Here is a 57,671-nt window from a genome sequence, read left to right as displayed (position 1 = left end):
AATCGCTATGGCAATACCAGTCAGACTATGGTGTCAACGCACCGCCTATCAGCTATCAAGTCAATGGAGAACAATATATCGCCGTGGTGAGTGGTGGCAACTCACTGTTTGGTTTTAAACAGGGCGATCGTATTTTGACATTTAAATTACCATCCAAGCATTAATGGTTTTTTAAAGTTTGAGCAAATTATATTGATTGGCAAGCATAAACCCAACCGCTCATAAAGGTAGTTTTTTGTTAAAAAACAGATTGTTAGGTTTGCAGAGCAAGCGCTAAACCGTTAAAATGGCCGCGATTTTGAAGTTGCAGTTTGATAATCATAAAAATAAGCCATGAACTAGCCCGTTAGTACTATTGTCCGTCTAACGGTTGTCACAAATAATGATTACAGTTTTTTAGTTAGTATTCACCCTTGGAGAAGTAACAATGTTTCAAACCCTGAAAAAAATCGCAGTGGCCAGCGTATTCGGCATTGCCTCTATTTCTGCAGTACAAGCGCAAGATTTTGGTCCTTACACAACCAGCCAAAGCCTGGATTTCATTCGTGCGATTGCTGATGCAGACTTCATCAGAACGAATGGCGCATCGAATGTCAGAGGCCCGTACTTTGAAGATTCCTATGAAATCAATCTGACTCAGGTATCTGATTTCTCATACAGCGTGACTGAAATTACCACTGGTAACAACGCAGAATACGACGTGACTTTCATGAACTTCGGTTTTTACGATGCCGACGGTGAGTTAGTCACTAACTTGAACAACCTGGCTGCCGGCACTTACTTTTTGACAGCAATTGGTAAGTTGGCAGGCTCTTTGGGCGGTGACTTCAACGTTAGCTTCAACATCAATCCAGTAGCAACCGTGCCAGAAGCTGATTCCTATGCTTTGATGCTGGCAGGCTTAGGTTTGATCGGCTTGGTAAGCCGCCGCAAAGCAAAATAATTTTTTGCTTACTGTAAAAAAGGGCTCTTGGAGCCCTTTTTTTATTTCTTTTTTTGACTTATTTAAGCGCCCGCCTAACACTGGCTTAACAGGCCTATCTCAATATTCTGCGCACCATCTCTCCTTGATAAAACAAACCAAAATATTTACAAATGTATTTTTATGTTTGTATAATGTTTACAGTTGTTATTAAACATAATAAAAGCCATGGTTTAGCTGTGTTTTATTTATGTGGTTTATTTATCATTAAGGAGAAGAGAGCATGCGTATTCAATTAAGTGCTATCGCAGTAGCCATTTCATTAACATTGACACATCAAGTTGCCTCAGCAAACAGTGTTGCCAGTGCAACACTAGGCCCAATCAGCGTCACATTAATCGACCTGAATCCGGCAGATAGCCTGTTGCCCACCATCACCTGGAACAACGCGACTTATGCACCCTACAACAATTACACTTACGTGTATGCTTATGATACTGCCAACGGCAACTATCAAAGCAATGTGGCCTGGGGCGAAAATGTAGGTACCAGCAATAGCCTCAGCGCAAGCACGGCACAAAGTGCAGCCTCGGCCAGCATCAGCGGCGCTAGCGATGATACGCGGCTGGATGGTGTCAGCTTAACATCAGCCGGTTATGCGGATGGCACAACCAGTGCTGGAAACTACAGCTCTTTTAATGCCGCAGCCTATGCTCCGTATAATGGCTACGATGCATTTACCCTAGGCGCATTCACTGGCGTGATTTTTACCGCTTACGCCACCACCTCTGCACAAACCAGCGTTGGCGATGATAGCTGGGGCAATGAATATGCGTCATCCAACGCCTCCCTGAATGTCTGGGGTTCACAGCCATCAGGTAACGGCGGTTCGCAAAACAGCCACTCAAGTATTAACAGCTATGCCAGCACCTATTATGGTCTTAGCAATAGCGCTGCAGATATGCTGGGCGGCACTTATATCAATCTGACCGGCAGCGATAAGGTTGGCTATCTCCAGTTTTATACCAGCGTCTATGGTTATAGCTATGTAGCAAGTGCAGTGGCAGAGCCAGAATCATATGCTCTCGTGCTCGCAGGCCTGAGCCTGATGGGCATGATTAGCCGCCGCAAGCAAAAATAAGCGACCCTCAAGACAGTCTACAAGGGCTCATTGAGCCCTTGTAGCATTCATCATCCATGATGCCACTCCACTATATGACGTCGATTAAATAGGCATTACAGGCCATATCCCGTTCAAACCCGACCAAATAACCCGGAAGCATAGACCGCGTGCTAGCTAACAGGATTCCAGAGCAGGGCGCAGTGCGTCAACTTTTGCGCAATTGGGTGCTGAAATTGCATTAAGTCAGCGCGAATGACGAAATGCCAGTGGCTACCAAACGGAATAAAAGCCGAAAAATTCCATTGTCTGCCCGCACCATGATCAAAAGCGATGTGTATGACGCTACATAACAAGCACATCTTATAAACCGGAATTTACACGCAAGCTTAAATTTAACATAATATACATTATGCGAATGTAAATGCAGATGATCAATTACATTGCCACAAATGCACATAACAATCATTTTTCAATAACCCCTCTCATGTTATTTACATTTAAAAAACAAGTGTTAATATCCAAATGTAGTTTGTGCAAGGTTTTACGGGAGTGGCTATGCAAGATAGAAATCGCTTAAAGAAATTACATACGCAATACGCCTTAATTTGGTGCCTTAAAATTGGTGAGTATCTGGGAACACTGTCACTCAAGGAGCTCACGCACCTGGTAAATGTCAAACCAGACACGCTCGATCGATGGCTATCGGGAAAACAAGCTGCACCAGAGATCAAATTGAATATCATTAAGAGACGGGCATTTGCACCCTATCGCATTGGTCACAGCCATCACGTACTAAGAAGCTATGCCAACGAAGCGGCACTGAATGCAGAGTTAGTTGAGACCAAGTATTTATGGAAAATGATGCTGTTTGATGAGATGACGACACTCACCAAGCGCCGCTATTGCAAGCGCTTTAAAAAGGCACTGTTAGTGAACAGTAAAAAACAGGAAGCAGAGATTCAATCGACTGAAATGCTTGAGGAATAAGCATTTGTCACCAGACGTCACAGGTAATAAATTAAAGCCACCCATTAAGGGTGGCTTTTAATTTTAAAAATTAAATAACCCATTAAAAACAATCAATTAAAGGATTAATTTAATCTATTACTATTATTGGTGGGCTGGGGACAACAAAACTATTTTATTAAATAACTGATTAATATATATTTATTTTTTAAAAATAAATAGCATACCGTCATTAATACCGTCATTGGCAATATTTTTTAATTAGGAAACCTTATATTAAACGGGCTATTAAAATATATATTTGTAACATAAATTGCTTAGCCAAGCTTGACCAATTCAAGCAAGAGAAATACAATTTTTTACAACAACTGACCCATGGTATATTTTGGCTAGACCATTCTGACTTTGGGGGAGAAAGCCAGCGGAAGCTGGTTTTTTCATTTCTACATTAAAGAGTTCAAAGAACTCCCTATTTTTTACTGGATTTGTGCTGTTTATAAACTAATATTGCCAATGCTATCGCAAAGACAGTACCAATAATACTTAAGAAAATAGCTACATTTAACATGGTCAGCTTTACCTTTTAAACTCTTATTTAAATTATCAAAATTAGAATCATATTAGTGCCATTGTATTTGATAAACTAAAAGTTACTGACATAAAAAATATCAAACTACCCCACCATAACTTATTGCCCCTAATATTTTTTTGACATCTTGCATACCTGAGTCTGACTCCGCGATCGTCAACGGTGTACCGCCTAACATAAGATTGAAATCATTCGTCCACGCTTCAGCAGCTTCTTGAGAGCCGAAAGTATCAATTGCCATTTCAAGAATTTGAGCTTGATTGGCAGAATATTCTGATTTTATTTTCATAAATAATTTCGATTCAAATTTAGACATATAAAGTACCTTAGCATATATCATAGCTATTAATGACTAGAAGGTTCTACCCTCCCCCATCCCGTCATGTCTGAGGAATTTACAGCGTTTTTATCGCACTGGACGATAAGATCATCCAATTTGTAATTTTCTCTAGGCATTGAATCACTTTTAAACTTCAATTAGTTACTGAAATACATACGATAACATGCATAAGACGCTATAAATCATCACTTTACATCAATTTCTTAATAACCAGCTAATCAATTGATTTAATTGAAATAATACTGATAAATATTGTCTTGAGTTACATTGATATGAGGTAATTGTTATACTCTGGTTCATGTGTAGCAACTTTGAGCCAATTAAATCTCAGCGTTCCGGTTGGGTTAAGCAAAACTTCGACTGCGACTTACCTGCCGACGACTGGCGACCTGAGACATTTCCTACATACTCAGCGCCATTTGTTTACTTCGAAAATGGTCAGACTAAATGTGACTTTGCCAGCTTTGGTTTAGTCCCTCACTGGGCAGCAGACAAAAAGAAATTTGGTCTTAAAACCTATAATGCACGATCTGAAACCGTTGCTGAAAAACCTTCCTATCGATCAGCCTGGAAAGAGCGTAGATTTGGTTTGGTTTTGACTGAGAGGTTTTACGAGCCTTGTTATGAATCAGGTAAAGCTGTGCGGACAGGCATATACAGAAGTGATGGTGAACCTACTGCGATAGCCTCTATTTGGGAGCGTATTGTTGATAAGGAAACCGGGGAAGTCCTGATGTCTTTTTCAATGCTGACAGTGAATGCTGACCACCATGACCTCATGAAGCGCTTCCAAAAACCTACCGATGAAAAACGTTCAGTCGTTGTTGTTGAGAATAGTGACTTTATGCGCTGGCTCACTGCTGATCACCAACAAGCAAATGACTTTATCAGGTTAAGTCACGATGGTTACTTGAAAGCAGACTTTCAGATAGATAAGCAGTCCTTGTTTTAGGACTCAATCCACCTTCAACAACTCATCCCAGTTCGTGGTGTAACAAGGGCTTTTGTTTTCTTGCTTCATCTTCCAAGGACGTTTGAAACCTTCACTGGCCATCTTGATAGACTCCTTACCCATCTTACGATTGATCAAGTCCATAGCTTGCATCAAGCGCTCGCTTTTTGGGTTTGGCTGCATGGTACTAAAAAGATCTGTTTGTATCCCAGATGCAGGCACCAGCTCGCCCAGCATGATTCCAGCTTTGGCATAGTTATAGCCCGGATGATAGATTTGTTTTAAGCCCCACAAAGCAATACTCACCAACTTGGGTGTACTGTCTGTGGGGGATGGTAATTTGATCGTCATGCCGTTGCTGTATTGTGGGTCCTTATCTCTGAATGGACTGGTTCTGATATAAACATAGAGCGACCCTGCATACGATTGCTGACGCCTGAGCTTTTCTGCAGCTCGGCTCACATATAGCGAGATAGATTCACTCAGTCCGTGGATATCCGTCACGGGGGTGCCAAAGCTACGAGAGCTCAATATCTGCTGTTTGTCTGGCGTGACTTCCTCTAGCTCAATGCAAACAATGCCATTTAATTCTCGAATGGTTTTTTCCATCACGACGCTGAAGTTTTGACGCAGGATTTCTGGGTTAGCACGCTTTAAGTCCAAGACAGTATTGAAGCCCAGTTGCTTCAATTTAGGCGCAAGCTTTCTGCCTACGCCCCAAATCTCGCCTACGTCAATTTCACTTAGGAGTTGATCGAGCTGTGAGTCAGACATGCTGTTGAAATTGCACACACTGTTATATTCTGGCCGCTTCTTGGCGCAATGATTGGCGAGCTTAGCCAGCGTCTTAGTAGCGGCAATCCCGACACATACAGGTAGACCTGTTCCCTTTAGTACGCTGCTACGAATCAATTGACCGTACTTGACCAAATCTCTACGCTGAAAGCTGGTGAGGTCAAGAAATGACTCATCAATTGAATACACTTCTTGATCAGGGCTGAATTGCCGCAAGATGGACATGACTCGGTTACTCATGTCTGCATAGAGTGCGTAGTTGGATGAGTAAGCAATGATGCCGTGTTGTTTAGCCAGGTCTTTGAACTTAAACCACGGCGCACCCATAGGCACTCCGAGTGCTTTAACTTCATTGCTTCTCGCCACGGCACAGCCATCGTTGTTGCTGAGCACGACTACCGGCTTATTGCGTAGCTTAGGGTTGAATACGCGTTCACAGCTCACATAGAAGTTGTTCACATCCACCAGCGCGATTGCACGACGTGCAGTATTGCTTTTGCTTGGCTGCATGAAATTTCCTTGGTCTGATTTACGTAAAATACTTAGGGTGTCTTACACGCTTTGCGCATGCAAATGAATATGAAGTGGCGCAATATACATACATAGAAACACGACATGTTGTCGGTTCTAAATCGAAAACCCAAGGAGACGATTATGTGGACTAAATCAGCTGCTACCGAAATGCGTTTTGGCTTTGAAGTAACCATGTACGTGATGAACAAGTAATCGACTCGATTGACTTGTCGTTAATAAAACCCGGTTATAACACCGGGTTTTTTATTAACTATACGAGCTACTTAAACCGCCTGAATGATCCAATCACCACACCAAAGATTTCAAACTGCATTTCCCCAGTAATAATGATGGGCGTGTATTTCCCGCTCGAATTCGCAGGCAGCAATTTAGGATTTCCATCTTTCTGCTTGGCCAAAGTCTTAATGGTGAATTCACCATCCACCATGGCCAGTACGATGTCACCTACCTCAGCCGTCTTAGATTTATCAACCACGGCTTTATCACCAGGTAGCAGCCCAGCCTCAAGCATTGACTCACCTTGAATCGTGACAAAGAAAGTACTTTCTTCCTGATCAATCAAATATTCGTTTGGGTCCAGCCGCTTTTCAACATGGTCGTCAGCGGGAGAAGGAAAGCCAGCTGCTACTTTAGACTGATAGAGTGAAATATCTAACTTGGATAGCTCTTTAGGTAATAGCTCAAAATCACCAATCCCATCCAGATTGGCCCGGCTTGATTGAGCCCGCTGTTTTTTGGCGTAAGCTTCTAAAAAGTCGATCAATACAGGTTTCTGACTCACCGGTACACGTAATACAGTGGTTGGCTCAAGGTAGTTACCCGTTCCCAATTTGCGGCCAGAACCAGGCCGACGTCCACCGGCTTTTTTTGGGGCTTGATTATCTCGTTCATTTTCCATTTGATTATTGTAACAATAAAAAATGTTGATTGAAGAGATATAATTCTTGAATAACAAAATTTTTCGAAGACGAATTTTGCTGACGTATGCATCATAAACTGAGCTATGATTTTTAGTATAAAAATCTTAAAAGTTGAAGGGTAAGTTTCAATGAAAGATAAAAAATCTAGAATCCAATCCGTACTCTTTTGGATATTTAATCGATTAAAAGAACTTGTACGATTCCTTGTAGATGGGTTCTGGTGGCCTCCTTTGGCCTTAATTTTGGCTGCTTTGTACTGGTATTTAATTGCTAATAGCATACCGACGCCGCATGAGCCAACAGTGGAACAATATGGAGTTTACGGTGATAGTTTTGGGAGACTTACATCCATTTTCACAGCATTGGGATTTGGCGGCTTAATCATTACGTTATTGCTACAACAAAGACAAATTCGGTCTCAAGAAAAGTCGATAAACCATAGTCGTAAAAACGAAGAAAAAGGACGTTACGAAGAAATTCTATTTAAGTTGTTAGACATATACCGCCAGACTCTTTCTGAGGTACAGGTTGGAGAGACGATTGGACGGTCGGTCCTCCGTAAGGCTTTAGACAGAGTTGATGCCGGTCTGCTTGACGATGGTGTGAATTGTATGCCCAGAGACTTGCAAGGTAAGTGGGATAAAGGCAGACTCCAAGATTCCGATCGGCAACGTATTGATTACCTACACTATAGAAACTTCAAAATTGTTGCTACAGAAATACATCTCCAAGCTAGACTGGTAGACACTTTCGAAGTACTTTTAGAGCATATGTTGCGCGGTGCGCCCAATCACCTTTTGATTACAGCATACAAAGATTTAGTTTTCTCTCAAATTACCTTCATAGAATGTAGATATTTTTTCCTTGTAGCTCTCTCTCATCCTAGCAGAGTTAGACTACGAGAACTTATGGCCTCAACAGGATTTTTGGATCGCATATCTCGCTCTCAAATTCATTTACTACATCGCCAGATGTACAAAGAGTATTGGAATCAGGATTTAACATTGCGTGAAACACCCCCGAGTATTCCCATGTCAGCAGCAAAAATTAAATTAGCATTTCGTGCACAGAAAGCAGCTGGCGGAGCCCCCAAAACAACATACAAGCCCCTTTCTACTCGTTAATTGATGTGTATTAATTACCAGATAGCACCTATTACTAACTACCGGAGGCTAACCACTATCGTGAGCCAAAAGGTTACTAAATCACAGGATTAGAGGCAGGAAACGTAACTGTACTCACCAGAATGCAAATATGGACTTAAAAAACAAATAATCAACCGAATTTTGAGGGGCTGAATCAGTGGAAACCGATTCCGATGAAGAAAAATGAAGACTCCCCCGATTATGACCAGGTGATTTTTGAAAAAAATAGGAGGTTGGGTTCTTAGGATTACTTGCAGCACTGTCAATAACTGTAACTTCAACGATATATGCCAGAGAGCTGGTAAATGGTAATATTAACTCTAGTACTAAGTGGTAATTTAAAGGTCTTTCGTTAAGTGTTGAGTGATAAATAATTAAACAATGAATAATATTTCAGACTCAATCTTGCAGAAATCTGCCATATCGCCTTCACGCGAAATGGCTGCCTATGAGGCACTCTGGGTTCATGATAATGCAAGCTTTAAGACGGTTGCTGAGTGCTTCAAAAATAGTCCTGGTGCAATTCCTTCGGAATTAGTCACAGAGGATGAAATTTTAGATGCGTTTGGCAACATTATGGAGAGTTTATCAAAGTCAAATATACATGATTTTGGCATCCGTCTAAATGGCTCAAATGACTACCCTCAACGGTTAAGAGATGCAGCATATCCTGTAGAGCTTTTATATTACAGAGGCTGGTGGGATTTAATTGACGCTCCTAAACGTATTGCGGTTGTTGGTTCAAGAAAACCATCTGAAGAGGGTATTCATAGAACCAAACGGCTAGTTAAGCAATTAGTAGAAAGTGACTTTACTATTGTGTCAGGCCTTGCAGAGGGAGTTGATACTACCGCACATATGATGGCAATTAGAATGGGGGGGAAAACTATAGCTGTTATTGGTACACCAATCACAGAGTACTATCCCAAAGAGAATAAAGATCTTCAAGATTTAATAGCGAATAACTATTTACTCATAAGCCAAGTACCAATCCTTAGATATTCAAAACAAGACTATAGATACAACCGGATATTTTTCCCTGAACGAAATGCGACAATGTCCGCAGTTGCAGACGCAACTGTCATTGTGGAGGCTAGCGATACATCAGGAACACTTACACAAGCCAGAGCTGCTTTGCATCAAGGCAGAAAGCTTTTCATATTAGATAATTGCTTCCATAATAAAGATCTATCATGGCCAGCACGCTATGAAAAGCTTGGAGCAATACGTGTGCGTAGTATAGAAGATATACAGGCACACTTTGTCTAACAGAGTCCTTCAAATCGATGCTTTAACACTACCTGACCACTCTTATCTAGACGGCAGTGACATCTGTTATTACGCTGGAGATTACACAGCGGGTGAAAACCATGCTTTTAGTAAAACCAATCAGCTAATTTTCAACTTCAAAAAAAGCGTTGATAAGCGTGGTACATCTCAATGGCAATACAAAGAAAAGGCAATTATAGAATCTGCCTCGATCCTTAGGTCTGCTATTAATCCAGAATCCCACATCACATTAGTCCCGGTTCCGCCTTCTAAAACAATCGATCACCCCATGTACGACGATAGAGTTCAAAGAATGGCATATTTAATGTGTAATAGTAACAACTTAGAGGTTAGGGAGTTGGTTACGCAACGGGATTCTACGGAGCCTGCACACCTTTCAACATCGCGCCCAGCGCCCCATAATCTAATTTCAAACTATGTGATAGATGAACGTCTCACAGATCCTACACCAACAACAATAATTATTTTGGATGATGTTCTAACAACAGGTTGTCATTTTAAAGCAATGAAAGCAGTATTAAGTAGACGTTTTCCGGATGTATCTATTTATGGAATGTTTATAGCAAGGCGAGTACCGAAAGCAGTTGATTTTGATTTCAGCGATTGCTTATAAAACAAGGAAAACTTTATGCTGATTTTAATGACCTCTCCTGATGCCGTCTTAAAAAACAATAAACCGGATCCAAATATAATTAATGTTTTAAAACAACTTAGAAGTGATGGGAATCCTGTTGGTATCATTTCTAATCACGACGAGCCTGCGTGGTTTAGTGATCTCTTCTCTGACTCTAAAGTACAATTCATTAAAAATACTGGCAGACAAACAGGTGATATCGTAGCAATTAATGCAGAAAAGTTTAAATTAGAGGCATCTGATGTTTTGGTTTTGGCAACAAAGGATGTTGATGTTCAAATGGGAAAGAATGGCGGCGCCGTTCTAATTGCGGCTGGATGGTCAAATGATAAACAAGTTGCAAGCCTAGGCATACGTGTTGATGATTATATGCAGCTTTCAGAAGTCATTGAACTATCTAAATCATGGCTCGGTAAGTGGTGGTATTCTGGGAAATCAATTAATTACACCGTTAATGCATTAACTGACTTGTCTGGTATGAATCAGGCTGCCATTCAACAGGATCTTGCCCAAAGGTTGACGCAAGCAGTAAAAGGTGGTGGTGCAGACTTAAACGCGCTCCTATCCATATGCGCTCGCTCATTACTTAAAGATGGTACCCATAAAATTGAAGATTTGGTATGGGGTGTTTATCCATCATCGAGTAGTCAAAATGACGACAATGAGATACTTAGTGAATTTACTCATAGACTCAGAACTACAGTTTCTCGAGTTAGAAATGCTAAAGCAGGCGAACCTTTATTTATAAGACACTCGAAGTCACATAAACGATCCAAAGGTGAAGGCGGCGATCGCACTGATCCATCAAACCAAATTACAACCTTACATTTGAATCCATATTACGCCGAAAACAAGCGCCTAAAGGGCAAACACATTATTTTAATAGATGACTGCACAACTTATGGAGTTTCTTTTGGCGTGGCTTCTGCCTTCTTAAAGAAGGCAGGTGCTTCGCATGTAACATGTATTGCTTTGGGGAAATTCGGCAACCAAATGAGGAGTTATGAAATAGAGATCAACAGCGACCCCTACTCACCTGTTACAAAATCTGACTTCGTAATCAAGAATATTTCGCTCATGACTGGATATAACGACCAATCCGCAAAAAACAAACTTCAACAAATTATCTAGCTAATTTTTTCAACGTCTAAAAAAACAAGATGGGTCAAACAAGATTGCTGTTTGACCACAGTATCAATCACCACCCAAAAATCCGAGTAGGCCCCTACGACTTTTCCTTATAGTCCTAACTAAGTTGGATGTCTTGACAGGACTTTGTGTCTCAAGTGGTACAGGATTTTCCCTGGCCTTCTGTTCCTCCTGTTGTTTCTTCAGGTAACGGTCGTTTCCAATATAGGCAGCAGTGATCGTTGTCCTGGTATGCCCTAGTTCTTCACTCACCCTGGACTTCGCATATTGAATGATCTCCTCTGCCTCCTTTGTATTAGCTGCCTGCAATGTCTTTGCACGAACTGGTGAATCCATACCCGAAAGCTCTTCGAATCTGTTGTTAGCATACTGGTGGCGTAACCCGTGGCCAGTTACGCCCAACTCTTTTTTAGTCAACCCAAATTTACTCAGCACATAGTTGTAATGCTTGCATGACTGCTCCAATGTCATATATGGAAATCCAAGCGTAGAAGATGGCTTAGACCCGACAACCTGCCTAGCGTAGTTCAGTGCATTAATCTGGGCTTCTGTGCTGACAACGATAATTCTCTCCCTGCCCCCCTTTGTACCATCACGCACTCGGATAGCACCATACATAGTGCCCGGAACGGACTCCCAATTTCTGTTTGGCTTAAAGCTCAACACCTCCATGCGTCTTAAGCCGAACGCATTGATCATCAGTAACTGTGCTGCAGCGTGTTTCGAGTAGGCTTCAATCTCTTGCAGCTTCGCAACAATATCAAAGCCGGCAGCTGTCCAGGACATGTCTCGCTTAGCGACCTGGCTTCGCTTCACACTACTCGAGTCACTCACATATGCTGCACTCTCTTTAATCATGCCCTCCTTACCAATCCATTCCGCGAAAGTACGGAAAACAGAAATTCTGTTCTGGATAGTAGACGCACTGAGCCCCTTATTTTCCCAATACTTCGCTAAAGCATGCATATGCTTTTCATTGAAGTTTCGCGGATTTTGAATCTTGTAGCCCAATTCAATCAACTCATGAAATCCTTGATAAAGCTTCTGGATTCTTGATTGCTTTGTGAGCCTACCGACTCGACGATCTCCGTTCACAGACATGTGATTACTGCTTTCAACAATTGCCTGAATCTCGGACTGCCATCCATAACGACGTTTACTACCCGCTTTTACACGGACTGGCACTGACATGTTTTTCATTTGATGTAATTCCGACATATACCACCTCTAATTATTTAATCTTAGTTAGCGTTGATGTCCTGTGAGGACACCGATGGTTTAACCACCATCTCGGTTGGGCAATAAGCGTTTACGTAAGGATCTGGCTTGCAATCACATCTGCCATTTCTGACGCAATGCGATTCCGGATGTACCAATTACAATTCATCCAGGCACCCAACACAGCGTTGAGTGAGCTTCGCAAGTTTTTATCGACAAAACTTGGAAAACAACCATAAATTAACTTCCACACAGCTAATCGCCCTCCCGCTCTGCTACCAAGCAGGGACTAGCATTACATCTTCGTACACATGCTTAAACAACCTAGCGTTGTTGCCTAGTTTTTTATAAGGCAGTCCTGTGTAAGCCAGTCATACGCAATAAAGCGATGCCCTGGTTCGTGAGTGTGGTTTGAGATTTGAATTGCTATCAGTCGTTAGCATGGGAGTCGGCCTTTCCTGAGTACTAAGCCGAAGGTTTTTTTGGACGATTGATGTCCATGGTGGTAATCAAATGATTACGAGGTATTGCTGGATTCTTCAGACTCAGCAACTAGGAGCCAAGAATGAAAGCTGTCTTTTATGTACAAACAGCAGATTTTGAAATGCTCTTATTTATTTAGCGCATAAGCTGTGCACTAGTTCGTCAGGGTGAACTGTTCCTCTGAGATTTAAATATACACAAACTCCTCAAAAGATGTCAATTTTTAAAAGGAGCGTTACCTGGTGATTCACTTTCTAAAATCACTCTGCAATCCGCATGGAATATAAATAGTTGAAACACTCTCTTTCAATCCCTTAACGAAAAATTATTATTGGCGTCGTATAAGCGTCAAAGTATCGAGAATTTAGCTGTTTTTTTATCAATTTCCTTCATTAACGCTTATAAGCGTCATATAAGCGTTAATGCCCTGCCCTAAAAATTATTAACGCTACATTTAACGCTTATAAGCGTCGTAAAAGCGTTGTTAGAAATACATGATAGAGTTTTATGCTGTTGCATGGTGTGAAAGATACCGAGTTTGAGATTTTTCACGGCGATACGCTGGATAACGAATGGCCAATGCTCAATGAGCGCAACCCTGCCAATAAAGTAGAATTTGACGCGGTTGTGGCCAACCCGCCGTTTAGCTTGCGCTGGGACCCCACTGAGGAAATGGGCAAAGATTTCAGGTTTGCCAACTATGGTCTTGCGCCAAAGTCAGCCGCCGATTTTGCCTTTTTACTGCATGGCTTTCACTTTTTAAGTGATAGCGGCGTGATGGCGATTATTCTGCCGCACGGTGTGTTGTTCCGTGGAGGGGCTGAAGAGCGCATCCGAACCAAACTGTTAAAAGACGGGCATATTGATACGGTGATTGGTTTGCCTGCCAACCTGTTCTATTCCACTGGTATTCCGGTGTGTATTCTGGTACTCAAGCGCTGCAAAAAACCTGATGATGTGCTTTTTATCAACGCTGCCGAGCACTTTGAAAAAGGCAAACGGCAAAACCGTTTGCTGGACGAACACATCACGAAAATTGTAGATACTTATCAATACCGCAATGAGACTGAGCGTTACTCGCGCCGTGTTTCGATGGCGGAAATTGAAAAGAATGACTACAACCTGAATATCTCGCGTTACATCAGCACTTCAGTGGCGGAGCAAGAAATAGACTTGCGCCAGGTGCATGCCGAATTACACTCCGCAGAAGAAAAAATCAATCAGGCCAAACAACTCCACAATGCATTTTTACGGGAATTGGGTTTACCAGAGCTGCCATAAATTTTTATGGCAGCATTTCATGTGAGTCTTGCCAGCATTCAATATTATTGTTTAGATCTCAATTGAGAGCTTCACAAAAATATACTTTATATTGATTAGTTGATACACAATCTTTTGAAAGATCCAATAAATGTCCATCTTCTGTTTCAATAGTAATGTTTTGGCAACTTTCTTTATCACTTCTGTAAATTGCTTTTATTTCTTGCATTCGTAAGACTCTGCCGTCAATTACTTGAGGAGTCATCAAATAAATATGCTTTATTTTGCATTCGGGGTTTTGTATGAACGACAACAAGTCTTCATTCGAAATTATTATTATGTCTAATACATTGTTGTTATCAAAAGTTGAACATGTAGCATAAAACCATTTTTTACAAGCTATTATGTAACCATATCGCCAAGTCAGTGGACTTAAATCATCCTTTTTTGAATGACTGACTTGAGTTTTATCAGCAGGTAGAGTCGCAAGCATATTTATAGATCCCTTATATATATTGATCGCAGATACACCAAACATAGGAGCACTTTAGTTACTTAAGCAGTGTGACTGAATTAAATACACTCATTTGTCTGGGTTGAAGTTCTATGAATTATTAGCTTATTGAACTTAAGGTGTTTGCTTTCGGTAGGCTCTCTATCCATTGATCAATCTCATTTGATCGCCAGGCACGAGAACCAACAATCTCTACGGGGCTAGGAAATTGGCCCAATTTCACCATCCTGTAAAGTTTTGTCTTACCCATACCAGTTTTTTCAAGTACTGCTTTAATTCTCAAAAGTTTGACTTCCATTTTCGTTCCTCTGTATTAATTAGTACGCCAGGGGAATGATACAAAAATCGTTTTTTCAAAGTGTTGTTAAATAACAGCTTCTTCGAGCCTCTTTGTAACTATGGTTTCGCTTCTTTCAGTTCATCAAGATAATCAGCCCACGCCTGCATCATTATTTTTCGTTGTTCCAAGAATTTAGTGCGGTTATATGCCTTACCTAATGCATCTGGTACCTTATGTGCTAATTGGTGTTCAATTATTACAGGATCAATGTTTAGCCGCTCATGTAACAATGTGCGTGCCATAGCTCTAAACCCGTGGCCAGTTATTTGAGTTTGTGTGTCATAACCCATACGCTTTAATGCGGCATTAATAGCGGCTTCACTCATAGGTTTTTTGGGATCGTGGCCACCCATAAAAACAAATTCACCATGACCACTCAATGGATAAATCTGCTTAAGTATTTGTAGAGCTTGATTCGAAAGGGGCACTATGTGATCGGTATTTGTCTTGGACACCCGATACGCCCATATGCCACTACTCAAATCAATGTCTGACCATTTCGCACGGCGTAACTCACTTGGTCGTGTGAATACTAGAGGGGATAACCTTAAAGCACATTCAACTGTAAAGGTGCCACGAAATCCATCAATGGCCTTCAATAACTCTCCAACCTGTCTAGGCTCCACAAATGAAGCCATATGTTTCACTTGGGGGGTAGGCAGTGCACCGCGTAGATCTGCGGTCACATCGCGTTCAGCTTTTCCGTTTTGGACAGCGTATCGCATTACCTGCCCTACAGCTTGTAATGCTCTGTGAGCAGTTTCCAATTTGCTTTGATTTTGAGGTCGCTTAATAACTTGCAGTACTTCCGGTGCAGTAATGTCTGCAATCGGTCTGTTACCCAGCCATGGGAAAATATAAATCTCTAAACGCCTTAAAGTGCGTTCTTTGTGAGATGAAGATTTATTGATGAAATAGCTTTCTGCCCATTCTCGAGCTACGACCTCAAATGTGTTTTGTTGCTTTCCATAAATGTTATGCTTCAGTGATTTCTTTACAGCACCTGGGTCTACAGGTGGAGTTTGAGCTAGTAATTTTCTTGCATCGTCTCGCCTTGATCTTGCTTCAATAAGGCTTACATCAGGATAACCACCCAAAGAAAGAGTTTTTCTTTTTCCGAAGTATCTGTAATCAAACCGCCACAATTTACCCCCTGCTGGATTCACAAGTAGATACATTCCTAACCCATCGGTTAATTTATAAGCCTTATCTGTTGGTTTAGCTGTACGTATCTTGGTGTCTGTAAGGGGCATTGACGGTATCCAGATTTAATTGACGGTATTTCTATCAAATAATACCGTCAAAATATGCGGATTAAAAGGGATAGAAATGATATGGGATGGTGGAGATTAAAACAAAAAAGCCCGCATTGGCGGGCTTTGTGAGGTTTATTTAGAACAAAATCGAACAACTTTGATATATTAAATGGTGGAGCTGGGGGGAATTGAACCCCCGTCCGCAAGCCCTCCACAGACAGTTCTACATACTTAGCTGTGTTGTTTATGTTTAACCAGGCACCCACCAACGAGCAAGCAGATGACTAGCGAGTTGCCTTAGATTTAATGCCTTACCAAGCAACCCGATAAGACACGATCCTCTCTAAATGACGCTGCTGCCGGTTACCCGGCCCGACCGAGAGGCTCTTCGGTGCAGCGTCCGGCTGGATTAAGCAGCCAGAGCGTAAGTTTCGTCGTTTGCGACTATACTTGTTCAGATGGATTTACGAGGGAACCTGAATCCTCGGTATGCCCTGCACTGCTTTGCAACCCACGTCGAAACCGGGTCAGCCCCAATGCAATCTTGGGATTATACGCTTGAAAAGCTGGCTAGCCAAACTTCGAGCGCCAATATATGACATGGTACAATCCGGCTATGTTCAAAAAAATTGTGATTTTCGGAGTGGGATTGATTGGCGGCTCGGTAGCATTGGCGCTAAAAAAACACCCTCATGCGCCTCATATCACCGGCGTAGGCCGTAGCGGCCACAGTTTGCAAGAGGCATTACAGCGAGGATTAATTGATACGGCAGAAACAGACCTTGGCCTGGCCTTGTCAGGGGCTGACCTGGTGTTGATCGCGACCCCGGTGGCGCAGACGCCAGACATTTTGAAAGCCATCCGCCCTTATATCAACGAGCACATGGTTATCACTGACGCTGGTAGCACCAAGTCAGATGTGATGGCTTATGCCCGCGCAGAACTGGGCGATCACATTGGCCAGTTTGTGGGTGGTCACCCGATTGCCGGGGCTGAAAAAAGTGGCCCCTCTGCAGCATTGGCAGATTTATATGTAGGAAAAAATGTCATTTTGACGCCAGAACCAACCACGCAGCCGCAGGCATTCGAGAAAGCGACAGCATTGTGGCAGCAATGCGGAGCGGTTGTAAGCAATATGAGCCCACAAGAGCATGACAGCGTGTTTGCTGCCGTCAGTCATTTGCCACATTTGCTAGCATTTGCGCTGGTCGACGATTTAGCCAAGCGCGACAATGCAGAACTCTTGTTCAAATTTGCCGCCAGCGGTTTTCGGGACTTTACGCGCATTGCTGGCAGCCACCCTGAAATGTGGCGGGATATTGCGCTGGCCAATAAACAGGCATTATTAAACGAATTAAAAACCTACCAGCAAGCGGTGAGTCACATGACATTATTGCTGGAAAACGGCGATGGTGATGCCCTGCACACTCTGTTTGACCGTGCCAGCCGTGCCCGTAATGACTGGGCAAAATCTAAAATTCAATAATCAGCTTAACTTATGGAAGAACTGCATTTGGAACAACTGCATTTACCCGCGGCACATCAGGCACAAGGGGCAATCACCCTGCCAGGTTCAAAAAGCATCTCTAACCGCACCTTATTACTGGCTGCCCTGAGCGATGGCGTCACCGTTATTCGCGACTTACTGGCCTCAGATGATACGGCACGCATGCTAGAGGCTTTAACGGCGTTAGGCGTCAAACTGGAAAACATCGGCGAAAATGCCTGGCAAGTCACTGGCTGTGGCGGTAAGTTCCCCAACAAGCAGGCCGATTTATTTTTAGGCAATGCCGGGACGGCATTCAGGCCACTTACGGCAGCCCTGGCTTTTTCTGGCGGTGACTACCATTTGCACGGCATTGCGCGCATGCACGAACGCCCGATTGGTGACTTGGTGGACGCATTAAAGCAAGCTGGCGCCCAGGTGGCCTATCTTGCCAACGACGGCTACCCTCCCCTGCAAATCTCCCCGGCCAAACTCGATGTCAGCCAGGCGATTAAAATCCGCGGCGATGTGTCCAGCCAGTTTTTAACGGCATTGCTGATGGCACTGCCTTTAACCGGCCAGGCGGCTAGCATTGAGGTCGTTGGCGAGCTGATTTCAAAACCGTATATTGAAATCACGCTCAACCTGATGCAACGCTTTGGCGTGACCGTGCAACGTGATGGCTGGCAGCGTTTTCATATCCCGGCGGTGGCGCGTTACCAATCGCCAGGCGAGATCTATGTGGAAGGTGATGCCTCTAGCGCCTCGTATTTTATTGCAGCAGGGATTTTGGCCGGGGATGTGACGGTGAAAGGCGTTGGAGAGCACAGTATTCAGGGCGATATTCGCTTTGCCGAAGCGGCCAATCTGATGGGCGGCCGCATCAGTTATGGTGAAAATGAGGTGCGCGCCGAGAAAACACAGCCACTGCAAGCCATAGACTTGGATTGTAATCATATTCCGGATGCCGCCATGACACTCGGTGTGATGGCGATGTTTGCCCAAGGCGACTCAGAGCAGGCACGCACAACCACATTGCGCAATATCGCCAGCTGGCGCGTGAAAGAAACCGACCGCATTGCGGCGATGGCAGCAGAGTTACGCAAAGTCGGCGCGACCGTGGTTGAAGGGGCAGACTTCATACAGATTACACCGCCCGCGCAATTAACACCCAATGCTGTAATCGACACCTACGACGACCACCGCATGGCGATGTGCTTTTCACTCATCAGTCTGGCAGGCGTACCGATCACCATTAATGACCCCAAATGCGTGGGCAAAACGTTTCCAGAATACTTTAAGGTATTTGCCAGCATTGCGCATTAACCCAGCCTATGCCTGATCAGGCGGCGTAAGCCCATTCGTGCTCATCAGGCTCGGCAGGCGTTGCGCCATGCTGGTGACGCTGCCAGGCCCGCTCGTGAAAGTAAAACACAACGGTATTGCAGGCAGGCTCCACCAGTGCCATCAGACCACCTACCAGAATGCTGCCGGTGAACAGGTAGGCAATGGTAAATGCAACGCTAAAATGCAGCATGGCAAATGAGGCGGTTTTAATCATGGTGAACTCCTTGAATACGATGGCTTCATGTTACAAAAGCACAAAACAAAAATCCAATTCATTGTTTTAAAGTAATTGATAAATAAAATTTATGATAAACACCAACCTTCCACCTGTTATCGCCATTGATGGCCCCTCTGCGTCTGGTAAAGGCAGCGTGGCCGAACGAGTCGCCAAACACTTTGGCTTCCACTACCTGGATTCCGGAGCCATTTACCGCCTGCTGGCGTATGCAGCCTACCAACAGAATGTCGCCTGGTCTGACGCCAGCAAGCTGGCTGAGATTGCCGCCAAACTGGATATCAAATTCGACAACGGTGAGGCTTACCTGGATGGCGTACAAGTCAGCGCCCATATCCGCACCGAGCAAATGGGCAAAGGTGCGTCCGAAGTGGCTGTGCATCCCGACGTGCGGACGGCCTTGCTGCAGACACAACGCGACTTCAGACAAGCCCCTGGGCTGGTAGGTGATGGCCGTGACATCGGCTCGGTGATTTTTCCGGATGCAGGATTGAAAATTTTCCTGACGGCCGCAGTCGAAACCCGCGCCAAACGCCGCTACGACCAGCTCATCAACCGTGGCGAAACAGCCGATTACGACCTGATCCTGGCTGATTTGCAACAGCGAGATCTACGCGATAGCCAGCGTGCGGCCGCCCCTTTGAAACAATTACCAGATGCCATTTTGCTCGACACCACGGACAAGAATATCGAGCAAGCCGTGAACATCATTATCGAAGCCTTTAAAAAAGCCGGCCAAACCGCATAAAAAACCGCTTAAGTCATTGAACTCAATAATTTTTTTGTGTATAGTTTTGGATTCGGATTGCTCAAGTCATGCTTGGGCAATATTTTTTAACCTTTTCCATTGCTTGCGCACTTGCGTAACAGTGGCTCGCTGAAGGATGTCTGTCTTTCATGCGAGTAAAAATTGGACAATTTTTTAATGGCTTCTATTTCTAATACATCCTCTTCCATGGAATCTTTTGCAGCCCTCTTCGAAGAAAGCCTGGCACGCCAGGAAATGCGCGCAGGTGAAGTAATCACCGCCGAAGTAGTGTCTGTAGACAACGATTTCGTTATCGTGAACGCTGGCTTGAAATCCGAAAGCGTGATCAACGCTGGTGAATTCAAAAATGCACAAGGCGAACTGGAAGTTGCCGTTGGCGACTTCGTTAAAGTAGCGATCGAAAAACTGGAAGATGGTTTTGGTTCTACACAACTTTCTCGCGAAAAAGCGAAGAAAATGCAAGCATGGCTGGATCTGGAAGAAGCCATGAACGAAGGCCGCGTGGTCAAAGGTTTTGTGAGCAGCCGTGTTAAAGGCGGTCTGCGTGTTTCTGTCAGCGGCATCATGGCATTCTTGCCAGGCTCACTGGTAGACATTCGTCCGGTTAAAGACACTACTCCTTACGAAAACAAAGAGTGGGACTTCAAAGTCATCAAACTGGATCGCAAGCGTAACAACATCGTGGTTTCACGCCGCGCAGTGATGGAAGACACCCTGGGTGCCGACCGTGAAGCACTGTTGGGCAGCCTGACCGAAGGTGCTGTGATCAAAGGTATCGTTAAAAACATCACTGACTACGGCGCGTTCGTGGATCTGGGTGGTATCGATGGCCTGTTGCACATCACTGACCTGGCATGGCGCCGTGTGAAGCACCCATCAGAAGTGCTGACCGTTGGTGAAGAAGTTGAAGCCAAGATCCTGAAATTCGACCAAGAGAAAAACCGTGTTTCTCTGGGCATCAAACAATTGGGCGACGACCCATGGGTGGCATTGAGCCGCCGTTACCCAGTAGGCACACGCCTGTTCGGTAAAGTATCTAACCTGACTGACTACGGCGCGTTCGTTGAAGTAGAACCAGGCATTGAAGGTTTGGTACACGTGTCTGAAATGGACTGGACTAACAAGAACATTCACCCAGGCAAAATCGCTCAATTGGGCGACGAAGTTGAAGTGATGATCCTGGAAATCGACGAAGACCGTCGTCGTCTGTCCCTGGGCATGAAACAGTGCAAACCAAACCCATGGGATGATTTCGCTGCAACGCACGCTAAAGGCGACAAAGTATCTGGCCAAATCAAGTCTATCACTGACTTTGGCGTATTCATCGGCTTGCCAGGTGGCATCGATGGTTTGGTACACTTGTCTGACCTGTCATGGACTCAATCTGGCGAAGAAGCAATCCGCAACTTCAAAAAAGGTGACGAGCTGCAAGCCGTTATCCTGGGCATTGACGTTGAGAAAGAGCGTATCTCTCTGGGCGTTAAACAGCTGACCGAAGATCCTAGCGGCAACAGCGCCCCGATTGGTGACGACAAATCTGGCAAACCAAAAGCCAAAAAAGCAAAAGCTGACGACGTGATGATCGACGAAGCTTCTGCTGGCACAACCAACTTGGGTGCTTTGTTGAAAGCCAAGCTGGACAGCAAAAAATAAGAAGGCTTTAGATCATGACACGATCTGAACTGATAGACCTGCTTGCCCAGCGCTTTCCGCAATTAGTGCTGAAAGATGCCGAGTTATCCGTCAAAACCATCCTCGATGCAATGACGGAAAACCTGGCGACGGGTGAGCGTATCGAAATTCGCGGTTTTGGCAGCTTTAGCCTCAACTACCGCCCGCCTCGTCTGGGACGTAACCCGAAAACCGGCACCAAGGTGCAGGTGCCGGCTAAATACGTACCACACTTTAAAGCGGGTAAAGAGCTGCGTGACCGCGTGGACGCTATCGAATCTTAATTTTTTGATTAAGTAGTAAGCAAAAAACGGTATCTTCGGATACCGTTTTTTTTACCTATGATGAACGCTATACATAGCGCATCGCCAACTGCTTGGGTAAAATAAAGCCTGACCTGAAAAGAGACCCCCTATGCTGGTTGAATTTGAATATTGGTGGCTATTGATTCTGCCGCTGTTTTTTACACTGGGCTGGATTGCCGCCCGTGTCGATATCAAGCAATTGATTGCTGAATCTACCTCACTGCCAGCCACCTATTTTAAAGGCCTCAATCTGTTGATTGCAGACCAGTATCACAAAGCGGTGGATGCGTTTAGCGAAGCGCTGTACCTGAACAAAGACTCCCTCGAACTGCACTTTGTGCTTGGTAGCCTGTTCCGCCGCACCGGTGAAACCGACCGTGCTATTCACCTGCATATGAATTTGCTCGAAAATTATGAGCTGACCGAGCAACAATCTACCTCCATCAAGGTCGAGCTCGCACAGGATTACTTTAAAGCTGGTTTGTATGACCGCGCTGAAGAGATTTTTAAAACCTTGCGTCATACACGCTATGAACAAGCCGCGTTACGGCATTTGCTTGAAATCTACGTCAAAGAACGCGAATGGTCAGAAGCGATTGCGATTGCCATTGAGTTAGAACGTTCCTCCGGTATCTCTTACCGCAAAGAGGTCGCGCAATATTATTGCGAGCTGGCTGCCAATGCGATGATTCGCCAGGATTGGGCGCATGCAAAAACACAACTGGAACAAGCGCTAGATGCCAATAAGAACTGTGTGCGTGCCAACGTGTTGTTAGGTGATATCGCCGCGCAACAAGGCCATCATACAGACGCCATCGCCTTCTGGAAGCGCATTGAAATGCAGGCGCCGGAACACTTGGGGCTGGTGGCGCAAAAAATGCTCAAGAGCTACTCATTGCTTTATGGTGAAAGCGATACTGAATCTAGCAAAGTCAGCAAAGGGCTGAGCGAAGGCTTGAACCAATTACACCAGTACCTGGAAACCTATCAAATCAGTAGCATGATGTCCGTGCTTTATGAAGCAACGTTGCAAGCAGAAGGCGCTGACAAAGCAGCCAAACTGGCGCGTAATGAGCTGATACGGAAACCCAGCCTGAAATCGCTGGACCAGCTCTTACAAGCGCGCGCCATGCTCGATGACGAACAGCACGACCTGCAATTAATGCAACAGACGGTGCGCAACGCCATTGGTGACCGTGCTGCCTACTATTGTGACCAGTGCGGCTTCCGCGCCAAACAATATCACTGGCAATGCCCAGCCTGTAACGCCTGGGAGTCGCTCCCCCCAGAGCCCACTGAGGCAACCATCAGAGATATCAAGCTACTCAAACGCAAGTAGTCTTTATTAACCGAATATACGAATCACCTTTTATGACTGATAGCAAAATTATTGTCGCCCTGGACTACGCTGATGCTGCATCTGCCACCGCCCTGGTTGATCGCCTGGATCCCACACTCTGCAAGCTCAAAGTCGGCAAAGAGTTATTTACTGCGGCTGGCCCTGCATTCGTGGAGTCGCTGGTCAAACGCGAATATGATGTTTTCCTGGATTTAAAATTCCACGATATTCCTAACACCGTCGCCAAAGCCTGCCAGGCGGCAGCTAACCTTGGCGTCTGGATGTTAAACGTGCATGCCAGTGGTGGCTTGCCTATGATGCAAGCCGCACGCGAAGGGCTGGACAAAGCCTTTGGCAACCAGGCCCCTTTGCTCATTGCCGTCACCGTATTAACCAGCATGGATGAAGCCACCTTGCACAGCTTAGGGATTCAACGCTCTCTCAACGAGCACGTGTTAGCACTGGCCACCATGACGCAACAGGCCGGTTTAAATGGTGTTGTCTGCTCAGCACAAGAAGCGCGCATGCTTAAACAGGCTTTAGGTGCGGCCTTTTGCCTGGTGACGCCTGGTATCCGCCCGCGTGATGCGAGCCAGGACGACCAAACCAGAATCGTCACACCAGAGGATGCATTAAATCTAGGCGCACACTACCTGGTGATTGGGCGCCCTATTACAAAAGCGGCTGATCCACTTGTTGCACTAAACGCAATAATTAAAAATATTTAGCATAAATTAACAATATTGGGCCGCATGTGCATTCGCATCCATAGCGAGTCAGTAGAATAAAAAACAGGCAACTTCAGCCTGTTTTTTTATTTTTGACCATACGGAGGCACTATGAAACAAACCATATTGGCTTATTTACTGTATTTCATTCTGTTACCAGCCGCTTATGCAGTCGTCGATATCAACACGGCAAGCCAGGCCGAATTAGAGACCCTGAATGGCATTGGCCCAGCGAAAGCACAGGCCATCATTGAATATCGCAAAAAAAGTGGTGGCTTTAAATCTGTGGATGAACTCGATCAGGTACCGGGCATTGGTCAGGCAACATTAGCCAACCTGAAGAAAGATGTCAGCATTAGCGGTAAAAAGCCAGCACCTGCAGAAACGATCAAAGTGGATAAAAAGAAATAGTCATACTGCGGCTTAAGTCGTAAAAACAAAAAAGCACCCAATGGGTGCTTTTTATATTTGGCGGAGAGAGAGGGATTCGAACCCTCGATAGAGTTGCCCCTATGCCACCTTTCCAGGGTGGTGACTTAAACCGCTCATCCATCTCTCCGAAAGAAGGCGCGATTATAGCCCATAAAACTCTTTGCCGCCAAACAATTTAATGGATTTTTTTCAGGCGCGCATAGGTCAAAACAGGCCATAAAATCGCACTCTATAACACCACTCAGCACTCTTATAAATCATCAAAAACTTATCTAAAAAGGCTTGCTTTTGTCAGCATGAAGGTTTAATGTTTAGCACACAAACAGTCGCCTAAGCCTTGTAAAATAAGGTGTTAAGGCATGTTTATCGCGATAGCTAATTGCGATTTGATGCAAGCGGTTTGGAGAGCAGTTTTGCTACAACATTAATAGAAAAAGTACAGGAGTAACTATGAGTTTGGATCTTCTTAAGGCGATGGGCGTCAAAGTCCCATACAAAGCCAAGTATGACAACTTTATCGGTGGCAAATGGGTTGCACCGGTCAAAGGTGAATATTTTGATGTGATTTCACCCATTACCGGTAAGCCATATACCCAGGCTGCACGCTCCAGCGCTGAAGATGTCGAGCTGGCATTAGACGCGGCACATGCGGCGGCAGACAAATGGGGCAAAACTTCAGTCGTTGAACGTTCTAACCTCTTGTTGAAAATTGCTGATCGCATTGAGCAAAACCTTGAACTGATTGCCACTGCAGAAACCGTGGACAATGGCAAACCGATTCGTGAAACGCTGAATGCTGACATCCCGTTAGCCGCTGACCACTTCCGCTACTTTGCCGGTGCGTTGCGCGCGCAAGAAGGCAGCATCAGTGAGCTGGATGAAAACACCGTGGCTTATCACTTCCATGAACCGCTGGGCGTCGTTGGCCAGATTATTCCATGGAACTTCCCTATCCTGATGGCGGCCTGGAAACTGGCACCAGCGGTGGCTGCGGGTAACGTAGTGGTGATGAAACCTGCAGAGTTCACCCCGATCAGCTTGTTGATTCTGATGGAAGTGATTGCAGATTTGCTGCCACCTGGCGTCATCAACGTGGTGAATGGCTTTGGCCGTGAAGTCGGCGCGCCGTTGTCTACCAGCAAACGTATCGCCAAAATCGCTTTTACCGGCTCAACCGCCACTGGCCGTTATATCGCCCAGGCTGCGGCCAACAACCTGATTCCTGCGACGCTGGAGCTGGGCGGCAAATCACCTAACGTCTTTTTTGAAGACATCATGGACGCGGATGATGACTTTTTGGACAAAGCCGTTGAAGGCTTGGTGCTGTTTGCCTTTAACCAGGGCGAGGTCTGTACCTGCCCTTCCCGTGCATTGATCCAGGAATCCATTTACGACAAGTTTATGGAGCGTGTATTGCCACGCGTGGCCGCGATCAAGCAAGGCAACCCGCTGGATCCAAACACCATGATAGGTGCACAAGCCTCTCAAGACCAGGTGAACAAGATTCTGTCGTACATGGACATCGGCCGTCAGGAAGGCGCGCAGCAACTGTGTGGTGGCGAGCGCAATATTCTGGGCGGTGATTTGGCAGAAGGCTATTACATCAAGCCAACGCTGTTCAAAGGCCATAACAAAATGCGTATCTTCCAGGAAGAAATTTTTGGACCAGTCTTGGCTGTGACGACGTTTAAAGACGAAGCTGAAGCCTTGAGCATTGCTAACGACACTATCTTCGGCCTGGGTTCAGGCGTATGGACACGTGACGGCAGCCGTGCGTATCGCATGGGCCGTGGCATTAAGGCTGGCCGTGTCTGGACCAACTGTTACCACGCCTACCCTGCCCACGCCGCATTTGGTGGCTACAAAGAGTCTGGTATTGGCCGTGAAACCCACAAAATGATGTTGGATCACTACCAGCAAACCAAAAACATGCTGGTCAGCTACAGCCCGAAAAAATTGGGATTCTTCTAATTTCCGGGTAAACGCCAGACAAGTATGAAGGCTTAAAAAAGGAGCGAATTTTTCGCTCCTTTTTTTATCTATAATGTCATGATGGCAAGATCAACGGGGAGAGATCTATGACTGAGCGCGTTTCTGCAACACCAGCGGCCGTTGCACTGATTGAACAACTGACGGCACAACATGGCCCTATCGTTTTTTTCCAGTCTGGTGGCTGTTGCGAAGGCAGCGGTCCGATGTGTCTGCCAGCCGCAGAATTCAGGCCTAGCCCGGCAGACGTGAAGCTGGGTGACTTACCTGGCGGCGCCATTTTTTACATGAGCGATAGCCATTTCAGCTTTATGCACAGCACGCATACCATACTGGATGCGATGCCTGGTTCCAGCGGCTCATTTTCACTGGATTGTGGCAGTGGCATGGCGTTTATTACACGTGGCCGTTTATATTCAGATGAAGAGTTGACGCAGTTGCAGCCTGAGCAACGCATAGGCTTGCAGTAAATAAAAAAGGCATCCAAGGATGCCTTTTTTGATACGACCACACAAGATTAGAATCCCAGACTTTCCAGCAGATCATCTACTTGTTCTTGATTGGCAACCACATCGACCGTATTATGCGGGTCAATTTGTGGGCCATTTAACAATGACTCATCATCTTTTTTCACCTGTGGCGCAAAGTCAACCAGCACCTGCACCAGTTGTCTTTCCAGGTCTTGTGCCAGGTTGGTGACTTTCTTAATCACCTGACCAGTCAGATCCTGAAAGTCCTGCGCCATCATGATATCCATCAGCAACGACTTCGTCGTGGTAGTATGTTCGTTGGCCATGGCTAAATAGGCAAAAGTTTCTTGCACCACGGCATCGTATTCCGACTTTAACGAAGCGCGCTGCATCACTTCTTCCCAACGCTGCTTTAATGCTGCTGCACGGTCTGCCAATTCAGATTGCAATGGTGTGGCCTGGTCTGTGGCATTTAACACACGCTCTGCAGCCTGCTCTGTCATTTTAGCGACATAGCTCAAACGGTCACGTGCATCAGGGATTTCCTGGGCGACCTGTTCAAGTACTTTGTCATAGCCCAAGCCACTCAAGCTGTCATGCAGCGAGCGTGTCATGTGACCAATCCGGCTGATCATTTCTTCTTGTTGATTTCCATTCAGGTCTTGCATGATGGTGGCAGCAATGTCCACGACAATATTATCCTGATTAGGATTGACAGCTTCGGTCATGGTTACACCTCGCCTTTTTCCAATTTTTCAAAGATTTTGGATAATTTCTCTTCCAGGGTGGCTGCCGTAAATGGTTTCACGACATAACCATTTGCTTTCGCCTGTGCCGCTGCGATGATGTTTTCTTTCTTCGCTTCGGCGGTCACCATCAGTACTGGCAATTTAGAGAGCTTGTTATCCGCGCGGATATTCTGCAACATGGTTAAACCATCCATGTTCGGCATATTCCAGTCCGAAACCACAAACTCAAAATCACCATTACGCAGTTTATTCAATGCATCAGCGCCATCTTCGGCCTCTTCCACATTGTTATAACCCAACTCCTTGAGCAGGTTACGTACGATTCTACGCATGGTGGAAAAGTCGTCCACTACCAGAAATTTTGTATTAGGGTTGCCCATTTGTTACTCCACTATCATTAGTTACCTATCCCGTAGCATTGATTATCTGACAAATGACACGCAATGCTATTGTCAATAAAACCGGGATTTGCCTGTTTGTTCACCGCTACGTTACACACGCAGGGCACGTTCACTATTAGTAGCTAAATAATGTAGCACCATTCGCGGCAGGTCTTTCAAATGCCCCACCTCATGGACGCCACCATGCGCGACTGCCTCGCGCGGCATGCCATACACTACGCAGCTTTCTTCATTTTGTGAAAAATTATAGGCACCGGCATTCTTCATGCGCAGCATGCCAGCCGCGCCATCCTTGCCCATGCCAGTGAGGATAATGCCCACTGCGTTTTTACCCGCATTGATGGCTGCAGAATCAAACAATACATCGACTGAAGGTTTATGTCTATTGACCGGCTCGCTGTCTGACAGCTTGGTCACATAGTTCGCCCCGCTTCTGGCCAGCAACAAATGTTTGTCACCTGGGGCGATATACGCATGGCCTGGCAAGACACGCTCCCCATCCACTGCTTCTTTCACCGCAATTTTGCACAAACTGTTCAGGCGCTCGGCAAAAGACTTGGTAAATCCGGCTGGCATATGCTGGGTAATCAGGATACCCGGGCAATCTGATGGCATTTGCATCAATACGGCTTTAATCGCCTCGGTACCACCAGTGGAGGCGCCAATAATCAATAACTTTTCACTACTGATCAGCGGATTACGAATCGCATTTTGCTGTACCTGGGTGTTAGACGCCTTGGCAATGCTTTGCAAAGTACTGACTTTAGCCCTGGAGGCGGTGCGGATTTTGTCTGTGATTTCGTCCGCATACTGTTGCATGCCTTGTGCAATGCCCATTTTAGGCTTGGTCACAAAGTCTGTCGCGCCCAGCTCCAGCGCACGCAGTGTAATTTCAGAGCCTTTTTCGGTTAGCGTAGACACCATCAGCACCGGCATCGGGCGCAAGCGCATGAGTTTTTCCAGAAAATCCAACCCATCCATGCGTGGCATCTCCACGTCCAGGGTCAATACATCCGGGTTCAATTGCTTGATCATTTCCCGTGCCACCAATGGATCCGGCGCGGTACCGACCACTTCCAGATCCTTGGTGTCATTGATAATCTCGCTCAGCAGACTGCGGATCAGTGCCGAATCATCTATCACGAGCACTTTTGTTTTCATGGCATGCCCTCTTTTTAATTATTATTAAAACAAATCGATATCGCCACCCACATCGTTGGTCTGCAGCTTGCTGGAGTAAGCTTGTTCGCGCTTGACCAAGGTGTAGTTGTTCAGTTGTTTCAGTTTTTTAACCAGCACTTTGCCCGTTTTTGGGAAAAAGTAGACTTTGCGCGGATAGATATCCAGCAAGTCTTCGCCAGTCACTTTAATACCTTCATCTTTAAGGTATTTTTTAACGAAAGCCGCGTTGCGGTCGCCCACGTTATTGGTGGTAAAACTGCGCAACACATTGCCGCCACCAAAAATCTTCGCTTCCAAATTTTCACGTTTGGCACCATTGCGCAATAACTGGTTAATCAGCACTTCCATGGCATACGTGCCATAGCGCATAGACTCAGAAACCGGGCTGTCTTTATCCGCTGCAGCCCCATCCGGTAGCATAAAGTGGTTCATGCCACCTATGCCGGTACGGCTATCGCGGATACAGGCAGACACGCACGAGCCAAGCACCGTGACAATCAGCATGTCTTTATCTGTGTAGTAATACTCACCGGGTGAGATTTTGGCGGCGTTTGTGTTAAACGTCCGGTCAAAATACAGGGTGGTTGAAATTTCTTCTTGCATGACACTCATGTCGATTTCCGATGCGTAAACAGGCTGGAACGTGCCGCGCCACTGGTTTTTAATTTATAGACGGTTTTTCCTAACAGTTGCAGGTGATCGGACACATACAAAAAGTTTTCCGAGTGTCCGGCCAGCAACAAGCTGTCTTCATGCATTAAGGTGACAAATTTATCAATAATCTTGCCTTGCGTCGGCTTGTCAAAATAAATCATGACATTGCGACAAAAAATCACATCAAAGCCATCATGAAATGGCCATTGTGTATCCAGCAAATTGAGCTGATGAAAGTGAATCAACTCACGCAGGGCTTTTTTCATGCGCACCAGGCCATCATGCTTGCCGGTGCCGCGTTCAAAAAACTTGCGTACTCTGGCATCATCCATTTTTTTAATGCGATCCAGAGGGTAAACCCCTGCCGCGGCTGTTGCCAGCACATTGGTATCAATGTCAGTAGCAATAATTTCAACCGGCGGCTTGAGTGTATTAAAGGCTTCGCATGCGGTGATGGCAATCGAATAAGGTTCTTCCCCGGTCGATGCCGCTGAACACCAGATGCGTATCGGTTTGGCAGGCTTGCGTGCCGCGAGCTTGCTCAAATGTTCCGCTAATATCGGAAAGTGATGTTCTTCCCGAAAGAATGAGGTCAGATTCGTGGTCAGCGCATTGGTAAATGCCTGCCACTCATCTGCATTGTTATTATTTTCCAACGTGTCCAGATACTGTTTGAAGCTGAGCATATCCAGTGCGCGTAACCGCCGACCAATACGGCTGTACACCATATCGGTCTTTGCATCGGATAATGAAATGCCTGCATGGCGATAAATCAGGCTTTTAATTCTGACGAAATCATCGCGCGTAAACAAAAACTCGCGCTCTTCCTGTTCTTGTTTTTTCAATGCACTCACTTCGTTATCCTATGCAAATCCGTTGGCTAAACATTGGCTAAAGATTAAGCCTTTGTGGTATCGATACGATCTTTCATTTGTGCAATGGCCAATTCAATCTGTTTTTCTTCCTTGGCTTTGGCTTCCGCGCTAGTGCGTGCATATTTGCTGCGCTCTTGCATTTGCGAGATGGCTAATGCAGCTGCCTGGTCATCTGCGCGGCGGTTTTGCGCCTCTGGTGTTTGCGCTGCAAATGGATGCAAGGCTTCTTTATATTGTTTCACCACATCAGCGGCTTTAGGCTCACGGGCAATCGCGGCTTTAATCGCCATTTTTGTTGCACGATAGTTCCAGTCCTGAATACGGTCATCCATGTCTGCTTTGCTGTCGATAAAGACACCAACACAGATAAACACGTCATCCGCTTCTTCCAGTGGAATCGTGCCATCAGCCACGCAATCCATCACCGCCATAGCCACGCCACGTTGTGCTGGGCCAAACATTTGTGTTGCTTGGCGGCCATCTTTAATGGTCACTTTGTTAAACATCACTGTGTTTGGTTTGACCATCATGTTTGGCGCTGCAATCGCCAATAAACCGTTTACCCCTTGTTTTTGGTCGGTGAGCGTACGACAAAATGCGTCTTCTGCAGCGCTACCGCGTGGGCCCATAATTAAGTCAATGTGCGCCACATTTTTCAAATCCAAGCCACCCTCTGGGCGCTCTTCAATCACTAAACCTTCACCAATTAACACTCGATCAATCACAGCCATTTTTTTACTCCTGATTAAAGTACTACTTATTAAAGGGCAATTACTTTTGCCCTAACCGTTGCTGACCTGACGATATCCTTCGTCCCAGCCTGCATTTCCTGATTTGTGGCCAGGCACGCTTGCATGCCCATCCACAATAAATACACCTACTGCGGTTGCCAGTTCATTGGCATGATCCATCAGCGATTCTGCTGCTGCGGCTGCCTGTTCTACTAACGCAGTATTTTGTTGTGTCACATCATCCATGCGAATTACTGCATCATTGACCAAGGCAATGCCAGCGCTTTGCTCATTGGAGGCGGATGCAATTTCACCAATAATGACACTGACGCGTTTTACAGAATCCACAATTTCATGCATGGTGTTACCGGCTTCTTCTACCTGGCGACTACCCTCTGCGGTTTTGTTAACGGAGTCAGTGATTAACTCTTTAATTTCACGGGCAGCCACTGACGAACGCTGAGCCAAATTGCCCACTTCGTTAGCCACCACCGCAAAGCCTCGGCCCTGCTCACCTGCTCGCGCGGCCTCTACGGCGGCATTCAAGGCCAGAATATTGGTCTGGAAAGCGATGCTGTCGATGACAGAAATAATGTCTTCAATCTTGCGTGCGCTTTCGTTAATATCACTCATGGTGCTCACCACGGCATTGACCACTTCACCGCCTTTGACCGCGACGTCCGAGGCTTGCGCCGCCAGATGATTGGCCTGTTTGGCGTTATCGGCATTCTGTTTCACGGTCGACGCCAGTTGATCCATGCTGGAAGCGGTTTTTTCGAGGTTAGCCGCCTGGTCTTCGGTGCGTCGGCTTAAATCTGCATTGCCTTGTGCGATTTCTTTGGCAGCAATATTGATAGATTCAGCGGCGGTTTTCACGGTCAGCACTGGCTCGACGATCATGTCCAACGTCTGATTCATGCCCTCGACAATCTTGCGATAGTCGCCAGGATGTTTTGCCGCATTGGCGCGCACCGTCACACGGCCTTCACGGGCCGCTTCTGCCAGCATTTGTGCATCGGCATTCAAGGCTTTCAAATTGCTGCGCACTTGCTCAATGGTTTGATTGATTTTTGCTTTTTGGCCCGGGAACTGTTCCAGCGGTGCATCAAAATTACCATCACCAAACGCCTGCACACAGGCCATGGCTTTCTGGTTGAGTGCGATATGGCCGGCGACGATATTGTTGATGCTGGTTGCCAGCAACGAGAATTGGCCTTTGAACATATCGGCACGCAAGGTCATGTCAATATTGCCTTTTTCATGCTCGGCATTGACCCAGTTCACTGAGTCGACAATGCCTTTGAGATTACCGCGAATGCGGTCTACACTCTTGTTCATGGCCGCTTTTTGGCCAGGCATGGCTTCTAGCTGTACCGTCAGGTCGCCGCGGCCAATATTGTCCATCACCGCAATAAACTTCTCGGTATCGCTGACGTAGGCAGTCACCATCTGGTTCACGCCTTGCGCCACGGCTTTAAAATCTCCATCAAACTGGCTGATATCAAGCAATGCATCAATATCTCCTTGTGCATGCGCCGCAGAGAGCTGCGCCATATCAGAAATCAGTGTTTTGACGTTATTCTTTAAGCTGTCAAAACTGACATTTAAAGCATTTAAATCCCCAGGCAAGGTCTCCAGCTGGGCACTAAAATCGCCCTGCCCCAGCAACTGCATGGAGTCACTGGTTTTGCGCAGAATATCGGCATGCATCTTGAGCATGCGATTAATCTCCTGTGCCATATTGCAATATTCGCCGCTAAACTGGTCGACATCAATCATTGCCTTGATATTGCCTTTGGCATGCTCAGCCACGACATCCGTCATTTGCTGATCCAGCATGCGTAATGTTTTTTTAGCCTGGTTTAAGGCCTGGATCACATTATCATCGCCATACGTCACGGCACTGCTGCTAAAGTCACCATTGGCGATGCTTTTTGCGGCGTCGAGCGCTTGGTAAGTCTCGCCACCGATATTGCGTCTGATTGCCGCAATCATTAAGGCGCCTAGGGCCACACTAAACAGAATCAAGCCAATGTTGAGGCTGTAATTCATCCAGTCATTCTGGTTCATCAGTACAGGCGTTTGCTGTTCTATGCTTAAAGCACTTTCATTTGCCAGCTTGACCACTTCGTCAACGACCAGTCTATGCTTTTGATACGCTGCCTGCAATCTTTCCAGCGCCTGAGCAATTTGCTTTTGATCACCACTGCGGATCGCAGGAATCACCTCGTTGTCGCGCACGTTAAAAAATGCATTGCCGCTTTCAAACAAAGTGCCAACCACCGTGTTTTTCAAAGCAGATTCTGGCAACTGTGTTTGCCAGTAATGGCGACGGTCTTCAAAAGATTTTTTCAGGGTGTTGCCTTTATCCACCAGCGCTTGCAAAGACTGATGATTCAAAGACACCATTTCCAACACAGTGAGCCAGGATTCAATCAAATATTCGGGCGGTGGTAACACATCAGCGATCAAATCTTTATGATTCACGATTTGCTGATAATGTGCGCCTTGAATCGCTAATTCACGATCCCCTAAATTATCCAGGTAACTGGTCGTGACAATACCGCCACCAAGCACAGCCAGCATTAAGCCCAACTGTGACTTCAGTGTCATGCGAGAGAGTTTTCCCGCCAATGTATTTAACGATGGTGAGGACATGCTTGCCACTCCTTAATTGATTCCAAATCCCGGTTACTGGCCTGTTAATCTTGTTTGTTGGCCTATGTTGATGATTATTCAACATTCGGGCCCGAATTGAATTGCCTGTAAAAAGGGGAATCTCGGCTCTTTTGCTGTAATTGCAACCCTAAAGAAATTCAAATGCGCATCATGGCCAGACTGGCTTTTTACAAGGCGTGGCAGCGATGTGCGTGATCCTTAGCCAACAAAAAACCGGCTGCATCAACAGCCGGTTTTTTGTGGTTTACTTCCTGTTAAAACTCTTCCCAATCACTATCATCGGTGCCTGTTTTGGCCGATATCTTGGGCGCGGGGCTGGCCTGCGGTTTGGGTGCCGCCACAGGTCGCCCGGACGATGCACTACTGAAACTGCTAGACACCGAGGGTGTTGGCGCAGGCGCAGAATGGCTTGCTTTAAAACCGCTGGACTGGCTGCTGTGGCCGAAGCCACCGCCAACACGCCCTTCAAGCTTGAACTGGCTAACCGCATCGGCCAGTTGGTTGGCCTGATCAACCAAGGACTCAGCTGCTGCTGCTGCCTCTTCCACCAAGGCCGCGTTTTGTTGCGTGGTTTCATCCATGCTGGTCACGGCCTGGTTCACCTGGTCAATGCCGGTGGTCTGCTCGGTAGATGCAGCAGAGATCTCACTGATGATATCTGCCACGCGCTGTACAGAGGAAACCACTTCTTCCATCGTGTTACCCGCGTTCTCGACCAGTTTGGTGCCTTCTGTGGTTTTATTCACAGAATCCGTAATCAGCTCTTTAATCTCTTTCGCAGCACTGGCTGAGCGTTGCGCCAGGTTACGCACTTCACCAGCGACCACCGCAAAGCCACGGCCCTGCTCGCCTGCACGTGCAGCTTCCACCGCAGCGTTCAAGGCCAGGATGTTGGTTTGGAAGGCAATGCCATCGATGACAGAAATAATGTCTTCGATCTTCTTCGCACTTTCGTTGATTGCACTCATGGTGGCAACCACTTCGTTGACCACTTCACCGCCTTTGACTGCGACGCCTGAAGCTGTCAGTGCCAGCTGGTTCGCCTGTTTGGCATTCTCAGCATTCTGTTTCACGGTAGAGGCTAACTCTTCCATGCTCGCCGCTGTTTGCTCCAGGCTGGACGCCTGTTGCTCGGTACGGGCAGACAAGTCGGAGTTACCGCTGGAGATCTCATTCGCTGCTGTTGTGATCGTTTCGACTGCCTCGGTGACAGCAATAATCGGCTCTACAATCAGATCCAGTGTGTTGTTCACCCCTTCAATAATCTTGCGGAAATCACCATTGTGTTTATCCACGTCGGCACGCACGGTGATGCGGCCTTCTTTAGATGCTTCTGCCAGCATGCTGGTGTCAGCCACCAAGGCATTCACGGCTTCAATGCTGGTATTCAGGTTGGTAATCATCTGGCTGTAATCACCTGGATAATGCTCAGAAATCGTGGCTGGAATATGGCCTTTGGCAATATTGTCCAGATATTCTGAAGTCACTGTCAGTGGTTTGACCACTGCATCCAGCGTGCCATTCAGGCCTTCAATCACCTTACGGAAGTCACCATTATGCTGATGGGTATCGGCACGGGTAGACAACTGACCATCCTGCGCAGCTTGTGCCAGTTTATTGGCATCGGCCACCAGTGCATTCACCGCCGCAATACAAGTATTGAGGTTGTTGATAATCAGGCTGTAATCGCCTGGGTATTGGTCTTGAATGCTGGCTGGGATCACGCCTTTGGCAATGTTATCCAGGTAGCTTGAAGTCACATTCAATGGTTTGACCACCGCATCCAGCGTGCTGTTCATGCCTTCCACAATCGCGCGGAAGTCACCTTGGTGCTGGCTGGCGTTGGCACGGGTAGACAAGTTTCCTTCCACCGCGGCGTGTGCCAGTTGGTCTGCATCGCTCACCAGGCGTTTGATATTGCTGCGTACTTGCTCAATCGCCTCATTCACAAACGCTTTCTTGCCTGGGAACTGCTCCAGCGGCACATCCAGATTGCCTTCACCAAACGCTTTCACCACTTCAATCGCACTACGGTTCATCGCAATGTGGCCAGCCACCATTTTGTTGATGCCTGCGGCCATCTCGGAATAACCACCTTTAAAGCGTGTTTCGTCCACGGTGCAGTCGATATCGCCTTCATCGTGTTGCTGGCTGACATAGCCCAGGGATTGCACCAAACCATCCAGCGTACGTTGCAGCACACGAATAGAGTAAGCCACACTGGACTTGTCATCTTCTGGCAGGGTAATTTTCTGGTTCAGATTGCCTTCCACAAAGTTGCGCGCAATCACTGTTAACTCAGCAGGTTCCATGCCCAATTGCTTGAACATATTACGTTTGATATACACACCAATCGACACTACCACCGCTAATGCAGCCAGCGCAATGCCAATCAGCATAAAGAGTGCGCTTTGTTTAACAACAGCCGCTTGCGTCGCACTGTCTTTGGCCAACTTGTTGTTGAATTGTCTGTGCTCACGGATGGCTTTTTGTACCCCCTCTATCACCGCCTGGTTTGCCAACAAGGCATCTCTCGCCTCTGTTTTCTTGTTAGAGAGTGACAAGGTCAGGGTATTACTGCCCAACACGTCATAGGCTTTGATTGCCTCATAATCCTTGGCCAGCAACTGTTTATCTTGCGCATCGCTGATAAAGTTGTCATAGCGCTTCAAAGCGGCCATCAGTTTACCGTGCGTCTCAGCGACTTCTTTTTCGATAAGCTGCATTTTACCGTTATCGGTGTTCAGCATATGCTGCCAAATCAGGCTGTTGAGCTTTTCAAACTCACCCAAGGAGTCGTCGAGGATTTCAATACTCGGCGCTGCCATTTCATTGGCAAAATTGGTATATTTAAATACCCGGTCAGTTTGAAAATAACTCACTCCCGCCAGCAGGAACAACCCCAAAGCTGCGACGGCAATCAGAATGTACATTCTCTTAGCAACACTCATAATTTAGACTCCTAAATCCGTTTTTGATCTCTATAGCCATTTTGGCTTTCTTATATTTTCGGCTAATACCCTGGCAAGCTAAACCTTAATAAACACCGTTTTCGCCGCTTTGTTTTCGCTCAAGTTTTTACTTTTACTGCCGAGGACGCATGATGAAAACCCATAAAAAATCCCCCTAAAAACAGGGGGATTCTCTGTCAGAAAAAAGTCGATTATTTCTTCGCTTTTGAAGCGTCAGCAACTTCTACTTTTTTCTTGGCAGCACCGGCCTCTGCAACTGCGTCGCCTTTCATGTGTGAAGAAGTCAGTTCAGCACTGCCTTCTTCATAACAAACGCGACCCATCATCGAAACGGTACATACTTCAGCGGCGAAGATTGGTGCCGAGAAAGCGGATAACGCAACGATAGTCAGGGCTGTGTTCAAAGTTTTTTTCATAAAGTCTCCATACGATTTAACAAAAAACAACAGTGGTTATTCTTTACCACTTAGTTACTTTTACGACAGGCACAGCTTATTCTTTAGCCATAAACAGCGGGTTTAACACTTTAGTTACAATAAAAAAGCCGACTGTTTAACAGTCGGCTTTTTCTGGATCAATCCGGGTTAAAACTCTTCCCAATCGCCATCATCGGTGCCCGTTTTCTTAAAGGTACTGGCCATGGCAGGTCTCGCCGCAGGTGGGGCATGACCACCACCAGACAAGACTCTGGATAATTGATTAATCGCAGCATGTGTTTCCTTCGATCGCCTGGAGAAATCGCCGCCTAGCAAGAACTTGGCTTTATCGAGATTTTTCGCCGCCACCGACTCGACAATCTCACCGACACTCTGGTGAAAATGGGCATGCGCATCTTTCAGCTCTCTAAACTCCTTGCGATGGCCGTGCTGCTTGCCTTCGCCGTATATCCACTTACCCAGATCGCACTTATGGTCGCTGGCTGCATCGGCATGATTGATCGTTTCTTTGTGCCGTCCATTCATGTAGTCGATGAGGCGCGTCTTCCATTGGTCATGCGCCTTGCTCGCATCATCCAAAGAGAACTTTTTTGCGACGGCTCCTCCATGGGCACCGGAGAAGCTCGTAACTGTTTTGGATGGTGCCTGATAATGCTGGGTGCTGCTTCTTGCGTGGCCACCAACACTGTGCCCGTCAAGTTTAAACTGGCTGATAGCGGCAGTCAGTTGGTTGGCCTGATCCACCAGCGATTCAGCCGCAGCAGCTGCCTCTTCAACCAAGGCCGCGTTCTGTTGCGTAGTTTCATCCATGCTGGTCACAGCCTGGTTCACCTGGTCAATCCCCGTGGTCTGCTCGGTAGATGCAGCAGAGATCTCACTGATGATATCTGCCACGCGCTGTACAGAGGAAACCACTTCTTCCATGGTGTTACCCGCGTTTTCGACCAGTTTGGTGCCTTCTGTGGTTTTATTCACAGAGTCGGTGATCAGTTCTTTGATCTCTTTAGCGGCACTGGCTGAGCGTTGCGCCAGGTTACGTACTTCACCAGCGACCACCGCAAAGCCACGGCCCTGCTCACCTGCACGCGCCGCTTCTACCGCAGCGTTCAAGGCCAGGATGTTGGTCTGGAAGGCAATACCGTCAATCACCGAGATGATGTCCTCGATCTTTTTCGCACTTTCGTTAATGGCACTCATGGTGGCAACCACTTCGTTGACCACTTCACCGCCTTTGACTGCGACGCCTGAAGCTGTCAGTGCCAGCTGGTTCGCCTGTTTGGCGTTCTCAGCATTCTGTTTCACGGTAGAGGCTAACTCTTCCATGCTCGCCGCTGTTTGCTCCAGGCTGGACGCCTGTTGCTCGGTACGCGCGGACAAGTCGGAGTTACCACTGGAGATTTCATTTGCAGCCGTGGTAATCGTTTCAACCGCTTCTGAAACCGCCATAATCGGTTCGACAATCAGATCCAGCGTATTGTTAATGCCCTGGATGATATCGCTGAAACCACCCGGATGGCGGCTGGCATCAGCGCGAACAGTAATCCGACCTTCTTTCGCGGCATCCGCCAGCATCAAAGTATCGTCGTTCAAGGCCTTGAGGTTGCTACGCACCTGCTCAATGGCCACGTTAATAAAGGCTTTCTTACGTGGGAACTGCTCTAATGGCGCATCAAAATCACCTTCACCCATGCCACTCACACATGCAATGGCTTTTTTCTTGGTGTTGATATGCTCTTCAACCATTTCATTCACACCTTCAGCCATCACACGGTAGGCACCCTCGAATTTAGCGGCGTTAATGCGCACGTCGATTTCACCAATATCGTGCTCGGAGCTCATGTGTGTCATTTCTGAAATCAATGTGTTGATAGCATCAATACACTGGTTGAGGTTGTTTTTAATGGTATTGAAATCGCCATTGTAATGATCACTGATTTTGGCTGGGATCTCACCTTTTGAAATATCCGCAATATAGCGTGCGGTCACGTTTAGTGGCGTAATCAGCGCATCCAGCGTGTTATTCATGCCTTGCACAATAGTACGGAAATCACCATGGTATTTGCTGGCATCTGCACGTGCGGACAAATTGCCTTCAACTGCGCCGTGTGCCAATGCGTCAACATCCGCGACCAATGCCTTGATATTGGCTCTGACTTGCTCAATGGCCTCATTCACAAAGGCTTTTTTGCCAGGGAATTTCTGCAATGGCACATCCAGGTTACCTTCACCAAAGGCTTTTACTACCTCAATCGCACTGCGGTTCATGGCAATATGGCCAGCCACCATTTTATTGATGCCTGCGGCCATTTCAGAATAACCACCTTTAAAGCGAGATTGATCGACATTGCAGTCAATATCACCTTCATCATGTTGCTGGCTCACGTAATTCAGTGATTGCACCAGGCCATCCAATGTACGTTGCAGGCCCACAATAGAGTACGCAACACTAGACTTATCGTTAGTCGCCAGTGCAATTTTCTGGTTCAGGTTACCCTCTACCAGGTTGTGGGCAATCTGTGCCAACTCACCTGGCTCAACACCCAGTTGCGCACGCAGACGTTTGGTAATCAGCATGCCAAACGCAACAATCGCCGCTAGGCATAGCAAAGCAATGGCAGAGGATTGCCATACGGCGCTCTGTTTGATGCTGGCTGCATGTGCAGCAAGCTCCAGGCTGGTTTTCTGGTTATAGAGCATATGCTCATCCATCTTGTCAGCTACTTCCAGTGCCAGCTTGTCAGCTTGTTTCAAGGCCTCAGGCGCTTCAGGCGCACCGATGTCTGACAAACGCAACACATCCGTCATTTGCACAAAATAGCGATTCAGCATCTCTTTTTCAGCAGTCAGCAATGCCTGGTCCTGATCACTAGACACCAGGTCCTGGTAGTGCGTCAGTGACTCTTCGACAACCGTTTTACGATCCTGAATTTGCGTTGCCAATTTTTCCTTTTCGGCAGGCGTGGTCACGCTCACGTGGCGCAACACATTCAGGCGCAATCTTTGATAGTAGTTTTGCGCTTTGGACAGTTCAAGAATACTAGGGATAGTATTCACGTTGGCTTGATTGGTCGTGTCATAGACTTTAACGATTTCGTTTAAGGTGACCCCGATCAGAACCACCATCGCTAATGCGCAAGTGGCAATCAAAAGATACATGCGTTTTGCAATTGTCATCATGGATTCCTAAATTAAATTACAGCTAAAATATTGATACAAGCATTACTTTTTCACCCTCTGATTATGTCAAAAACAGTTCAAACAATATGTCGGAATAAAACAGGAAATCACGGTCTTATTCATGGTTACAGCAGACATAAAAAAACCGACTTTCGTCGGTTTGTAAACGTTACCGCGTGGGCATCATGATTGATCGCGAATGACACCCTTTATTAAGAAATATCCGTTATAAGGGATAACCAATCACTGCCGATGCCCACAACAAAAAGCCTTCAACCAGGGCAGCAAACACTTTCAGAAGAACATTTGTCATGGGCTTTTCCTCTCACAGAAACAAGCAGACAGATTAATCAGACAGGGACATTAAAACTCTTCCCAATCATTATCATCAGTGCCGGTTTTTAACGCCTTGGGCTGGCTGACTGCATGACTTTGTGCTGCCACCGGCTTGGCTTTGCTCACAGGCGCTGCCGCAGGGCGGCTGACTGTGGCCGGACGTGGGCTAGAAGCACGGCTGCTGGTTGCCGCGCCACCACGCAATTTGAATCTGTTCACCGTATCCATCAGGTTAGACGCCTGCTCAACCAGTGACTCAGCAGCGGCTGCCGCCTCTTCCACCAGGGCCGCGTTTTGCTGGGTGACTTCATCCATATGGTTCACGGCATCGTTGACCTGATTAATGCCTGAGCTTTGCTCGGCAGAAGCCGCCGTAATTTCACTCATGATATCGGTCACGCGTTGTACCGAGGTCACTACTTCGTGCATTGTTTCACCGGCACTTTCTACCAGTTTTGTGCCATCTGTGGTTTTATTCACAGAGTCAGTGATCAGTTCTTTGATCTCTTTGGCCGCACTGGCAGAGCGTTGCGCCAGGTTGCGTACTTCACCTGCCACCACCGCGAAACCTCTGCCCTGCTCACCTGCACGTGCCGCTTCTACAGCCGCGTTCAGTGCCAGGATATTGGTCTGGAAGGCAATACCGTCAATCACAGAAATAATATCTTCAATTTTGCGGGCACTTTCATTAATCGCGCTCATGGTTGTCACCACGTTACCCACCACTTCACCGCCACGAATCGCCACTTGTGAGGCGGCTTCAGCCATTTGGTTGGCCTGACGTGCGTTTTCAGCGTTCTGTTTCACGGTAGAAGCCAGTTGCTCCATGCTGGACGCTGTTTCTTCCAGGTTAGAAGCCTGCTGCTCGGTGCGGCTGGACAAATCGTTGTTACCGCTAGAGATTTCATGCGCGGCGGTATTAATGGTTTCACCGGCATCACGCACGTTGATCAGGATGTCGTTCATGATATCCAGCAACTGGTTGATGGAGTTCATGGTTTCGACTGCGGAACCTTTAGCAATTGAGGTGTCCAGTCTATAGGTCACGTCGCCATCCACCGCCAATTTCAAGGCTTCGCTGATCTGGTTTTCCACACGCTTTTCCTGCGTCTGGTCTACCCATTCAATCACCGTGCCCAGACGTTCGCCATCATTGTCGAAAATCGGGTTGGCAGTCAGGCGGAAAAACATATCACCGACGCCAATTTCTGTCTGATGCTTGCCAGTCAGGCCGCCGAGCAAATTACGCTGATGCGCTGGGTTTTTATGAAACACATCATAGTTTTGGCCGATCAGTTTTTCAGGATCAAAGTGTGGGAACAACTGTTTGAATGTTTTGCTGGATTCACGCATCAGATCAAGTGCAGCCGGGTTCATATAGGTAATAAACCCGTCTTTGTCCGCCATCATCAAGCTATTAGAAGAGGCCTCGAGTGCGTTTTTGATCATGGTCGCTTCGCGTGCCTTGGCCTTTTGCGCCTGATCCGCCAATACTGCCGGTGTAATATCTGTGGCGAATTTCACCACTTTGACTGGCTTGCCATCCAAGCCCATGATGGGGTTGTAAGACGCTTGCAGATAAATATCTTTACCCTGTTTGCCATAGCGGTGGTACACACCGACATCGGCCTGACCACGGTTTAATTTGGCCCAAAAGTCCTTGTATTCCTGGCTGGCCTTGTAACGCTCACTGACAAACATGCTGTGATGCTTGCCCAAGACTTCATCCAGGGTATACCCAGTTAATGTCAAAAAGTTCTGATTCGCGGCCAACACATTGCCATGGATATCGAACTCAGTCACTGCTTGCGATTGATTAATCGCCGCGACTTGCCCTTGAAAGTTAAGCTGTTTTTGTTTTTCTTCGGTGATACAGTAGGAGTACACCTTGACTTTAGAGACGGTGCCATCCGCGCCCATGATAGGCACATAACTGGTGCTAAACCAGAACTCACTGCCGTTTTTAGCCACGCGACAGATTTCGAGCTTGGCGTTTTCTCCTTTATTCAACCTCTGCCAAAGTTGCTTGTATTCAGCGCTTTGTGCCGTATTTTCTTTTAAAAACATCGAAATGTGTTTGCCAATCACTTCGCCGTGTTGATACCCCAGCGGCTTCAGGAACACGTCGTTGCAGGCCAGAATATTGCCTTGCAGATCACATTCCATCACGCCAAATGATTCATTCAATGCATTTTCTTCTTCTTGTAAGGCCAGATTACGTTTCTTATCTACCGTAATATCGGTCAAATAAGCCACCACTTTGCGCAACTGCGTGCCTTGCATCACAGGCGCATAGTAGCCCTGAAACCAGGTCTCAGCGCCCTCTTTGTTGATCAGCTTAAAGCTGCCGACTTGTGACTTGCCGCCTTGCAAGGCATTCCAGAATTGTTCATAGTCCGGCTTAGCAGCCTCTTCGCGTGCCACTAAGGTACGATGGTGCTGGCCAACCAACTCCTTGGCGCTATAACCTAACGACGTACACAAATTGTCATTGACGAGGCTGATGTCGCCTTTGGCACTCAGCTCAATAATGGCTCTTGCTTTGCTGATCTCAGACTTTAGCGCGCTAAATTCCGCTACCTGGTCTAAATTGTTCCGATAATCCCGAGTCCCTGCCGCCAGCTTGTTCACGATGGTAGAAAACATAATGTTTATCCTTGAATAAAGTATCTCTGTGTAAGAGGCTTCGTGCTTGGTATTTTTGTGTTGTGCACGTTTTTATAGCGTGTTGCTTGGTTAATTAATGTACTGCAGCATCCATCAGTTGCATTTCATCACTGGTCATCAATTTATCAATGTCGACCAGAATCAGCATTTCCTGCTCAATGGTTGCCAGGCCAACAATGTATTTGGTATCAATACGGGTCACCAGTGATGGCACTTCTCGCAAGTGCTCTTCACGCAACTCGCGCACATCAGACACGCCATCGACCACAATGCCGACGATACGGCCATTGAGGTTCAGAATAATCACCACAGTGAATTCGTTATACTCAACCTTGCCCAGGTTGAATTTGATACGCAGATCAACAATCGGCACGATTTTGCCGCGCAGATTAATCACGCCTTTGATAAACGAAGGCATGTTGGCGATCTGGGTGACCGCGTCGTAGCCGCGAATCTCCTGCACCTTGAGAATCTCGATGCCGTATTGCTCGCTGCCGAGAACAAAGGTCAGGTATTCACCTGCTGCGGTTTTCAAGCCATTACCTGCGTTGCCGCTCAAGGAATTGCTCATTTCTGTGCTTGTACTCATTGCATATGCTCCTTATGCATTGATGGTATTTTGTGAAGTTAAATAGTTCTGGTTGGAAAATGCCATGCCACCCGTCACATAATTTGTGGTTTGCCCCATCTGGATAATGGCTGGCACGTCCAGAATCAGTGCCACTGAGCCATCGCCCATAATGGTTGCGCCTGAGACGCCAGGAATACGCTTGAAGTTGGTTTCCAGGCTCTTGATCACCACTTGCTGCTGGCCAACCAGACGGTCGACAAACAAGGCAGATTTCTTGCCATCGGCTTCCAGGATCAATAACACACCGTCAGTTGGGTTAGTGATCTGGGTCGGATGATTAAACAAGGCATGCAGGGCGATAATCGGTAGATATTCACCACGCACATGCACCATCAGGCCTTCGCCAGTCACAGTTTTCAGGTCCTCGGCACGTGGCTGCAATGTCTCTACAATCAGGTTCAAAGGCACCACATAAACGCTCTTGCCCAGTGACACAGACATGCCATCGAGAATCGCCAGGGTGAGTGGCAATGAAATCGAAATGGTGGTGCCGTAGCCAAGCGCCGAGCGAATCTCAATATGACCGCCCATGGAGGTAATATTTCGTTTCACTACGTCCATGCCGACACCGCGACCAGACACATCGGTGACCACTTCAGCGGTAGAGAAGCCTGGTGCAAAGATCAGGCTAAACACTTCGTTGTCGGTCATGCTTTCATTGACCGGCAAACCGTTTGAAGCCGCTTTGGCCAGAATTTTGTCGCGGTTCAAACCACCGCCATCATCGGTCACTTCAATCACGATGCTGCCGCCTTTATGCGCTGCAGACAGGGTTAATGTCCCACTTTCGGGCTTACCCATCTCGCGACGGACTTCAGGCTTTTCGATGCCGTGGTCGACACTGTTACGCACCAGGTGCGTCAACGGGTCAACAATCCGTTCAATCAAGCTCTTATCGAGCTCAGTGGTCGCACCACTGGTGACAAACTCCACTTTTTTGCCCAATTTTCCCGCCAGGTCACGCACCATGCGTGGGAAGCGCGAGAACACAAAGTCCATCGGCATCATGCGGATAGACATCACGGACTCTTGCAAATCGCGGGTGTTACGGGTCAACTGACCAACACTATTAATCAAGGCTTCGTTATCCACTGGATCAAGCGCATTCACACGTTGCTCAATCATGGCTTGTGTGATCACCAGCTCGCCAACTAGGTTAATCAACTGGTCCACTTTTTCAATACCGACACGAATCGATGTGCTTTCTGCACTCTGGGCGGCAGCAGCAGGCTTGTCGGATTCACGACGACCTTGTTGCTGACGGCGCTCTTCTTGCGGTGCGGCAGCCACCGGTGTTGCGGCTGTTTCTGCCTTGGCTTTTGCCATCGCAGCGGCGGCATTCTCGTCACCAATCATTTGGGCTTTAGGCGCATCCGGATGTGGTTTGAACGGCGCAAAGAAACCGTAGCCCTCTTCCTGCTGCTCTTCACCATTGCTGGCAAACAGGCCGTAGCCCATTTCTTCAGCCACTTTTACTTTGCCATCATCAGCTTTGGCTTCTTGGGTTTTGCTGTCTGTTGTAACAACCGGCTCATCATCAAAAAAACCGTAGCCAAGATCTGCTTCTGCGGCCACCGGCGCGGCGGCGACTGGTGCCGCTTCCACGGCTGCTGGTGCTGGTGCACTCGCTGTATCGCCTGCCACCTGGATCACCAAGGCATCAGCGTCAACAATAAAGGAACAGATAGAGACAATGTCGTCAGCACTGGAATCGGTTTTCACCAGCACGGCATGTACATTCTCGCTGCGCTCATACACGGCGACTTCACCTAACAAGGCCAACTCGTCTTTGAGGTTAGCCAGGTCTTTTTCAGTCACGGTAGGCAAACCCACGTCGTACAAGGTCATGCCTTTGGCTTTTTCTTCGTCCGTAATCGTCAATGCAGGTTTTGCCATTTGAGCAGCTGGCGCTGCAGCAGGTGCAGCTTCAACACTGGCAGCAGCCTCAACCGGTGCAGCGGCCACCGCGGCTTTGCCTTCAGAAAGTGACTTCAGCATCATCGCCACATCGCTCACTTGCTCCGCATTCACGTCTGAGCCATGACGATGACCATCGACTTGCATCTTGATCACATCTTTGGCTGCCAGAAATGCATCCACGTGTTCGGTGGTCAACGCCATCTCGTTTTTACGGATTTTGTCGAGCAGGTTTTCCAGTACATGCGTAATTTCCGTCATGTCCATAAACCCAAACGTCGCAGCACCGCCTTTAATGGAGTGTGCCGCTCTAAAAATAGCGTTTAACTGCTCAACATCCGGCGATTCCACATCGATACTCAGCAACAGATGCTCTGCCTCAGCCAACAACTCCTCGGCTTCGTCAAAGAACACCTCATAAAACTGGCTCATATCCACTGTCATTGTTTACTCCAGTCCTTTACCAGCGGTGCTTAGGCACCGATTACTTTTTGTACCACTTCAATCAGGCGTTTTGGATCAAACGGCTTGACCAGCCAACCGTTGGCACCGGCGGCTTTGCCTTTGGCTTTCATCTCATCAGAGGACTCGGTGGTCAGCATCAGGATAGGCACCTTTTGATAAGAGGCGAGCGTGCGCAAATTGGTAATCAGCGTCAGGCCATCCATCACCGGCATGTTCTGGTCAGTCAGCACTAGGTCTACGGTTTTCTCTTTGGCTTTGTTGAGGCCATCCTGACCATCTACGGCCTGTACGACATCGTAGCCAGCCGCTTTCAGACTGAAAGCCACCATCTGACGCAATGATCCGGAGTCGTCTACTGTTAAAATTGTTTTCGCCATGTTTGATTCGCCTTTTTCACTAATTTTGTTAAACGCCGCTGTGATTAAAATAAATCGATATCACCGGTAGCCAAGTCCTGCTGGTTGACCGACTTGCGTAAATTGCCGGTCAGATGCTGGCTACCCTGATCAAAATTCTGGTTTAGCTGCATGATGAAACGTCTGATTTCTTCATGCTCATCATCTGCAGCCATCGGAAACTGATGACTGGACAGCTCATGTAACAAGTCTTTTAAGCCATGCACACGATTGATGGTGCGTTGCAGCAATTGGTTAGTCATGTCCTGAAACTGCATGCCAGTGACCACTTTATTGATCTCCTGGCCAATGTTGTCCTGAAACACCTGCAACTGCTGCATTTCTTCCGGCTGCAATTTGCCAGCGTCTGCCAACAGCTGCAAAGCAGCCTGCTGGTCTGTCAGCTGGGCATACACCGTCATAAAACTGGCACTGAGCTTTTCTATCGCTTCGTTGAGTAAAAAGGCGGTTTGCTGCAAATCGGTTTCGATCTCAAGCAGATGCCAGTCACCGTGACGCGAGACTGCGGCCAGTAATTCTCTTAATTCTTCTATGGGCAATGTTTTCATAGTGGTCCTATCTTGCCTGATTCCCCGGTTTTTCAATCAAGAAATAAACAATGTAAAAATGACTTATTTCTTTCACGCTTTAGGTTCAGCCTGCGTTGCCCTGTTTTAAGGTGCAGGCTTCTCCGCCTTGTTCTGCAATGCTTCGACTTGTGTTTTGTCATGCTCACTGACAGAAATCTGATCGTTATCCTTGAGTAATTCCTCTTCGGTTTCCTTGTTCATGACAATTAAACTGATGCGACGGTTAATCGGATTAAACGGATTCTCTTTATCCATCATGATGGCGGAGCCCAGGCCAACCACCCGCATCAGCTTGGTTTCATCCATACCACCCGCAATCAGCTCGCGCCTTGAAGCGTTCGCCCGGTCGGCAGACAACTCCCAGTTGCTGTAGCCGTGGTCACCATTCGCATAGCCCGCAGCATCGGTGTGCCCGGACAGACTAATTTTGTTATCCACCCCATTCAGCGTTTTGCCGATCTCACGCAAAATCGTTTTGGCATACGGCTGCAACTCTGCCTTGGCGTTCTCAAACATGGGCCGGTTTTGCTCGTCAATAATCTGCACGCGCAAGCCTTCACTGGTGATATCCAGCTTGAGTTGTGACTTGAATTGCTGCAAGGTCGGATTGTCTTCGATGGCCTGCTCAATCTTGGCCTTGAGTGCTTCCAATTTAACTTTTTCGGCCTGTTTCAAGGCTTCTTTAACGTCTTCCAGTTTGACTGTTTTGAGTTTGCCCGGATCGCCTTCTACCGGCTTGACCTGACCTTGTTTTTTGGTCACATCTTTACCGCCGGTATTTTTCAGCGCCGAATCACTTTGGCCCATGGACGGCCCCATCAACACGACGTGTAACGGTGTTTGAAAGTATTCAGCAATGCCCTCTTTTTGCGCTTTGGAGGTCGAGCCCAACAGCCACATCAACAAGAAAAACGCCATCATCGCTGTCACAAAGTCAGCATAAGCAATTTTCCAGGCGCCGCCGTGGTGGCCCCCGCCACCCTTTTTGATTTTTTTAACGATAATCGGGGCAATGTGTTCTTCTGCCATGACGCTCTCCCGGCGGCCTTAATAGTGACTTGGACTAGTTACTTGGATTTTGCCTGCTTCACGTGCTCTTCGAGCTCGGTAAAGCCAGGACGCTCGGTGGAATAAAGCACTTTACGACCGAACTCCACCGCAATTGGCGGCGCATAGCCATTCAGGCTGGCGAGCAACACAACCTTGACGGTCTGGAAGCTCTTGCTGGACTCTTCCAGCTTTTGCTCCAGCAAGCCGGACAATGGGCCAATAAAGCCATACGCCAGCAAAATCCCCAAAAAGGTCCCCACCAGCGCGTGCGCAATCAGAATCCCCAGCTCAGCAGGCGGCAAGGCGACGTTTTCCATGGTATGCACCACGCCCATCACCGCGGCCACAATCCCGAACGCTGGCAAACCATCGCCCAGTTTGGCAATACAATGGGCAGGCACATGGCCTTCCATATGGTGGGTTTCCAGTTCGTTGTCCATCAGGTTTTCGACCTGGAAGGCATCCATATTGCCGGACACCATCAAACGCAGATAATCACAAATGAATTCGACCAGATGATGGTCGTGCACGATGGAGGGATACTTGCTAAACAAGGCACTAGCCTCTGGGTCTTCAATGTCTTTTTCAATCGACATCAGACCATCCTTACGGATTTTGGTCAGGATTTCAAACAGCAGCGCCAGCAAATCCATATACAACTGTTTGTTGTATTTGGAGCCTTTAAACAATGTGGGGATCGCTTTTAAAGTGGCTTTAATCGCCTTGGTGTCGTTGCCGACAATAAAGGCACCAAAGGCACCGCCAAAAATCATCATGACTTCCAGCGGTTGCCATAACGCGCCCAAATGGCCACCAGCCAGCGCATAGCCCCCAAACACCATGCCACAAACAACAACATACCCAATGATGACAAACATGCTTTTGCTCCACTTTTAGCAGTTAACTATGGAAAGCATAGCAATGCATGGCTGGATTCATTTTTTCAAATAAAAGGGATTTAGCCAGTTAAATCACCCTGGCAGGGTGCGGAGGGCAGACCGGTTGCCTGACCAGGCTTGGGCTGAAACGATCAGGCAGGCGATAAACGCGTCATTGATTGACCTTGCAGGAGTTGCTCGAACAGGTCGTGCGTCAGCGGTTTGGAATAATAGTAGCCTTGGCCATAGTCACATCGCATGGCGCTTAACAGCTGGTGCTGCTCTTGCGTTTCAACGCCTTCTGCCACCACCTTTAATCCGAGTTTGTGTGCCATCACCACCAACGCTTCACATAAATGAAAGCTTTGGCAGTCCTGTTTCATCTCTTGCACAAACGCTTTATCAATCTTAATGTAGTCGATGTCAAACTTGTTCAAATAAGCCAATGAGGAATAGCCGGTGCCAAAATCATCAATCGCCACTTGAATGCCCAGTTCAGCAAAACTCAATAGTTTGTTTTGCGTAGATTCCTGTTGCGTCATCATGGTCGACTCGGTGATTTCGATAATCAAATGCTCGCCCGACAACCCGGTTTCCTGCAAAAAAGCGCGCCAATGTTGCGGCACGTCATTGCCGATATTAAATTGCACCGGCGATTTATTGATACTGAGCTGCAAGGGTAAGCCAAAGTCCTCCTGCCAGCGCTTAAGCTGCCTGACGGCGGTCCTGAATACCCAGTCGCCCAGGCCATGGATAATGCCGGTTTCTTCGGCAATCGGGATAAACTCCATGGGTGACAGCACGCCCAGCAAGGGATGGTTCCAGCGGATCAGGGCTTCTGCCTTCACAATCTGCTCGTTATTTAAATCGATAATCGGCTGGTAGGTCAGAAAAAACTCATTGTTTTGCAGGGCGAAGCGCAAGTCCACGCCCAGCTGGTGGTGTTTATCCAACGAGGTTTGCATGGCCGGGATAAAATACTTGGCCTGATTGCGGCCTTTTCTTTTCGCCTCATACATGGCCTGGTCGGCATGCTTGATCAACTCCTGGTCCGATTCGCCGTCCATCGGATAGACGGCAATGCCTATGCTGGCGGAGACATAGACGGTATTGGCGTCTTCCAGAGTAAAAGGGTCACTCAACACTTTTAATAATTTTGAGCACACCGTGTCTATGTCTTTGCGTTGGCTCAGGCAAGGCATCAGCGCCACAAATTCGTCGCCGCCAAACCGCGCCAGCATGTCAGACTGCCGGAAACAGTCACGAATACGGTGACTGACTTTTTGCAAGAGCTCGTCACCGATATTGTGGCCTAGTGAATCATTCACCTCTTTAAAATGGTCGAGGTCAATAAACATGATGGTCAGGCCATGCATTTCACGATGCGCCTTGCTCACCTCCATCGCTAGCCGGTCCATCAGCAATCGTCGGTTGGGCAAGTTGGTCAAGGCATCATAATTGGCCTGCCGCCAGACCAGTTTTTCGGTATTCAGTTTTTCGGTGATGTCTTTGGCAATTTTGGAGGCGCCAATAATCTCGCCCTCCGTATCGTAAATCGGTGACACCGTGACAGAAATATGGATTTGCCGCCCTGACTTATGCAAACGCATGGTTTGAAAATGATCTACTTTTTCGCCAGACTTGAGTTTGCTCAAGATATGCATCTCTTCGTCTACCCGATCAGGCGGAAAGATTTTCAGCATAGGCTGGCCGACCATTTCTTCAGCCGTGTAGCCAAAGATTTTCTCTGCAGCCTTGTTCCAGCTGGTGACAATCCCCTCCAGCGTTTTGCTGATAATCGCATCATCCGAAGACTCGACAATGGCCGCCAGGTTTTGCTTGTAGCGCGTGAGTTCATTCAGCGCCTGCTGTCTGCCCTGCGCGGACTCAGTGACCTCAATTTCAGACGAAAATCCGATCAAAATGCCATCTTGACTCAGTAGCGGCGTGACGGTCACCATGACGTCTAAGGCGGGGTTTTGGCTGCTACAACACAGGGTTTGATAGTGGTCAGGCAAATGGCCCTGGCCTTGTTTTGCCAGCAGGGTTTTGTGGGTATGAAGCTCAGGATCGGGCAATATTCTGTTGAAAAGCAGGCCTAGCAGGTCTGCAGCGGCGTAGCCGAGTAAGGCTTCTGCAGCAGGATTACAGTAGATGATCATCCCGTCCACAGACTCAGCCACAATGGCCTGGCTCACCGAGTCAAGCAACGCTGAGAAAAAGGATGTCGCGCCCTGCTTTTGCTGCGAATCTGCCAATTGCATGTCCCCCACAGACCTACGTTATTTGGATATATCGGCTTAGTTAGATATATCGACTATTTTTTGTATTTATGAACAGGTGTCTTTGCCAAGCATGCGCAAAAAGCATCAGGCACTCGCGCGCCAGTTGCCGCATGCTGTTGATATCAAAACAGAAATGCAGGGGGCATGTACATCGCCCGCCATGTAAAGTTTGATTAAACTACTTTTTGAGGTAGACGTATAACGCTGGGGAATGTGCGCTGGGGAACACAATGTGCTCGGCAACCACGTCAGGCACCGGAAACTCGGAAGTGACAAACAGGCAGCCTGGCCGCATCTCCTGTTGGACTTTTTGCCAGACATCCTGCATCACTGCCGGTGACAAATATGCAAAGACCACGTCTAGTTCGGCAAAATTGATCGAGCGGTAATCGCCCAGCGTGAAGGTGACACTGGTGCCAGAAAATAAGGCGCGCACCGCACTCACCGCCCAGGGTAAAGGCGCGATCTCAATGCCAGAGACCTGATCGTGTATGCGTTGTTTGGCCAAAAACATGGCGAGATCACCAATGCCGCTGCCGATATCGAGTACTTTCAGGGAGTGGTCGTCTGCATGCTGTTCCAGAATATGGTGCATGGCGCGCCAGGTAGACGGAAAAGACGGGTAAAACGGGACGCGTGTGTTATGCACAGACCAGTATAAAGCCAGCGTGATGACAAAACCGGCAAAATACACCGTGGCAGGCAACGCCACCTGCTGCATAAAAATCACAGCCACCGGAAAAATCACATGGATCCAGCGCCACCAGACCGGCATGCGCGCCGCTATCGCGAGCACACTGACAACGCAGATATGAGGGAATAACCAGAACCAGACCGAATCCAGCCGGATGCCCAAACTACGTAGTTCAAACGCAAATACGCTGTTGATCACGCCAGGCGCCAGGCCCGTCATCAACAGCATACTCACACATTGGATCAGCAAGGCCTGGGACCATAATCTTTTTGGCAAGAGACGCTGCACCCATGGCTGGGATGGCAACGCCTCTACCGGAAGTTCTACCGAGTGCATGCTGTATCCTTCATTTCGCAGGATGTATCACCACCTGCGCATCACCTGTTAAGCAGTCATTGAAACCAGTTTGTAGCTGAGTTCTTTGGCTTTTTTGGTTTTACCGGCACGTGAAGGCACGTGGCACAGGTTGCATACATAGTTCTGGTTCAGGTCGTAGCTGTTGACGATGTAGTTACCGCCGCAGCAATGACAGACTTTGGTTGTCAGCATTTTGCTTTCGATAAAGCGCACCAGCGTCCAGGCACGGGTCAATGACAGCACAGGCTCTTCTTGTTGCGCTGCATCAGGATTTTGTACTTGCTGCATATACAGGGTGTAGGCTTTGATAATGGCCTGGATACCGTCTACGCCAGCATAATCCACCATGAAACGATAGATATTGTAGAAAATGGAGGAATGAATGTTTGGCTGCCAGGTCAAGAACCAGTCGGTAGAAAATGGCAACATGCCTTTTGGAGGAGAAACGCCCTTCATCTCTTTGTAGAGCTTGATCAAACGCTCACGTGACAAGGTCGTTTGAGATTCCAGCAATTGCAGGCGTGCGCCCAGCGAGATCATTTGCATTGCCAGTTGAATTTGTTCTGCTTCGTTTACTACACTCTTCTTTTGCATGATAACCCTCTTTTCTATTTCTTATCGCTAGATGGAAATGTCTACACTGTTATACAGTGGACTCTGAAGCCTGAGCAGACATCAATACCGCAGTATGCAGATGTGCCTGGGCTGGATCTTTGGAGTAGCTGGTCAACATGCCCAGAATTTCGCTGTCATCAAAACGGAAGCGAGTCAGCAACATATTGGTATTACAGAGTTTGAGCAATTGCAGGTTAGTCAGGTTTTCCAGCAGGTCTGCGATTTCCTTATTAATACCGAGGCGGAAAATGGCAGTGGCTTTGTCAGCGCGGATCAGTTGTTGGGCCAACATCAGATAGTTCAGGTTGGCATCTTTGATTTCAGCGAGTAAATCGTTTTGCATGTTCATGATCTTGTCTCCGTTTTTTTAGCGTTAATTTAAGTCCGCCTGAGCGTTAGGCGTACTTTGCGCGCAATCATGAAGAGCAACAATCAGGGTTTGTCGGTTTCTTTTGTAAGACAGACGAAAACAGCCATGTAGGTGTTTGTCTGACAAACCCCTACATGGCACCCACCACAACCTTAAATATCAATAAGTTATGGCGTATATTTAATGTTACACCGCAACAACTTTCGTCTATGTTCGCAGCATTCTGATCAATCCAATTCAAAAAATAATTAAAGTTTTCCTGTTGTATTCCGTAAACAACTGTTTTTTGTCTGTTTAGTCTGCTTTTAGCGCTTTCATAAAAACTATTTGTGCTATCCCGGTTAACGACAGCACAAACTAAAACTTTAGGGCTGCGGCGCAAAAAAATTCAACAAATCACATAACACGTTGTTTTAAAAAGAATAATAATTTTATTATTTGCACCTCTTAACATCTGGCAAACCGCAACTGATAGAAAGCGGTCAATAAGCCCTTTTATTCCAGACATAAAAAAGCGTTTTTCTAGCCAATAATCACTCACAAGAAATACAACTTGTGCGTTGTATCCGTGAAACGAAAGAGTTTAGGACATGGCAGCTGAAGACAGCGATATGGAAAAAACCGAAGACGCGTCCCCCAAGCGATTGGAGAAGGCACGCGAAGACGGCGACGTTCCCCGCTCTCGCGAACTGGCTGCATGTGCGGTGCTGTTTACCAGCGGCATGGCAATCATGATGCTGAGCCGCCCGATGGGTGATGCATTGAAAAACGTGTTGAGACAAGGCCTGAGTATTGACCATGCCATGGCCTTTGAGCCACAACTGCTGATCGTGCACATGATGAAAGTGCTTGAACAGGCACTGTGGGCATTTTTGCCACTGGCCGTGATTATTGTCTCGGTGGCTGTCGCAGCGCCGATTCTGGTGGGCGGCTGGGTGATGTCACAAAAATCCCTGGTGCCTAACTTTGGCAAGCTCAACCCGATCAAAGGCCTGGCTAACCTGTTCTCCAAGAATTCTCTGGTCGAGTTATTGAAGTCGATTGCTAAAACCATCCTGGTGGCGTCTGTGGGTTACAGCATCGTCAAAAAAGATTTGCAGCCTATGCTGAGTTTGTCGCAGATGCCTTTGGCTACCGGCATCAGCACAGTGAGTGATTATATGGTGACCGGTTTTCTGACCATTGCTTCTGCGCTGGTATTGATTGCGGTGATTGATGTGCCCTACCAGCTCTATCAATACGCGCAGAAACACAAAATGACCAAGCAAGAGCTGAAGGATGAGTCCAAAGAGTCAGAAGGCAGCCCAGAGATTAAAGGCCGTATCCGTCAGCAACAACGCGAAATGGCACGCAGAAGAATGATGAGTAATGTACCGCAGGCAGATGTGGTGATCACCAACCCAACCCACTATGCGGTGGCGATTCGCTATAAAGAAGGTGAAAACGGTGCGCCGATTGTGGTGGCCAAGGGTGCAGATGTGATTGCACAAAAGATTAAGGAAATTGCCGCTGAACATGAAGTGATGACACTGGAGTCTCCAAAACTGGCACGTGCCTTATATGCACATGCAGAACTGGAGCGCGAGATTCCACAAACGCTGTATGCCGCGGTGGCCGAGATTCTGGCTTATGTGTTCCAGCTGCGTGTATTTAAACAACACGGTGGTGTGCGTCCTGCGATGCCATCCAACGTGCCAGTACCAGACGCGCTGGATCCGCATGCGCTGAATGCCGCACCAGCGACTGCGGCGGACATTGAATAATTGCAGGCTTAGGAGTTTACGATGAACAATTGGCAACAATGGATGGGGAAAATGGACGGTCGAGCAATCGCCGCACCACTCATTATTGTATTGCTGCTGGCGATGATGATCCTGCCGTTACCGGCCATCATGCTCGATGTGTTCTTCACCTTTAATATTGCGCTGTCTATCCTGGTCTTGATGATAGGCCTGCAAACGACTAAACCGCTGGACTTTATCGCCTTCCCTACCGTGTTGCTGATGACCACCATGCTGCGCCTGGCGCTCAACGTGGCGTCTACACGCGTGGTGCTGACTGAAGGTCACGCTGGCCCGGATGCCGCCGGTAAAGTGATTGAAGCCTTTGGGCACTTTTTGATTGGCGGTAACTACGCCGTCGGTATCGTGGTGTTTGTGATTCTGACCATTATTAACTTCACCGTCATCACCAAAGGTGCTGGCCGTATTGCTGAAGTGGGCGCCCGTTTCACCTTGGATGCGATGCCTGGTAAGCAAATGGCGATTGACGCTGACTTGAACGCTGGCCTGATTGGCGAAGACGAAGCCCGCCGCCGCCGTAAAGAGGTTGGCCAGGAATCCGAATTCTACGGCGCGATGGACGGTGCCAGTAAATATGTACGCGGGGATGCCATTGCCGGTATCCTGATTATCATCATCAACATTGTTGGCGGCCTGATTGTCGGCATGGTGCAACATGACCTGGCGTTTGATGAAGCGGTTAAAAACTACACCATGCTGGCGATTGGCGATGGCCTGGTGGCACAGATTCCTTCCCTGGTGATTTCTATTGCTGCCGGTGTGGTCGTTTCCCGCGTCGCCAACAACGAAGACATTGGCGGCCAGCTGATTACACAATTGTTTGAAAATCCACGCGTGCTGACCGTGACTGCTGGCATTATCGGCGGTATCGGCCTGATTCCAGGCATGCCTCACCTGGCCTTCCTCGGTCTGGGTGCGTTACTGGGTGGCATGGCTTATAGCGTGAAGCAAAAACAGGAAAAAGCCAAACAACAAGCCGTACTTGAGCCACAACCAGAAGACAAACTGGCGCCAGCCAGCGAAGCGGAAGAAGCGACCTGGAATGATGTATTGCCAGTAGACACCATAGGCCTGGAAGTCGGTTACAGATTGATTCCACTGGTGGACAAAGGCCAAGGTGGCGAACTGCTCAAACGTATCAAAGGTATTCGCAAAAAATTCGCCCAGGAAATCGGCTTTTTGGCACCGACTGTGCATATCCGCGACAACCTGACCCTGAAGCCCAATGCCTATCGCATCACCATGAAAGGTGTCGAAATGGCGACTGGTGAATCCAATTACCATCAGATGCTGGCGATTGACCCAGGTGCGGTGACTGGTGAGCTGGATGGTGCCAAAACGACTGATCCGGCATTTGGCCTGCCAGCCGTGTGGATTGAGCCAGACCGTAAAGAATATGCGCAAAGCCTGGGCTATACCGTGGTCGATGCAGGTACCGTGATTGCCACGCACCTGAACCATATTATTTCGCTGAATGCAGGCGAGCTGCTGGGCCGTCAGGAAGTACAACAATTGCTGGATCACCTGGGTAAAGAATCCAGCAAACTGATTGAAGAAATCG

Annotated in this window: 52 protein-coding genes, 1 tRNA gene and 1 other RNA gene (2 of these 54 only partly in view); 23 read left to right on the top strand and 31 right to left on the bottom strand. The window is 47.3% G+C overall.

Going from position 1 to position 57,671, the window contains the following annotated elements; genetic code table 11:
* The 4 genes from INP78_RS09700 to INP78_RS09685 form a co-directional block, all read left to right on the top strand.
* Window positions 1-164: the 3' portion of a PQQ-binding-like beta-propeller repeat protein gene (locus INP78_RS09700; RefSeq protein WP_228522825.1), read on the top strand. It extends 1,531 nt beyond the left edge of the window; 164 of the gene's 1,695 nt are visible here — the last part of the coding sequence; its start codon lies beyond the left edge, outside the window; its stop codon occupies window positions 162-164.
* Window positions 165-427: 263 nt separating this feature from the next.
* Window positions 428-943: an FxDxF family PEP-CTERM protein gene (locus INP78_RS09695; protein WP_194741982.1), complete on the top strand. Its 516-nt coding sequence runs from the start codon at window positions 428-430 to the stop codon at window positions 941-943.
* A gap of 262 nt (window positions 944-1,205) precedes the next feature.
* On the top strand, window positions 1,206-2,063 hold the full coding sequence (locus INP78_RS09690; RefSeq protein WP_194741981.1) for a hypothetical protein: 858 nt from the start codon (window positions 1,206-1,208) through the stop codon (window positions 2,061-2,063).
* Window positions 2,064-2,600: 537 nt separating this feature from the next.
* Complete coding sequence (locus tag INP78_RS09685; protein ID WP_194741980.1) at window positions 2,601-3,032, top strand: hypothetical protein; 432 nt, start codon at window positions 2,601-2,603, stop codon at window positions 3,030-3,032.
* A gap of 647 nt (window positions 3,033-3,679) precedes the next feature.
* Here INP78_RS09685 and INP78_RS09680 read toward each other — a convergent pair.
* On the bottom strand, window positions 3,680-3,916 hold the full coding sequence (locus tag INP78_RS09680; protein WP_228522787.1) for an MbcA/ParS/Xre antitoxin family protein: 237 nt from the start codon (window positions 3,914-3,916) through the stop codon (window positions 3,680-3,682).
* A 322-nt stretch (window positions 3,917-4,238) separates the two neighbouring features.
* Here INP78_RS09680 and INP78_RS09675 point away from each other — a divergent pair, with 322 nt between their 5' ends.
* Window positions 4,239-4,892, top strand: a complete 654-nt coding sequence (locus INP78_RS09675; protein WP_194741979.1) for an SOS response-associated peptidase — start codon at window positions 4,239-4,241, stop codon at window positions 4,890-4,892.
* Window positions 4,893-4,895: 3 nt separating this feature from the next.
* Here INP78_RS09675 and INP78_RS09670 read toward each other — a convergent pair whose 3' ends face one another.
* Window positions 4,896-6,197 (bottom strand): Y-family DNA polymerase, encoded by a 1,302-nt coding sequence (locus INP78_RS09670; RefSeq protein ID WP_194741978.1) that lies wholly within the window; start codon window positions 6,195-6,197, stop codon window positions 4,896-4,898.
* A 144-nt stretch (window positions 6,198-6,341) separates the two neighbouring features.
* On the opposite strand from INP78_RS09670, the gene pqqA reads away from it, so the two are divergent.
* The gene (gene pqqA / locus INP78_RS09665) at window positions 6,342-6,413 is read left to right on the top strand and encodes a pyrroloquinoline quinone precursor peptide PqqA (protein WP_194742198.1); all 72 of its coding nucleotides are present in this window, start codon (window positions 6,342-6,344) and stop codon (window positions 6,411-6,413) included.
* Between the two features lie 67 nt (window positions 6,414-6,480).
* Here the strand turns inward: pqqA and INP78_RS09660 are convergent, their stop codons facing one another.
* The gene (locus tag INP78_RS09660) at window positions 6,481-7,119 is read right to left on the bottom strand and encodes a LexA family transcriptional regulator (protein WP_194741977.1); all 639 of its coding nucleotides are present in this window, start codon (window positions 7,117-7,119) and stop codon (window positions 6,481-6,483) included.
* Between the two features lie 150 nt (window positions 7,120-7,269).
* Here INP78_RS09660 and INP78_RS09655 point away from each other — a divergent pair, with 150 nt between their 5' ends.
* The 4 genes from INP78_RS09655 (at window position 7,270) to INP78_RS09640 (ending at window position 11,341) form a co-directional block, all read left to right on the top strand.
* The gene (locus INP78_RS09655) at window positions 7,270-8,265 is read left to right on the top strand and encodes a hypothetical protein (protein ID WP_194741976.1); all 996 of its coding nucleotides are present in this window, start codon (window positions 7,270-7,272) and stop codon (window positions 8,263-8,265) included.
* A 402-nt stretch (window positions 8,266-8,667) separates the two neighbouring features.
* Complete coding sequence (locus INP78_RS09650; protein WP_194741975.1) at window positions 8,668-9,555, top strand: DNA-processing protein DprA; 888 nt, start codon at window positions 8,668-8,670, stop codon at window positions 9,553-9,555.
* A complete protein-coding gene (locus tag INP78_RS09645) occupies window positions 9,548-10,189 on the top strand; it encodes a hypothetical protein (protein WP_194741974.1) in 642 nt (213 codons plus the stop codon). Before INP78_RS09650 ends, INP78_RS09645 begins: the two co-directional genes overlap by 8 nt.
* Window positions 10,190-10,204: 15 nt before the next feature.
* Window positions 10,205-11,341 carry a phosphoribosyltransferase gene (locus INP78_RS09640; protein WP_194741973.1) on the top strand — a complete coding sequence of 379 codons (1,137 nt, stop codon included), beginning with the start codon at window positions 10,205-10,207 and terminating at the stop codon, window positions 11,339-11,341.
* 63 nt (window positions 11,342-11,404) lie between these two features.
* Here the strand turns inward: INP78_RS09640 and INP78_RS09635 are convergent, their stop codons facing one another.
* Window positions 11,405-12,577 carry an integrase domain-containing protein gene (locus tag INP78_RS09635; RefSeq protein WP_194741972.1) on the bottom strand — a complete coding sequence of 391 codons (1,173 nt, stop codon included), beginning with the start codon at window positions 12,575-12,577 and terminating at the stop codon, window positions 11,405-11,407.
* Between the two features lie 990 nt (window positions 12,578-13,567).
* On the opposite strand from INP78_RS09635, the gene INP78_RS09630 reads away from it, so the two are divergent.
* Window positions 13,568-14,341 carry an N-6 DNA methylase gene (locus INP78_RS09630; RefSeq protein ID WP_228522785.1) on the top strand — a complete coding sequence of 258 codons (774 nt, stop codon included), beginning with the start codon at window positions 13,568-13,570 and terminating at the stop codon, window positions 14,339-14,341.
* A gap of 58 nt (window positions 14,342-14,399) precedes the next feature.
* Here INP78_RS09630 and INP78_RS09625 read toward each other — a convergent pair whose 3' ends face one another.
* The 4 genes from INP78_RS09625 to ssrA form a co-directional block, all read right to left on the bottom strand.
* Window positions 14,400-14,858 carry a hypothetical protein gene (locus tag INP78_RS09625; protein WP_194741971.1) on the bottom strand — a complete coding sequence of 153 codons (459 nt, stop codon included), beginning with the start codon at window positions 14,856-14,858 and terminating at the stop codon, window positions 14,400-14,402.
* Window positions 14,859-14,934: 76 nt separating this feature from the next.
* Window positions 14,935-15,132, bottom strand: coding sequence for an AlpA family transcriptional regulator (locus INP78_RS09620; RefSeq protein ID WP_194741970.1), 198 nt, complete (start codon window positions 15,130-15,132; stop codon window positions 14,935-14,937).
* 98 nt (window positions 15,133-15,230) lie between these two features.
* Complete coding sequence (locus INP78_RS09615) at window positions 15,231-16,427, bottom strand: integrase arm-type DNA-binding domain-containing protein (protein WP_194741969.1); 1,197 nt, start codon at window positions 16,425-16,427, stop codon at window positions 15,231-15,233.
* Between the two features lie 173 nt (window positions 16,428-16,600).
* Window positions 16,601-16,965, bottom strand: a transfer-messenger RNA (tmRNA) gene (gene ssrA, locus INP78_RS09610).
* Between the two features lie 81 nt (window positions 16,966-17,046).
* Between ssrA and INP78_RS09605 the strand changes: the two genes are divergently transcribed.
* A complete protein-coding gene (locus INP78_RS09605) occupies window positions 17,047-17,916 on the top strand; it encodes a prephenate dehydrogenase/arogenate dehydrogenase family protein (protein ID WP_228522783.1) in 870 nt (289 codons plus the stop codon).
* 27 nt (window positions 17,917-17,943) lie between these two features.
* Window positions 17,944-19,242 carry a 3-phosphoshikimate 1-carboxyvinyltransferase gene (gene aroA / locus INP78_RS09600; protein ID WP_194742197.1) on the top strand — a complete coding sequence of 433 codons (1,299 nt, stop codon included), beginning with the start codon at window positions 17,944-17,946 and terminating at the stop codon, window positions 19,240-19,242.
* A 16-nt stretch (window positions 19,243-19,258) separates the two neighbouring features.
* On the opposite strand, the gene INP78_RS09595 is transcribed toward aroA, so the two are convergent.
* Complete coding sequence (locus INP78_RS09595) at window positions 19,259-19,477, bottom strand: DUF2061 domain-containing protein (protein WP_194741967.1); 219 nt, start codon at window positions 19,475-19,477, stop codon at window positions 19,259-19,261.
* Window positions 19,478-19,568: 91 nt separating this feature from the next.
* Between INP78_RS09595 and cmk the strand changes: the two genes are divergently transcribed.
* From cmk to INP78_RS09565, 6 genes are all read left to right on the top strand, one after another.
* Entirely contained in the window at window positions 19,569-20,246 is a 678-nt protein-coding gene (cmk, locus tag INP78_RS09590; RefSeq protein WP_194741966.1) for a (d)CMP kinase, read from the top strand.
* Between the two features lie 177 nt (window positions 20,247-20,423).
* Window positions 20,424-21,920, top strand: a complete 1,497-nt coding sequence (gene rpsA, locus INP78_RS09585; protein ID WP_194741965.1) for a 30S ribosomal protein S1 — start codon at window positions 20,424-20,426, stop codon at window positions 21,918-21,920.
* 14 nt (window positions 21,921-21,934) lie between these two features.
* Window positions 21,935-22,222, top strand: a complete 288-nt coding sequence (locus INP78_RS09580; RefSeq protein ID WP_018985241.1) for an integration host factor subunit beta — start codon at window positions 21,935-21,937, stop codon at window positions 22,220-22,222.
* Between the two features lie 130 nt (window positions 22,223-22,352).
* Complete coding sequence (lapB, locus tag INP78_RS09575; RefSeq protein WP_194741964.1) at window positions 22,353-23,582, top strand: lipopolysaccharide assembly protein LapB; 1,230 nt, start codon at window positions 22,353-22,355, stop codon at window positions 23,580-23,582.
* A 32-nt stretch (window positions 23,583-23,614) separates the two neighbouring features.
* Complete coding sequence (pyrF, locus tag INP78_RS09570; protein WP_194741963.1) at window positions 23,615-24,310, top strand: orotidine-5'-phosphate decarboxylase; 696 nt, start codon at window positions 23,615-23,617, stop codon at window positions 24,308-24,310.
* A gap of 111 nt (window positions 24,311-24,421) precedes the next feature.
* A complete protein-coding gene (locus INP78_RS09565) occupies window positions 24,422-24,721 on the top strand; it encodes a ComEA family DNA-binding protein (RefSeq protein ID WP_194741962.1) in 300 nt (99 codons plus the stop codon).
* Between the two features lie 58 nt (window positions 24,722-24,779).
* Here INP78_RS09565 and INP78_RS09560 read toward each other — a convergent pair.
* Window positions 24,780-24,869, bottom strand: a tRNA-Ser gene (locus tag INP78_RS09560).
* 323 nt (window positions 24,870-25,192) lie between these two features.
* On the opposite strand from INP78_RS09560, the gene INP78_RS09555 reads away from it, so the two are divergent.
* Together INP78_RS09555 and INP78_RS09550 are read left to right on the top strand one after the other, a co-directional pair.
* The gene (locus INP78_RS09555) at window positions 25,193-26,713 is read left to right on the top strand and encodes an aldehyde dehydrogenase family protein (RefSeq protein WP_194741961.1); all 1,521 of its coding nucleotides are present in this window, start codon (window positions 25,193-25,195) and stop codon (window positions 26,711-26,713) included.
* 107 nt (window positions 26,714-26,820) lie between these two features.
* A complete protein-coding gene (locus tag INP78_RS09550; RefSeq protein ID WP_194741960.1) occupies window positions 26,821-27,201 on the top strand; it encodes a DUF779 domain-containing protein in 381 nt (126 codons plus the stop codon).
* Window positions 27,202-27,248: 47 nt separating this feature from the next.
* Here INP78_RS09550 and cheZ read toward each other — a convergent pair whose 3' ends face one another.
* The 21 genes from cheZ to flhD all read right to left on the bottom strand — a co-directional run bounded on the left by cheZ (window position 27,249) and on the right by flhD (window position 54,287).
* Window positions 27,249-27,929: a protein phosphatase CheZ gene (gene cheZ / locus INP78_RS09545; RefSeq protein ID WP_194741959.1), complete on the bottom strand. Its 681-nt coding sequence runs from the start codon at window positions 27,927-27,929 to the stop codon at window positions 27,249-27,251.
* 2 nt (window positions 27,930-27,931) lie between these two features.
* Window positions 27,932-28,330, bottom strand: a complete 399-nt coding sequence (gene cheY / locus INP78_RS09540) for a chemotaxis response regulator CheY (protein WP_019882316.1) — start codon at window positions 28,328-28,330, stop codon at window positions 27,932-27,934.
* A gap of 111 nt (window positions 28,331-28,441) precedes the next feature.
* A complete protein-coding gene (locus tag INP78_RS09535) occupies window positions 28,442-29,512 on the bottom strand; it encodes a chemotaxis response regulator protein-glutamate methylesterase (RefSeq protein ID WP_194741958.1) in 1,071 nt (356 codons plus the stop codon).
* Window positions 29,513-29,536: 24 nt separating this feature from the next.
* The gene (cheD, locus tag INP78_RS09530) at window positions 29,537-30,145 is read right to left on the bottom strand and encodes a chemoreceptor glutamine deamidase CheD (RefSeq protein ID WP_194741957.1); all 609 of its coding nucleotides are present in this window, start codon (window positions 30,143-30,145) and stop codon (window positions 29,537-29,539) included.
* A complete protein-coding gene (locus INP78_RS09525; protein WP_194741956.1) occupies window positions 30,142-31,041 on the bottom strand; it encodes a CheR family methyltransferase in 900 nt (299 codons plus the stop codon). Before INP78_RS09525 ends, cheD begins: the two co-directional genes overlap by 4 nt.
* 44 nt (window positions 31,042-31,085) lie before the next feature.
* Entirely contained in the window at window positions 31,086-31,793 is a 708-nt protein-coding gene (gene fae, locus INP78_RS09520; RefSeq protein ID WP_194741955.1) for a formaldehyde-activating enzyme, read from the bottom strand.
* 51 nt (window positions 31,794-31,844) lie between these two features.
* Window positions 31,845-34,451, bottom strand: a complete 2,607-nt coding sequence (locus INP78_RS09515; protein WP_305076180.1) for a methyl-accepting chemotaxis protein — start codon at window positions 34,449-34,451, stop codon at window positions 31,845-31,847.
* Between the two features lie 275 nt (window positions 34,452-34,726).
* Complete coding sequence (locus tag INP78_RS09510) at window positions 34,727-37,423, bottom strand: methyl-accepting chemotaxis protein (RefSeq protein ID WP_194741954.1); 2,697 nt, start codon at window positions 37,421-37,423, stop codon at window positions 34,727-34,729.
* Between the two features lie 212 nt (window positions 37,424-37,635).
* A complete protein-coding gene (locus INP78_RS09505) occupies window positions 37,636-37,860 on the bottom strand; it encodes a hypothetical protein (RefSeq protein WP_019882307.1) in 225 nt (74 codons plus the stop codon).
* Window positions 37,861-38,028: 168 nt separating this feature from the next.
* A complete protein-coding gene (locus INP78_RS09500; RefSeq protein WP_194742195.1) occupies window positions 38,029-41,055 on the bottom strand; it encodes a methyl-accepting chemotaxis protein in 3,027 nt (1,008 codons plus the stop codon).
* 366 nt (window positions 41,056-41,421) lie between these two features.
* Window positions 41,422-44,040: a methyl-accepting chemotaxis protein gene (locus INP78_RS14650; RefSeq protein ID WP_194741953.1), complete on the bottom strand. Its 2,619-nt coding sequence runs from the start codon at window positions 44,038-44,040 to the stop codon at window positions 41,422-41,424.
* A gap of 94 nt (window positions 44,041-44,134) precedes the next feature.
* On the bottom strand, window positions 44,135-44,650 hold the full coding sequence (locus INP78_RS09490; RefSeq protein WP_194741952.1) for a chemotaxis protein CheW: 516 nt from the start codon (window positions 44,648-44,650) through the stop codon (window positions 44,135-44,137).
* Window positions 44,651-44,662: 12 nt separating this feature from the next.
* On the bottom strand, window positions 44,663-47,053 hold the full coding sequence (locus INP78_RS09485) for a chemotaxis protein CheW (RefSeq protein WP_194741951.1): 2,391 nt from the start codon (window positions 47,051-47,053) through the stop codon (window positions 44,663-44,665).
* A 29-nt stretch (window positions 47,054-47,082) separates the two neighbouring features.
* A complete protein-coding gene (locus tag INP78_RS09480; RefSeq protein ID WP_018985223.1) occupies window positions 47,083-47,451 on the bottom strand; it encodes a response regulator in 369 nt (122 codons plus the stop codon).
* Between the two features lie 44 nt (window positions 47,452-47,495).
* Window positions 47,496-48,038, bottom strand: a complete 543-nt coding sequence (locus INP78_RS09475) for a chemotaxis protein (protein ID WP_194741950.1) — start codon at window positions 48,036-48,038, stop codon at window positions 47,496-47,498.
* 105 nt (window positions 48,039-48,143) lie between these two features.
* A complete protein-coding gene (gene motB, locus INP78_RS09470) occupies window positions 48,144-49,088 on the bottom strand; it encodes a flagellar motor protein MotB (protein WP_194741949.1) in 945 nt (314 codons plus the stop codon).
* A gap of 38 nt (window positions 49,089-49,126) precedes the next feature.
* Window positions 49,127-49,987 (bottom strand): flagellar motor stator protein MotA, encoded by an 861-nt coding sequence (gene motA / locus INP78_RS09465; protein WP_194741948.1) that lies wholly within the window; start codon window positions 49,985-49,987, stop codon window positions 49,127-49,129.
* A 152-nt stretch (window positions 49,988-50,139) separates the two neighbouring features.
* Window positions 50,140-52,251, bottom strand: a complete 2,112-nt coding sequence (locus INP78_RS09460; protein ID WP_194741947.1) for a bifunctional diguanylate cyclase/phosphodiesterase — start codon at window positions 52,249-52,251, stop codon at window positions 50,140-50,142.
* Between the two features lie 199 nt (window positions 52,252-52,450).
* Complete coding sequence (locus INP78_RS09455) at window positions 52,451-53,302, bottom strand: class I SAM-dependent methyltransferase (RefSeq protein ID WP_228522781.1); 852 nt, start codon at window positions 53,300-53,302, stop codon at window positions 52,451-52,453.
* Window positions 53,303-53,350: 48 nt separating this feature from the next.
* Complete coding sequence (gene flhC, locus INP78_RS09450) at window positions 53,351-53,917, bottom strand: flagellar transcriptional regulator FlhC (RefSeq protein WP_194741946.1); 567 nt, start codon at window positions 53,915-53,917, stop codon at window positions 53,351-53,353.
* Between the two features lie 49 nt (window positions 53,918-53,966).
* Window positions 53,967-54,287 carry a flagellar transcriptional regulator FlhD gene (gene flhD, locus INP78_RS09445; protein WP_194741945.1) on the bottom strand — a complete coding sequence of 107 codons (321 nt, stop codon included), beginning with the start codon at window positions 54,285-54,287 and terminating at the stop codon, window positions 53,967-53,969.
* A 611-nt stretch (window positions 54,288-54,898) separates the two neighbouring features.
* On the opposite strand from flhD, the gene flhB reads away from it, so the two are divergent.
* Entirely contained in the window at window positions 54,899-56,071 is a 1,173-nt protein-coding gene (gene flhB / locus INP78_RS09440) for a flagellar biosynthesis protein FlhB (RefSeq protein WP_194741944.1), read from the top strand.
* Window positions 56,072-56,092: 21 nt separating this feature from the next.
* Window positions 56,093-57,671, top strand: partial view of a flagellar biosynthesis protein FlhA gene (flhA, locus tag INP78_RS09435; protein WP_194741943.1) — the 5' portion only. The gene runs 509 nt beyond the window's last position; 1,579 of the gene's 2,088 nt are visible here — the first part of the coding sequence; its start codon is at window positions 56,093-56,095; the stop codon falls past the right edge of the window.

Origin of the sequence: Methylophilus sp. 14 (genome assembly GCF_015354345.1) — a bacterium.
Classification (GTDB): Bacteria; Pseudomonadota; Gammaproteobacteria; order Burkholderiales; family Methylophilaceae; genus Methylophilus.
The sequence above is the reverse complement of the archived record's forward strand: the minus strand, read 5'-3'. Positions and strand labels throughout refer to the sequence as shown.

Excerpts from the sequence above, each read along its gene's own strand:
- INP78_RS09695 (WP_194741982.1), top strand. The coding sequence starts at position 428 with ATGTTTCAAACCCTGAAAAAAATCGCAGTGGCCAGCGTATTCGGCATT.
- INP78_RS09690 (WP_194741981.1), top strand. The coding sequence starts at position 1,206 with ATGCGTATTCAATTAAGTGCTATCGCAGTAGCCATTTCATTAACATTG.
- INP78_RS09685 (WP_194741980.1), top strand. The coding sequence starts at position 2,601 with ATGCAAGATAGAAATCGCTTAAAGAAATTACATACGCAATACGCCTTA.
- INP78_RS09680 (WP_228522787.1), bottom strand. The coding sequence starts at position 3,916 with ATGTCTAAATTTGAATCGAAATTATTTATGAAAATAAAATCAGAATAT.
- INP78_RS09675 (WP_194741979.1), top strand. The coding sequence starts at position 4,239 with ATGTGTAGCAACTTTGAGCCAATTAAATCTCAGCGTTCCGGTTGGGTT.
- INP78_RS09670 (WP_194741978.1), bottom strand. The coding sequence starts at position 6,197 with ATGCAGCCAAGCAAAAGCAATACTGCACGTCGTGCAATCGCGCTGGTG.
- INP78_RS09660 (WP_194741977.1), bottom strand. The coding sequence starts at position 7,119 with ATGGAAAATGAACGAGATAATCAAGCCCCAAAAAAAGCCGGTGGACGT.
- INP78_RS09655 (WP_194741976.1), top strand. The coding sequence starts at position 7,270 with ATGAAAGATAAAAAATCTAGAATCCAATCCGTACTCTTTTGGATATTT.
- INP78_RS09650 (WP_194741975.1), top strand. The coding sequence starts at position 8,668 with ATGAATAATATTTCAGACTCAATCTTGCAGAAATCTGCCATATCGCCT.
- INP78_RS09640 (WP_194741973.1), top strand. The coding sequence starts at position 10,205 with ATGCTGATTTTAATGACCTCTCCTGATGCCGTCTTAAAAAACAATAAA.
- INP78_RS09635 (WP_194741972.1), bottom strand. The coding sequence starts at position 12,577 with ATGTCGGAATTACATCAAATGAAAAACATGTCAGTGCCAGTCCGTGTA.
- INP78_RS09630 (WP_228522785.1), top strand. The coding sequence starts at position 13,568 with ATGCTGTTGCATGGTGTGAAAGATACCGAGTTTGAGATTTTTCACGGC.
- INP78_RS09625 (WP_194741971.1), bottom strand. The coding sequence starts at position 14,858 with ATGTTTGGTGTATCTGCGATCAATATATATAAGGGATCTATAAATATG.
- INP78_RS09620 (WP_194741970.1), bottom strand. The coding sequence starts at position 15,132 with ATGGAAGTCAAACTTTTGAGAATTAAAGCAGTACTTGAAAAAACTGGT.
- INP78_RS09615 (WP_194741969.1), bottom strand. The coding sequence starts at position 16,427 with ATGCCCCTTACAGACACCAAGATACGTACAGCTAAACCAACAGATAAG.
- INP78_RS09605 (WP_228522783.1), top strand. The coding sequence starts at position 17,047 with ATGTTCAAAAAAATTGTGATTTTCGGAGTGGGATTGATTGGCGGCTCG.
- INP78_RS09595 (WP_194741967.1), bottom strand. The coding sequence starts at position 19,477 with ATGATTAAAACCGCCTCATTTGCCATGCTGCATTTTAGCGTTGCATTT.
- cmk (WP_194741966.1), top strand. The coding sequence starts at position 19,569 with ATGATAAACACCAACCTTCCACCTGTTATCGCCATTGATGGCCCCTCT.
- rpsA (WP_194741965.1), top strand. The coding sequence starts at position 20,424 with ATGGCTTCTATTTCTAATACATCCTCTTCCATGGAATCTTTTGCAGCC.
- INP78_RS09580 (WP_018985241.1), top strand. The coding sequence starts at position 21,935 with ATGACACGATCTGAACTGATAGACCTGCTTGCCCAGCGCTTTCCGCAA.
- lapB (WP_194741964.1), top strand. The coding sequence starts at position 22,353 with ATGCTGGTTGAATTTGAATATTGGTGGCTATTGATTCTGCCGCTGTTT.
- pyrF (WP_194741963.1), top strand. The coding sequence starts at position 23,615 with ATGACTGATAGCAAAATTATTGTCGCCCTGGACTACGCTGATGCTGCA.
- INP78_RS09565 (WP_194741962.1), top strand. The coding sequence starts at position 24,422 with ATGAAACAAACCATATTGGCTTATTTACTGTATTTCATTCTGTTACCA.
- INP78_RS09555 (WP_194741961.1), top strand. The coding sequence starts at position 25,193 with ATGAGTTTGGATCTTCTTAAGGCGATGGGCGTCAAAGTCCCATACAAA.
- INP78_RS09550 (WP_194741960.1), top strand. The coding sequence starts at position 26,821 with ATGACTGAGCGCGTTTCTGCAACACCAGCGGCCGTTGCACTGATTGAA.
- cheZ (WP_194741959.1), bottom strand. The coding sequence starts at position 27,929 with ATGACCGAAGCTGTCAATCCTAATCAGGATAATATTGTCGTGGACATT.
- cheY (WP_019882316.1), bottom strand. The coding sequence starts at position 28,330 with ATGGGCAACCCTAATACAAAATTTCTGGTAGTGGACGACTTTTCCACC.
- INP78_RS09535 (WP_194741958.1), bottom strand. The coding sequence starts at position 29,512 with ATGAAAACAAAAGTGCTCGTGATAGATGATTCGGCACTGATCCGCAGT.
- cheD (WP_194741957.1), bottom strand. The coding sequence starts at position 30,145 with ATGAGTGTCATGCAAGAAGAAATTTCAACCACCCTGTATTTTGACCGG.
- fae (WP_194741955.1), bottom strand. The coding sequence starts at position 31,793 with ATGGCTGTGATTGATCGAGTGTTAATTGGTGAAGGTTTAGTGATTGAA.
- INP78_RS09515 (WP_305076180.1), bottom strand. The coding sequence starts at position 34,451 with ATGTCCTCACCATCGTTAAATACATTGGCGGGAAAACTCTCTCGCATG.
- INP78_RS09510 (WP_194741954.1), bottom strand. The coding sequence starts at position 37,423 with ATGAGTGTTGCTAAGAGAATGTACATTCTGATTGCCGTCGCAGCTTTG.
- INP78_RS09505 (WP_019882307.1), bottom strand. The coding sequence starts at position 37,860 with ATGAAAAAAACTTTGAACACAGCCCTGACTATCGTTGCGTTATCCGCT.
- INP78_RS09500 (WP_194742195.1), bottom strand. The coding sequence starts at position 41,055 with ATGACAATTGCAAAACGCATGTATCTTTTGATTGCCACTTGCGCATTA.
- INP78_RS14650 (WP_194741953.1), bottom strand. The coding sequence starts at position 44,040 with ATGTTTTCTACCATCGTGAACAAGCTGGCGGCAGGGACTCGGGATTAT.
- INP78_RS09490 (WP_194741952.1), bottom strand. The coding sequence starts at position 44,650 with ATGAGTACAAGCACAGAAATGAGCAATTCCTTGAGCGGCAACGCAGGT.
- INP78_RS09485 (WP_194741951.1), bottom strand. The coding sequence starts at position 47,053 with ATGACAGTGGATATGAGCCAGTTTTATGAGGTGTTCTTTGACGAAGCC.
- INP78_RS09480 (WP_018985223.1), bottom strand. The coding sequence starts at position 47,451 with ATGGCGAAAACAATTTTAACAGTAGACGACTCCGGATCATTGCGTCAG.
- INP78_RS09475 (WP_194741950.1), bottom strand. The coding sequence starts at position 48,038 with ATGAAAACATTGCCCATAGAAGAATTAAGAGAATTACTGGCCGCAGTC.
- motB (WP_194741949.1), bottom strand. The coding sequence starts at position 49,088 with ATGGCAGAAGAACACATTGCCCCGATTATCGTTAAAAAAATCAAAAAG.
- motA (WP_194741948.1), bottom strand. The coding sequence starts at position 49,987 with ATGTTTGTCATCATTGGGTATGTTGTTGTTTGTGGCATGGTGTTTGGG.
- INP78_RS09460 (WP_194741947.1), bottom strand. The coding sequence starts at position 52,251 with ATGCAATTGGCAGATTCGCAGCAAAAGCAGGGCGCGACATCCTTTTTC.
- INP78_RS09455 (WP_228522781.1), bottom strand. The coding sequence starts at position 53,302 with ATGCACTCGGTAGAACTTCCGGTAGAGGCGTTGCCATCCCAGCCATGG.
- flhC (WP_194741946.1), bottom strand. The coding sequence starts at position 53,917 with ATGCAAAAGAAGAGTGTAGTAAACGAAGCAGAACAAATTCAACTGGCA.
- flhD (WP_194741945.1), bottom strand. The coding sequence starts at position 54,287 with ATGAACATGCAAAACGATTTACTCGCTGAAATCAAAGATGCCAACCTG.
- flhB (WP_194741944.1), top strand. The coding sequence starts at position 54,899 with ATGGCAGCTGAAGACAGCGATATGGAAAAAACCGAAGACGCGTCCCCC.